Source organism: Geobacter sp. (assembly GCF_030834625.1).
GTDB lineage: Bacteria > Desulfobacterota > Desulfuromonadia > Geobacterales > Geobacteraceae > Geobacter.
In genome coordinates this window covers 115,343-163,199 of record NZ_JAUQXO010000045.1, presented here as the reverse complement: position 1 = coordinate 163,199, position 47,857 = coordinate 115,343, and the positions used below count along the sequence as shown (strand labels likewise).

Annotated in this window: 32 protein-coding genes (1 of these 32 only partly in view); 10 read left to right on the top strand and 22 right to left on the bottom strand. The window is 62.4% G+C overall.

Translation table 11 applies throughout. The features are described from left to right. The first annotated feature begins 204 nt into the window (after nucleotides 1-204). The 6 genes from groES to RCH91_RS12200 all read left to right on the top strand — a co-directional run bounded on the left by groES (nucleotide 205) and on the right by RCH91_RS12200 (nucleotide 9,847). Nucleotides 205-528: a co-chaperone GroES gene (gene groES, locus RCH91_RS12225; protein ID WP_306535240.1), complete on the top strand. Its 324-nt coding sequence runs from the start codon at nucleotides 205-207 to the stop codon at nucleotides 526-528. Between the two features lie 157 nt (nucleotides 529-685). Next, nucleotides 686-2,326 carry a chaperonin GroEL gene (gene groL, locus RCH91_RS12220; protein WP_306535239.1) on the top strand — a complete coding sequence of 547 codons (1,641 nt, stop codon included), beginning with the start codon at nucleotides 686-688 and terminating at the stop codon, nucleotides 2,324-2,326. Nucleotides 2,327-2,599: 273 nt separating this feature from the next. Continuing rightward, complete coding sequence (locus tag RCH91_RS12215) at nucleotides 2,600-4,660, top strand: serine protein kinase PrkA (protein WP_306535238.1); 2,061 nt, start codon at nucleotides 2,600-2,602, stop codon at nucleotides 4,658-4,660. 22 nt (nucleotides 4,661-4,682) lie between these two features. After that, nucleotides 4,683-5,909 carry a DUF444 family protein gene (locus RCH91_RS12210; protein WP_373694386.1) on the top strand — a complete coding sequence of 409 codons (1,227 nt, stop codon included), beginning with the start codon at nucleotides 4,683-4,685 and terminating at the stop codon, nucleotides 5,907-5,909. Nucleotides 5,910-5,913: 4 nt separating this feature from the next. Continuing rightward, a complete protein-coding gene (locus RCH91_RS12205) occupies nucleotides 5,914-7,542 on the top strand; it encodes a SpoVR family protein (protein ID WP_306535236.1) in 1,629 nt (542 codons plus the stop codon). A gap of 13 nt (nucleotides 7,543-7,555) precedes the next feature. Then, a complete protein-coding gene (locus RCH91_RS12200) occupies nucleotides 7,556-9,847 on the top strand; it encodes a serine protein kinase PrkA (RefSeq protein WP_306535235.1) in 2,292 nt (763 codons plus the stop codon). 86 nt (nucleotides 9,848-9,933) lie between these two features. Here the strand turns inward: RCH91_RS12200 and RCH91_RS12195 are convergent, their stop codons facing one another. Both RCH91_RS12195 and RCH91_RS12190 read right to left on the bottom strand, forming a co-directional pair. Further along, nucleotides 9,934-12,237 carry an ATP-binding protein gene (locus RCH91_RS12195; RefSeq protein ID WP_306535234.1) on the bottom strand — a complete coding sequence of 768 codons (2,304 nt, stop codon included), beginning with the start codon at nucleotides 12,235-12,237 and terminating at the stop codon, nucleotides 9,934-9,936. Beyond that, entirely contained in the window at nucleotides 12,234-13,133 is a 900-nt protein-coding gene (locus RCH91_RS12190) for a transporter substrate-binding domain-containing protein (protein ID WP_306535232.1), read from the bottom strand. The genes RCH91_RS12195 and RCH91_RS12190 overlap by 4 nt, the downstream gene beginning before the upstream one ends. A 139-nt stretch (nucleotides 13,134-13,272) precedes the next feature. On the opposite strand from RCH91_RS12190, the gene RCH91_RS12185 reads away from it, so the two are divergent. After that, a complete protein-coding gene (locus RCH91_RS12185) occupies nucleotides 13,273-13,572 on the top strand; it encodes a hypothetical protein (RefSeq protein ID WP_306535231.1) in 300 nt (99 codons plus the stop codon). 329 nt (nucleotides 13,573-13,901) lie between these two features. After that, nucleotides 13,902-17,828, top strand: coding sequence for a hypothetical protein (locus RCH91_RS12180; RefSeq protein ID WP_306535230.1), 3,927 nt, complete (start codon nucleotides 13,902-13,904; stop codon nucleotides 17,826-17,828). 78 nt (nucleotides 17,829-17,906) lie between these two features. Here the strand turns inward: RCH91_RS12180 and RCH91_RS12175 are convergent, their stop codons facing one another. The 14 genes from RCH91_RS12175 to RCH91_RS12110 form a co-directional block, all read right to left on the bottom strand. Continuing rightward, nucleotides 17,907-18,362: an RES family NAD+ phosphorylase gene (locus RCH91_RS12175; protein ID WP_306535229.1), complete on the bottom strand. Its 456-nt coding sequence runs from the start codon at nucleotides 18,360-18,362 to the stop codon at nucleotides 17,907-17,909. After that, nucleotides 18,362-18,769, bottom strand: coding sequence for an antitoxin Xre/MbcA/ParS toxin-binding domain-containing protein (locus tag RCH91_RS12170; protein ID WP_306535228.1), 408 nt, complete (start codon nucleotides 18,767-18,769; stop codon nucleotides 18,362-18,364). The genes RCH91_RS12175 and RCH91_RS12170 overlap by 1 nt, the downstream gene beginning before the upstream one ends. Nucleotides 18,770-18,881: 112 nt before the next feature. Then, the gene (locus RCH91_RS12165; protein ID WP_306535227.1) at nucleotides 18,882-19,418 is read right to left on the bottom strand and encodes a DUF3332 domain-containing protein; all 537 of its coding nucleotides are present in this window, start codon (nucleotides 19,416-19,418) and stop codon (nucleotides 18,882-18,884) included. A gap of 110 nt (nucleotides 19,419-19,528) precedes the next feature. Then, nucleotides 19,529-24,082 carry a hypothetical protein gene (locus tag RCH91_RS12160; RefSeq protein ID WP_306535226.1) on the bottom strand — a complete coding sequence of 1,518 codons (4,554 nt, stop codon included), beginning with the start codon at nucleotides 24,080-24,082 and terminating at the stop codon, nucleotides 19,529-19,531. A 59-nt stretch (nucleotides 24,083-24,141) separates the two neighbouring features. Continuing rightward, nucleotides 24,142-24,741 carry a HEPN domain-containing protein gene (locus RCH91_RS12155; RefSeq protein WP_306535225.1) on the bottom strand — a complete coding sequence of 200 codons (600 nt, stop codon included), beginning with the start codon at nucleotides 24,739-24,741 and terminating at the stop codon, nucleotides 24,142-24,144. A 411-nt stretch (nucleotides 24,742-25,152) separates the two neighbouring features. After that, nucleotides 25,153-28,236 (bottom strand): tetratricopeptide repeat protein, encoded by a 3,084-nt coding sequence (locus tag RCH91_RS12150; RefSeq protein ID WP_306535224.1) that lies wholly within the window; start codon nucleotides 28,234-28,236, stop codon nucleotides 25,153-25,155. Nucleotides 28,237-28,417: 181 nt separating this feature from the next. Beyond that, complete coding sequence (locus RCH91_RS12145) at nucleotides 28,418-28,765, bottom strand: hypothetical protein (protein WP_306535223.1); 348 nt, start codon at nucleotides 28,763-28,765, stop codon at nucleotides 28,418-28,420. 28 nt (nucleotides 28,766-28,793) lie between these two features. Continuing rightward, nucleotides 28,794-29,039 (bottom strand): acyl carrier protein, encoded by a 246-nt coding sequence (locus RCH91_RS12140; protein ID WP_306535222.1) that lies wholly within the window; start codon nucleotides 29,037-29,039, stop codon nucleotides 28,794-28,796. Beyond that, nucleotides 29,036-30,223 carry a dihydrolipoamide acetyltransferase family protein gene (locus RCH91_RS12135; protein WP_306535221.1) on the bottom strand — a complete coding sequence of 396 codons (1,188 nt, stop codon included), beginning with the start codon at nucleotides 30,221-30,223 and terminating at the stop codon, nucleotides 29,036-29,038. Before RCH91_RS12135 ends, RCH91_RS12140 begins: the two co-directional genes overlap by 4 nt. After that, nucleotides 30,216-31,199: an alpha-ketoacid dehydrogenase subunit beta gene (locus tag RCH91_RS12130; protein WP_306535220.1), complete on the bottom strand. Its 984-nt coding sequence runs from the start codon at nucleotides 31,197-31,199 to the stop codon at nucleotides 30,216-30,218. The genes RCH91_RS12135 and RCH91_RS12130 overlap by 8 nt, the downstream gene beginning before the upstream one ends. 195 nt (nucleotides 31,200-31,394) lie before the next feature. Further along, nucleotides 31,395-32,396 (bottom strand): pyruvate dehydrogenase (acetyl-transferring) E1 component subunit alpha, encoded by a 1,002-nt coding sequence (gene pdhA, locus RCH91_RS12125; RefSeq protein ID WP_306535219.1) that lies wholly within the window; start codon nucleotides 32,394-32,396, stop codon nucleotides 31,395-31,397. A gap of 63 nt (nucleotides 32,397-32,459) precedes the next feature. Beyond that, entirely contained in the window at nucleotides 32,460-34,214 is a 1,755-nt protein-coding gene (acsA, locus tag RCH91_RS12120) for an acetate--CoA ligase (RefSeq protein WP_306535218.1), read from the bottom strand. A gap of 147 nt (nucleotides 34,215-34,361) precedes the next feature. Further along, nucleotides 34,362-36,179 carry a KUP/HAK/KT family potassium transporter gene (locus RCH91_RS12115; protein WP_306535217.1) on the bottom strand — a complete coding sequence of 606 codons (1,818 nt, stop codon included), beginning with the start codon at nucleotides 36,177-36,179 and terminating at the stop codon, nucleotides 34,362-34,364. 18 nt (nucleotides 36,180-36,197) lie between these two features. Then, nucleotides 36,198-38,018 (bottom strand): KUP/HAK/KT family potassium transporter, encoded by a 1,821-nt coding sequence (locus RCH91_RS12110; RefSeq protein WP_306535216.1) that lies wholly within the window; start codon nucleotides 38,016-38,018, stop codon nucleotides 36,198-36,200. A 169-nt stretch (nucleotides 38,019-38,187) separates the two neighbouring features. Between RCH91_RS12110 and RCH91_RS12105 the strand changes: the two genes are divergently transcribed. Together RCH91_RS12105 and hslO are read left to right on the top strand one after the other, a co-directional pair. Next, nucleotides 38,188-40,560: a DUF3656 domain-containing protein gene (locus tag RCH91_RS12105; protein WP_306535215.1), complete on the top strand. Its 2,373-nt coding sequence runs from the start codon at nucleotides 38,188-38,190 to the stop codon at nucleotides 40,558-40,560. Nucleotides 40,561-40,563: 3 nt separating this feature from the next. Beyond that, nucleotides 40,564-41,478, top strand: coding sequence for an Hsp33 family molecular chaperone HslO (gene hslO, locus RCH91_RS12100; RefSeq protein WP_306535214.1), 915 nt, complete (start codon nucleotides 40,564-40,566; stop codon nucleotides 41,476-41,478). 177 nt (nucleotides 41,479-41,655) lie between these two features. Here the strand turns inward: hslO and RCH91_RS12095 are convergent, their stop codons facing one another. The 6 genes from RCH91_RS12095 to RCH91_RS12070 form a co-directional block, all read right to left on the bottom strand. Then, a complete protein-coding gene (locus RCH91_RS12095; protein WP_306535213.1) occupies nucleotides 41,656-42,417 on the bottom strand; it encodes a tetratricopeptide repeat protein in 762 nt (253 codons plus the stop codon). A gap of 99 nt (nucleotides 42,418-42,516) precedes the next feature. Then, on the bottom strand, nucleotides 42,517-43,665 hold the full coding sequence (locus RCH91_RS12090; protein ID WP_306535212.1) for an FKBP-type peptidyl-prolyl cis-trans isomerase: 1,149 nt from the start codon (nucleotides 43,663-43,665) through the stop codon (nucleotides 42,517-42,519). A 162-nt stretch (nucleotides 43,666-43,827) separates the two neighbouring features. Beyond that, complete coding sequence (locus RCH91_RS12085) at nucleotides 43,828-44,979, bottom strand: hypothetical protein (RefSeq protein WP_306535211.1); 1,152 nt, start codon at nucleotides 44,977-44,979, stop codon at nucleotides 43,828-43,830. Between the two features lie 17 nt (nucleotides 44,980-44,996). After that, a protein-coding gene (locus RCH91_RS12080; RefSeq protein WP_373694384.1) for an IS3 family transposase occupies nucleotides 44,997-46,162 on the bottom strand; the annotation gives its coding sequence in 2 pieces (ribosomal slippage) (nucleotides 44,997-45,895 and nucleotides 45,895-46,162; 1,167 coding nt in all). A gap of 57 nt (nucleotides 46,163-46,219) precedes the next feature. Beyond that, nucleotides 46,220-47,161: a hypothetical protein gene (locus RCH91_RS12075; RefSeq protein ID WP_306535209.1), complete on the bottom strand. Its 942-nt coding sequence runs from the start codon at nucleotides 47,159-47,161 to the stop codon at nucleotides 46,220-46,222. Between the two features lie 214 nt (nucleotides 47,162-47,375). After that, nucleotides 47,376-47,857: the end of an efflux transporter outer membrane subunit gene (locus tag RCH91_RS12070; RefSeq protein WP_306535208.1), read on the bottom strand. 967 nt of this gene lie beyond the right edge of the window; the window shows 482 of its 1,449 coding nt (coding positions 968-1,449); its start codon lies off the right edge, out of view; it ends in the stop codon at nucleotides 47,376-47,378.

Genomic DNA, 47,857 nt, shown 5'->3' with positions numbered 1-47,857 from the left:
GTGACGGCGCAGCTGATCGAGCGCGGGACGCTGGACGGCACGATCTTCCCGGATGGGAGCGCACGGCCGGTATAGCGGGTGGTGGCGACTTTCGCATGGGCGCAAGAGTATGTACGCTGCCTCTAGCACTCTCCCCCGGTGAGTGCTAACATCGCGGATCGCTACTACACCAATACCTGCACTTTCCAGGAGGAATTGCATCCAATGGCAGCCAAGACCGCGGCGAAGGCCGCAGCCAAGTCCAAGCTCATCCCCCTCGCCGACCGCATCGTCATCACTCCGCTGAAGCAGGACGAAGTGACGGCCAGCGGCCTGGTGATCCCCGACACCGCCAAGGAGAAGCCCCAGCGCGGCGAAATCGTTGCCGTTGGCAATGGCAAGAAGACCGAAGACGGCAAGGTTATCCCCATTGACCTGAAAGTGGGCGACAAGGTGCTCTTCGGCAAATACGCCGGCACCGACATCAAGGTTGAGGGACAGGACTACCTTATCATGAGAGAAGACGACATCCTCGGTGTCATCGAATAGGTGGCTGGCTTCGCCAAAGGTCCATCTGCGGCGTTGCGTTCGTCGCGGGACGCGCCCCGCTCCTCACGCGCCTTGCATCTGGAGCCTTTGGCTGTGCCATGAAGCAGCATAGGAACAACATACGAAGACGAAGAATAAATAGGGAGGAACAAGAAACATGGCCAAAATTATCAAGTTCGATCAGGAAGGGCGCAACGCCATCCTGAAAGGTGTTAATACCCTCGCCGATGCAGTCAAGGTGACCCTCGGCCCCAAAGGCCGCAACGTCGTCATCGAGAAGTCCTTCGGCTCCCCGCTCATCACCAAGGACGGCGTCACCGTCGCCAAGGAAATCGAACTGGAGGACAGGTTCGAGAACATGGGCGCCCAACTGGTTAAGGAAGTCGCTTCCAAGACTTCCGACGTTGCCGGTGACGGCACCACCACCGCCACAGTGCTGGCCCAGGCCATCTACCGCCAGGGCGCCAAGCTGGTGGCCGCCGGCCACAACCCCATGGAACTGAAGCGCGGCATCGACAAGGCGGTCGAGATCGTGGTGGAAGACCTCAAGAAGCTCTCCAAGCCCATCAAGGATCACAAGGAGATCGCCCAGGTCGGCACCATCTCCGCCAACAACGACAAGACCATCGGCGACATCATCGCCCAAGCCATGGAGAAGGTCGGCAAGGAAGGTGTCATCACCGTCGAGGAAGCCAAGGCCATGGAAACCAGCCTTGAGACCGTCGAGGGGATGCAGTTCGACCGCGGCTACCTCTCCCCCTACTTCGTGACCGATCCGGAGCGGATGGAGGCTTCCCTTGAGAACGCCAACATCCTGATCCACGACAAGAAGATCTCCAACATGAAGGATCTGCTCCCGATCCTTGAGCAGACCGCCAAGAGCGGCCGTCCGCTCCTCATCATCTCCGAGGACATCGAGGGCGAAGCCCTTGCCACCCTCGTGGTGAACAAGCTGCGCGGCGTCCTCAACATCTGCGCCGTGAAGGCTCCGGGCTTCGGCGACCGCCGCAAGGCCATGCTGGAAGACATCGCCATCCTCACCGGCGGCAAGGTGATCTCCGAAGAGCTCGGCTTCAAGCTCGAGAACGCCACCTTTGACATGCTTGGCACCGCCAAGCGGATTACCGTCGACAAAGACAACACCACCATCATCGACGGCGCCGGCGTTGAGGCTGACATCCAGGGCCGGGTGAAGCAGATCCGTGCCCAGATCGAGGAGACCACCAGCGACTACGACCGCGAGAAGCTCCAGGAGCGCCTTGCCAAGCTGGTTGGCGGCGTTGCCGTCATCAAGGTCGGTGCCGCCACCGAGACCGAGATGAAGGAGAAGAAGGCCCGCGTCGAGGACGCCCTCCACGCTACCCGCGCGGCCGTTGACGAAGGGATCGTCCCCGGCGGCGGCGTTGCCTACATCCGCGCCCTCTCCGCACTTGAAGGGGTCACCCTCCCGGCTGAGCAGCAGTTCGGCATCACCCTCATCAAGCGCGCCCTGGAGGAGCCGATCCGCCAGATCGCCCAGAACGCCGGGGTTGACGGTTCCATCGTCGTCGACAAGGTGAAGAACGGCCAAGGCGCCTTCGGCTTCAACGCCGCTGACGACGAGTACGTGGACATGATCGCGGCCGGGATCATCGACCCGACCAAGGTTTCCCGCTCGGCGCTCCAGAACGCCGCTTCCGTGGCCGGCCTCATGCTGACCACCGAGGCGATGATCGCCGAAAAGCCGAAGGAAGAAGGTGCCATGCCGGCAATGCCCGGCGGCATGGGCGGCATGGGTGGCATGGGCGGCATGATGTAAATCATTCCGGCTCATCCTGGATAAAACAGAAAAGGGGAAGGACTTCGGTCCTTCCCCTTTTCTGTTTCCAGTATTTTGCTATCCTGTTTCTTGTTGGTGCTTGAGTGATAACATTTTGGAATGGCGGCACATTCATCGAGTAAAAAAATGCACGGGTGACCTTGGCGACCCGCAAAAATGTGTATACTTAATTAGCGCAAAGGGTTGCCCCGCGACCCGCACTCTTCGGGCTGGTGAAGAACCTGCCCGCGTTCCGAGGGAGGGGAGAAGACGATGAACGGTACCAGCACCGTGACACTTCGCGATCACATCGCCGCGGTCAAGGAGGGGACACGCCGCTTCGAGAATGCCTTCCAGGGGGTTGCCCGGATGATCCTGGAGCAGGGGATCGACAAGGTGGTGGTCAACGGCCGCACCACCTACGACTTCCGGATCTTCCGCACCGGCCGCAAGCACCCCGTCGGCATGTACGACGAGATCAACAGCTTCGTCTCCTTCGTGAAGGACGCGGCCGAGGGGGGCTCCTCCAAGGAGATGGCCTTCGTCCTGGTGGGGGAACCGGGCAACGGCAAGACCTTCTTCGTAGAGTATGTCTGCGCCCGCTACCGGGAGTTCCTGGCCAAGCCCGAGAACCGGCGCTATTCCTTCCGCTACACGGGGATGGCGCAGCTGGGGGGCTACGGGAAGATCGACATCATCGAGTCCCAGACCTACGAGGACCCCATGATCCTCGCCATGAACCTCTACGAATCCCGGAACGAGGCTGCGGAGTATCTGGGCAAGGAGTTCGGCTTCACCGACAATGAGCTGGAACACCTGGCCGACAACTACCGCCCCCTGGGGGCCTGCTCCAGCTACATCCTCAACGACATCCGCAATTTCACCGGCGGCGACATCGACGAGATGCTGAAGTTCATCGAGATCATCCCGGTCCCCCTCACCGAGACCCTCGGGACCGTCACCGGCAAGTACGCGGCCAAGGACAAGATCACCTCCAGCGCCGTTGACCTCCTGGGGGAGGAGTCGATTCAGCGGCTCCTCCACATTACCGACATCAACAACCCCTACCGCTTCGACCTGCGCCGTGGCGCCCTGGCCCGGGTGGCCGGCGGCGGCATCCACTTCTCCGACGAGATCTACAAGAACAAGAAGGATCTGGTGCAGGTCTACCTCGGCGTCATCCAGAACCGGATGATCGAGATCGACGGCTACCGCTGGCCCATCGACACCCTCATCATCGCCACCAGTAACAACGCCGAGTTCAACCGCTACCTCTCCGAGAAGGAAGAGGCCCCCATCATCGACCGCTGCCGCATCTGCTACGTCTCCCACAACACCAACTACCGGATGCAGGAGCAGCTCACCACCTACGCCATCGGCGGCGAAACCAAGACCACCCTGAACCGCGAGGAGCTCCACCAGGACCCGAACCTGAACCACGCCGCCAGCGCCGGGGTGGTGCTGACGCGGCTCCCCCGCTCCGAGAAGCTCACCCCCATCGAGACCATGAAGCTGGCCGCCGGGGAGATCGCCGGGGAGAAGAGCCTCAAGACCCTGGCCGAGGTGGTGGATATCCTGAGCCAGGAGCAGGATGTAACCAAGCGCTTCGGCCAGAAGGGGCTCGGCCAGCGGAACCTGGGGCGGGCCGTCCAGCTTCTGGTGGAGAGCTCGGAAACCAATGAGGGGCGCTGCATGGTGGCCCACGACGTGTTCAAGGCCCTGGAACGGATCGTCCTCGACTACGTCCCCGACCAGAACGACCGGGCCAAGTACCTGGAGGACCTGAAGATCGCCAAGGGGCTCTACCGCGAGCGGATCATGACCGAGATGTTCAACGCTTACATGGATGAGCCCTACGCCATCAAGAAGGATGTCATGAACTACGTGAACATGATCATCGGCGTCGACGCGGAAAGCCTCGGTCCTGACCGGATGTGGAAATACAAGGACCCCCAGACCGGCGAACTGAAGGCCCTGAAGATCGATGAGCGCTACGTGAAGAACGTGGAGGACCGCCTCGGCCTCAAGACCGACGAGCAGCGGGAGAGCTTCCGCACCACCATCCGCAAGATCTACGGCCAGAAGATCTCGGTGGAGCCCACATACGACTTCATGGACAACCTGGATCTGGTGAAGGCGGTGACCGACGTGCGGCTGAAGAGCGACATCGCCGGCGCCGGGAGCCTCATCGGGGCACTGGCGAACCGCACCAACGAGGAGAACCAGAAACTCTACGACCGGATGGTCGACACGATGCTGAAGAAGCTCGGCTACTGCCGGACCTGCGCCCAGAAGACCATCGAATACTTCTGCACCCAGGAAGACGAGATCTAGCGGAGGACCGCGCGTGCCGCGCATTGACGATACCGACAAATTTGTTTCGAGCATCCAGGCCATGGATGAGCCCCAGGGGTCCTACACGACCCGGATCCGCTCCCTTGACGAGCTCATGGAGCGGGACCGGTTGCGGGAAGAGGATGGTTTCCCCCGCAAGATCCGGATCGGGAAGCTCATCAAGCCGGGCAAGGGGGGTAAGGAAAAGTTCGTGGTGGTCCCCACCACGGTGGAGGAGAAGCTCATGCACGACCGGGCCCCCACCCCTCCTGAAGAAGAGGAGCCCATGGGGGGTACCGGCGACGAAGCGGAAGGGGATATCCTCGGCGAGCAACCGATCCGGCCCGAGCAGGGGGGAGGGAGCGGAACTTCGGGGCACGGCGAGGGGGAAGGGCACGAGCTGGAGACGTCGGCCTACGACCTGGGTCGCATCCTGACCGAGCAGTTCAACCTGCCGAACCTGAAGGAGAAGGGGAAGAAGAGTTCCCTCTCCCACTACACCTACGACCTCACCGACCGCAACCGGGGCTTCGGCCAGATCCTCGAAAAGAAGCAGACCCTCAGGCGGATCATCGAAACCAACATCGCTCTGGGGAACATCACCGACGTGACCGACATCGACACGACCCGGCTCCTCATCGACCCCCGGGACCGGGTTTTCCGGATCCTCTCCCGGGAGCTGGAGTACGAGTCCCAGGCCCTGGTCTTCTTCGTGCGCGACTATTCCGGCTCCATGGAGGGGAAGGCGTCGGAGGTGGTCTGCTCCCAGCATGTGCTCATCTACAGCTGGCTCCTCTACCAGTTCGCCAAGCAGGTGGAGACCCGCTTCGTCCTCCACGACAACGACGCCCGGGAGGTACCTGACTTCTACACCTACTACAACCTCCGGGTGGCGGGCGGGACCCGGGTGGCGGCAGCCTATCGGATGGTTAACGAAATCGTGGAAAAGGAGAGCCTCGCCAAGGACTACAACATCTACGTCTTCCACGGCACCGACGGCGACGACTGGGATACCAACGGCGAGGAGACAATCCCCGAACTGCGGCGGATGCTCACCTACGCCAACCGGGTGGGAATCACCATCGCCGAGCATAACGCCTACGGATCGCGGGGGGCCACCGAGGTGGAACGGTACCTGAAGGGGTCGGGGCTCCTGGAGGAGAAGCCGGAGCTTCTGCGGATGGATGTGATGGGAGAGGATGCCGACGAGACGCGGATCATCGAGGGGATCAAGAAATTGATCTCGTAAACCTATGGAACTCATCGACCAACACACAAAAGTGATCATGGAAGGGTGCAAGGAGCGGGCGCGGGACGCGGGATTGCGCTTTTCCGACGAGACCCTGGAGTACATCGTCACCAACCGGGACATGCTGGAGCTCCACCCCAAGGTGATGATTCCGACCCTCTACGACTACTGGGTCCACGACGTGGAGGTTCTCAAGGAGAAGGGGAAGTACGAGCTCTACCCCCACAACCCCTACGAGACGGTCATCAACACCCGTCCCCCCATCTCCTTCTACAACGACAACAACCCCGACTGGCTCAACGTGATGATCTTCTATCACGTGCTGGCCCACATCGATTTCTTCCAGAACAACCTCTACTTCCGCCACACCTGGGAGTACGACCTGACCGGCAAGGCCCTGGCCGACAAGCGGCTCATCGCGCGGCTCCGCTCCGAGCACGGCCGGTGGGTCGATTACGTCATCGAGTTCGCCCGCTCCATCGACAACCTGGTGGGATACTTCGACGGGCTCTCCCATATATTCCGGAGCGAACGGCCCGCCTTCCCCAAGCGGGTCGATTACTACTTCGACGTCTTTCTCCAGGAGATCAAGGGGGTCAAGACCGCCGAGTATGTGAAGGAGATCGAGCGCTACAACCGCTGCATGCGGGAGTACGAAAACCTCTGCGAGGAGAGCTTTTTCGCCGAGGTGGTGGCGAAGCATCCGGAGTTCGAGGCGTTGTATCTCAAGGGGGCCAGGGAGAAGAAGGAGAAGCGGCTCGATCTTCTCCAGTTTCTCATGGAGCACTCGGAGTTCCTGAACCGGGACGAGAACCGGTGGATGAAGTCGGTGCTGGAGGTGATCCGCTCCACCTCGGTCTACTTCCAGCCCCAGATCCGGACCAAGATCATGAACGAAGGGTGGGCCAGCTACTGGCACGAGAACCTCTTTCTCTCCGACGACCGGATCAGGGGGCACGAGGTAGACTTTGCCCGGATCCACTCGGGGGTCACCTCCCTCAACCGGGTGGGGCTCAACCCCTACGCAATCGGCATGAGGCTCTTCCAGCAGATAGAGGAAGCAGCCGACCAGGGGCGGCTCTCCCTGGAGTACCTGCGGCTTGCCGACAGCCACGCCCGCAAGGAATTCGATCGGGCCACCGGCACGGGACGCGATTTCATCTTCGCGGTGCGGGAGAACCTCTGCGATTTCACCTTCATCAACACCTACGTGGACCAGGACTTCGTCAACCGCCACAAGCTCTTCGTGGTGGGGAAGCGCCTCAACAAAGAGCGGACGGCGTGGCAGTACTACGTCAAGAGCCGCAAGGCCGAGGAGTACCGGGCCATGCTTCAGGACTCCCTCTACCACCCGCCGCGGATCGAGGTGGACCGTGGAAAGGGGGGAGGAAAGACCCTTTATCTCAACCACCAGTTCGAGGGGAAGCCGCTCATCGCGGACTTCATCGCCGGCACCATGGTGGGGATCGAGTTCCTCTGGGGGGGACCGGTCAAGCTGGAGACAAGCGAAGTGGGAATGCCCCCCCCCGAGGAGGCGGGCAAGCCCCACCGCGAAGAGGACAAGCAAAAGCTCCACTGGCGCCGGTTCGTCTATACCATGGAGAACCGGACCCTTTCCAAAACTCTCCTGTGAGCGGATCTGACCCATGGATACCATAACCCGTGCACTGCAACACATCGACAAGAGCGTGAGCGAGTGGGACCACCGGGCCCCCATTACCTTCGGGGAGTTCCTGGAGATTCTCGTAGCCAACCCCACGCGGGTCATCCGCAACGTCTTCCAGGTGTTCAACGACATGGTCATGGTCCACATCGGCACCGGAGCCGACGAGTACCCCGACGACCCCGAGTCGATCCACTTCGTCCCCTACGACTGCCGCCGGCTCTTCGTGGAGGGGACCGACCACCCCTTCTTCGCCGACCGCCTCTTCGCCAACCGTTTCGTGGGCTTGGTGGAGGCTCTCAAGCGGGGCTCCCTCCAGAACAAGATCTACGTCTTCGAGGGTCCGCCGGGCAGCGGCAAAAGCACCTTCCTCAACAACCTGCTCCTGAAGTTCGAGAACTACGTCAACACCGAGGAAGGGATGCGCTACGAGGCGGTCTGGCGCCTGGACCGCCAGGCCTTCGGCGGTTTCACCCGGCATGAGACGGCGGTCTTTCTCGACAAGCTCTCCAAGCTCCTGGAGGAGCACGAGTTCAACCAGGAGGAGCTCCTGGATGCGGAAAACGCCCTCCACCCCGGGGACGAGTTCGTGGAGATCCCCTGCCCTTCCCACGACAACCCGCTCCTGGTGATTCCGAAGCAGCTCCGGCGCCAGTTCTTCGACGACCTCTTCAAGAACGACGAGATGAAGTGGCGCCTCTTCACCGAGAAGGAATACGAGTGGGTCTTCCGCAAGACCTCCTGCACCATCTGCAGCTCCCTCTACCAGGCGCTCCTTGCCCGGCTCAAGAGCCCGGCGGCGGTCCTCGGCATGCTCCATGCCCGCCCCTACCGCTTCAACCGGCGCCTCGGCGAGGGAATCAGCGTCTTCAACCCCGGCGACAAGCCCATGCGCCACAGCGTCTTCACCAACGAGATGCTCCAGAACCGGATCAACACCACCCTCAAGGACAGCAACCTGGTGAAGTACCTCTTCTCCGAGTACGCCAAGACCAACAACGGCATCTACGCCCTCATGGACATCAAGGGGCATAACACTGACCGGCTCATCGAGCTCCACAACATCGTGAGCGAGGGGGTCCACAAGGTGGACGACCTGGAGGAGAACGTCGACTCCCTCTTCCTGGCCCTCATGAACCCCGAGGACAAGACAAATATCGAGAGCTACCAGTCGTTCCTGGATCGGGTTGAGTACATCAAGATCCCTTACGTGCTGGACCTCAACACCGAGGTGGAGATCTACCGCAACGTCTTCGGCAAGCACATCGACCACAGCTTCCTGCCGCGGGTGCTCCACAACTTCGCCCGGGTCATCATCGCGTCGCGCATGGACGAGCGGTCCCTGGCCATGCACGAGTGGATCCCGGAGCCCCACCGCTACAGCACCTTCTGCGACTTCAACCTCCAGCTCCTCAAGATGGAGATCTACACCGGCTTCATCCCCCCCTGGCTCACGGAGGAAGACCGGAAGCGGCTCACCGCCAAGCGCCGGCGCCAGATCATCGCCGAGAGCGAGAACGAGGGGCACAAGGGGTTCTCGGGGCGCGACGCCCTCAAAATCTTCGGTGAGTTCTACGCCACCTTTGCCCGCAAGGACAAGCTCATCACCATGACCATCCTGGTCGCCTTCTTCACCAAGGTCCACCCGGAGCTGGGGAAGCAGCTCCCCGCCGGCTTCCTCGACTCCCTCATGGGCCTCTACAACTTCACCATCCTCCAGGAGGTAAAGGAATCCCTCTACTATTACAACGAGGAGCAGATCTCCCGCGACGTGCAGAACTACCTCTTCGCCGTCAACTTCGAGCCCGAGGTGAACGAAACCTGCACCTGGACCAGGGACAAGCTCCACATCAGCGAGTCGTTTTTCGAGGGGATCGAGAACCGGCTCCTGGGGGCCAATGGCGACCGGGAGCAGCGCCTCGGGTTCCGGAAAGAGGTCCAGCGGGAGTACGCCGCCCGCACCCTGGCCCAGGAGATCCTCTTCGAGGGGAAGACAATCACCGAAACCAAGCTCCACCAGGCCCTCTTCGAAAAATACGTCTTCAACCTGAAGGAGAAGGCCTTGGACCCCTTCCTGGACAACGTCAACTTCCGCCGCGCCATCAAGGATTTCGGCAAAGAGGAGTTCAAGACCTACGACAAGCGGATCCGCGACGACGTCACCTTCCTCATCGGCAACCTCTGCAGCAAGTACCGCTACACCAAGAACGGCGCCAAGGAGGTCTGCATCTACGTCATCGACAACGACCTGGCCCGGACCTTCGGGCGGACGTAAGGGGCTCCTTCCCATACCTCCCGGGCAACGGCTTCCCCCCACGGATTCGTTGAGGCGACGTGACCTGACTTCCAAATACAAACCATTCAGGCCAGCGTGAAATAGAACGTGGCCCCTTCACCCGGCGCCGCTTCCGCCCAGACGCGGCCGCCATGCCGGTGAATAATCCGCTGCACCGTCGCAAGGCCGATTCCGGTGCCTTCATATTCGTCCGCTTTGTGCAGCCGCCGGAACGGGTCAAAGAGCGTGTGGACATAGGCCATATCGAATCCGCAGCCATTGTCCCGGACGAAGTAGACGCGCTCTCCGCCCCCATTGGCAACATTAAACTCGATGCTTGCGCATGCCTCTTTGCAGGTGTACTTCCAGGCGTTGACCAGAAGATTCTGCAGCAGGGCCTTGAGAAGTGTCGGGTCTCCCTGGGCCTGAACGTCCGGAGCGATGACCCATTCCACGCATCGATCAGGTTCCAGATGCTTGAGGTCCTCCGTTATCCCCCGGACCAGGCCGCTGAGATCGACCTCCTTGCGCCGCAGTTCACTGCGGGTGACCCGGGAGAGTTCCAGAAGGCCGTCGATGAGGTGCCCCATCCGTTCGGCGGCGGAACTAATCCGTTCCAGATAGTTCCGGCCGGTATCATCGAGCCGGTGGGCGTATTCGTCATGGAGTATGGCGCTGAACCCGTTGATGCCGCGCAGGGGGGTGCGCAGGTCATGGGAGACCGTGTAACAGAAGGCTTCCATCTCTCGGTAGGACTCCTCCAGTTCCGCGGTCCGCTCCCGAACCCGCTGTTCAAGCTCGAGATTCAGTTTATGCACCTGCTCTTCGGCCAGCTTCCGCTCTCCGATCTCCTGGAGCAGGTCGTCATTGGCCTTTTTCAGTTCCGCCGTCCGCTCCTGGACCAGGGCCTCAAGGTGCTCCCGGTATTTCCGCAGTTCTTCCTCGGCACGTTTGCGTTGACTGATGTCGCGAATCGATTCGATGGCGCCGATGATGGCACCGCTGCCGTCGAAAAGCGGGGCGGCTATCCCCGACATGAAGGCGCCGGCGCCACCATGCACCCGGGGGACAAATATCTCCGTAGCGAGGGTACTCCCCACTTGGTCAAGATATTCAAAGTTCCCTCTGGCCGGGGAGCTCTCCCCCTCGAAGATGAGGTCTACCAGAATCGGCCGCGGCTCCCCGTAGAAGGGAACCGCGTAGGCATAGTCACCCTTGCCGATGATCTCTTCCTTCTTCACGCCGCTAATCTCCTCGAGGGCACGATTCCACGCAACCACCTTCCGGTCGCGATCGACGACAAACGTGGCATCGGGAAGAAACTCGATGATTTCCTGCAATCTCCTGTTCTGCTCGCTTATCTCCTGCTTACGCCTCATGGCTTCGTCCAGACGCGTCTGAAGCACGAGATGTGTCATGTTGAGGCGGACAACGAAGAACGCGCCACCCAGGACAGCTGCCGCCAGGACTCCCATCCCCACGAAAAACTGCCATGGGGCTACTCGCCCCAGGACGTCGGCCGCGGGAACTATGCTGAACAACAGGAAGGGTGTGTTTTTTACCGGGACATTGAGGACGATCACCCTCTCCCGCCTACCGCCGGCTCCGTTGACGGTGAACTCCCGGGGCGTCCCGCCGGGAACTGACAGGTAATCGTGCGGCAGATGCGTCGTATCCGTCAGCAGGCAGTCTTTCCCATCCCTGGTGACCAGACAGGTTCTATGGGTTTTCGATATTTCCGGAGGCAGCCGCCGGGGGATTGTGCCAGGTGACAGCCACGCCAGAATCTGCCCCTCATGAATACCTTTCAACCGGTAGGGCATGGAAACCATCAGCGCCTTTCCGTTTTCAACGACCATGACGGCGCCGGTCCGGGGCTCAGGGGCCAGGAATCGTTTCCAGCTCGTGCCGGCAGCGAGCGAATACGCAGGGGAGGCGGTATCGACGATGAGCGTGCCGTGGGAGTCGATCAGGGCTATGCGGGCATAGACCGCTTCGCCACTGATTCGTTTGCGCTGGATCAGATCGAGAAACCGCTCCTTGATCGGCGGCAAGCTGAGGTTCAGGCCGTACTCCATGCTCATGCCGAGAGCCTTGCTCTCGAAGAAAACCGCGACCTCCCTCGTTAGTGCCAGGTTGGCCAGGTCATCCTGCCGTTCGGAGAAAAAATAGCTGAGGTTATCGGCACTCCGGTCGGTCTCATTCTTCAGGTATTCAAGCATCGTCTGCCGCGTGGCCATCTCCGAGCGGTAGTTCGTAATGATGAGAATACAGACATAGGCCACGAGCAGCATCCCGACCACGAGCGTTGCCCGGTTGTTCCGGACGGCCCGCTGCTTTAGGTGCAACAGCTCAGATTTTTCCTGGGCCGGTTCCGGCTCGAAATTCATCGTGCGCGTCCTTGGCTGTCCTTTTTGCCTGCACCATGGAAAAATTCCGGGAAGTACCCGGGGGCGAAGGGGTAGTATTTTCGGACGAGCCGATCATAGGTCCCGTCTTTTCTGCATTGCTCCAGGAACCGGTTGAAGGCAGCGCGCAGAAGCGGCGACTCCTTTCTGAACGCCGCACTCATCTCCTGTACGCCGCTTATGGGGCCGATCACCTTGATCTTCCCCGGCCATTTCTGGAGGGCCACGAGAACATCGGGGACATCAAGGAGCGACATCTCGGCCTCCCCCTTGATGATGGCGGGAGCAAGTTCGTCAGGTGCCCCCACCTTGGGGATGCTGATGACGGCGCCGGTCTCTTCAATGCCGTAGAGAGCCGGATCAAGGCAGGAACCGGGCGCGCAAAACAGGGTACGGCCCCGAAGAAGCTTTTTCACGCGCCCGATGTCCCGGGAGAGGGAGCCGCTCGGCCGAATCGGCCGGACGGGAGAATCGGCACGGGCAATCACCCATACCTGCGTCGGGAAGAGCGGTTCGGAAAAGGCCACAGCCCGCTCACGCCAAGGAAGTACCGTCATCCCGGTGGCGATGATGTCACCCCGGTATTCTCCTCCGCCGGAATGCTGCGCTGCATCATTCCCGTTGCCCCTTTGCTTTTCGGTCAAATCGGCGATTGCCGCATTCCAGCTCGTCTTGACAAACTCATAGCGGACGCCGAGAGACGCCGCGAAAAGCTGGACCAGCTCCACATCCATGCCGTCACCGCTCCCCGTCACGAAATAGGCATAGGGGATGCCAAGGTGGCGCAGAACCCCGTTTCTCCTGACCTCGTCGAGATCCCTGCCCCAAGCCCTTTGCGTACCAACGGCAAGCAGCGCATTCACCATGAGGAGCGCCAAGAGTATGACTCTCCTGCCTCCGGTTAATCCAACTCTCTCTATTGCCAAGATCGTGTATCCCTTCCCTCTCGTTTCACAGGATTATACAGCCATTAAAACACTTTTATAATCAAAATTTTCGTACTCCTAAAAATGGAATGTGCCGAAATTCGTTACCGAAACCATGCTCTACCACCGTGATCCGGGGTCGGCCTCCCAAGACGAGGCCGACCTTGTCTCCATCGTTACCGTCGCCGACCTCTTCTGCCGCTGGCGAAGCATCGACTACGGCGGGTATGAGGCGAGCGATGGCGGTGAGTCCGAGTATGAAACATGGTGTCGCATGGCCGCGCACTTTCCGGGGATCGACCGAGGCACCATAGAGGCAATCATCGGTGACCTGGACAACTCCATCGAAGATATCCGGCTCCAGGTGGAATCGATCTTTCTGTTCATTTAGGGCATGTCGGAAATTCACGACATGCCGCACACCGATAACGACCTTTCCCGCTAACTCATTCAACCGCGGCTGTCGCCGTCAGGCCTTCCATGAGCCGGCGCTTCTTGGCCTCGGACAACTTTGCTTCCGGATGAGCAAGGCGATACCCCCCTCGTTTGCAATCACTTTTTGACAAGCATGGCGGAGAATCTACAATTACAGCATGCCAACCATGCTCCCCATGCGGCGGAGAAGGTACGTCGGTATTAGCATTAGGCGGGCACCCAGGCAATCGACAAGAGCCGAGCGGGCACAGGGAAGTACCTCGCTGTCCCAAGAAAGGAGGAGGCATGGTAGAGGTCATATACGAGGTGGGGGGAATTCCCGATCTTCCCGCCTGGGCCGGCACCACGCTGGCGTTTCGCATCGACACCGGCACCCTGGATGCCGGTTTCCCCCCCGCGATGGCTGTTGACCACCATCCCGCGGGTCAGATCAGCTTCGATCCCGCCAGCGGGGCCTTCTCCTACGAGGCGCAGCAGGGGGACAAGCTCCCCTTCACGGTGACCTTTTCGGGCCAACGAGAGGGGAAGGCGATCAGCCAGAGTGTCGTCATTACCCCGGTCCCCCGGCTCCCCGCGGAGCGGGACTACATCGTCAGCCATCCGGCACAACCCGACCCGGCCAGCTCCCTCTACATCCACCGCTCAGTGAAGCCGAACGCCGACGGTTCGGAGAATCACCTGGTTACGGGGATGCGGGTGGTCTTTGACCGCTTCAGCAACGTCAACAACCTCCATGTCTCCTACAACGTCGACCGCACCGGGAAACTCCCGGACGCACCGGACCCGAAGGGAACGGTCAGGAGCCTCACCCTCTGCGCCGATCAGCTCGTGATCAGGGGAGAGCTGTCACTCCCCGAAACCGACGTCACGATCTTTGCCCGGGAGCTGGTGTTCGAAGACCTGGATAGCCAGCCGGGGCGCATCGACACCTCACCGCTGGCTTATGCCCTGGAGAAGGCTGCCGATGCCCAGCGGACGACCAATACGCCGGGGGGGAGCGGCCAGCCGGGTCGGCGGGCCGGGAACGTGAAGGTCTATCTCAAGAATTTCCAGGTGCCCCAGGAGACCTCCGCCCTCGCGCGATTTGTCATGAAAGGGGGCAACGGCCAGCACGCCGGCCTGGGGGAAAACGGTCCGGCCGGAGAGGACCGCTCCCACATCTATGGGCAGACCTTCACCTGCGACGGAAAACCCCTCAGCGTGACCTTCGATCCACCGGCCGTCTACTGGAAATGGCACTACAAATGGGCCGCCTTCGACCAGCAGAAGACCTGGGGGGCGCCGAACTTCCCCACCTCCGGCAAGGACGCCCTCCCGCCCGGCACGCCGGGGGACGGCGGTGACGGCGGCGCCTTTACCGCAAACCGGGACTTGGCCCCCTTCGTGGACAACACCGGCGGCGCTGCCGGCAACCCCGGGGTGGATGTCCATGGCGGCAGGCCGGGATACCCCCTGACGAGCGCCCAGTACGAAGTGACCATCTGGTACAACCTCTTCACGGGTCCCCATTTCGACGGCGCCCAACCGAAACGGAGCGCCGGCCCCGAGACCACCCACGCCGGGAAATCCTACCCCGCACCGCAGGCGGCAAAGCCCAGAGGCTCCCAGCCGGCTCCCACCCTGATCCAGTGCCCCAACGCCTGGCTCCATCCCCTCCAGCTCCAGACCGTCCTGCAGTTCGTGCGGGACGCATACCTGGCCGAAGACCGGGAGACGGTGGCGGCCATTCTGGCCGACTACCGGGACGCCCTGATGATGGACCCGCCGGCCGAGACCGGCTGGGGAACGCAGTTCGACATCTCCCGGTACTACGCCACCCAGGCGGAGGTGGTAACCCTGCTCCATCGCCTCCAGAGCCACCTGGATTACTACGGCAACCCGGCGGGGTGGACCCCGCTCCTCTCCCTGCAGGCCAACCTGCAGCTCTATGAGAACGAGATCGCCGATGCCCTGAGGACTCTCGTTCTCGTCAGCTGGATCAGCCAGGAGGCGGTCCAGACGGAAAACGCGGCGGCCGCCATGCAGAGCGCCATCCAGGAGCTGGACAAGGATGCCGCTGCAGCGGTCAAGGAGGTCCAGGCCGCGGAGAAGGGGCTCAGAGAGATCAGCGACCGCATCTACAGCCTCAGCCATGAGCTCTCCACCCTGAACAACGACTTGGCGGCCCTCCAGGAGCGCCTCCTGGCCGAAGCCCACAACACCATGCAGACCAAGGCCCTCATCAACCTGGGGGTCAAGACCTTCTCGGCCATCTGCTCGGTCATCCCCTACGGGCAGCCGGCCCTGGGGGCCGTGGGATCCATGGCCACGGTCATGGCGGATTACGCCACCGGCGGCGACGAGCCCCTCGACACGGCCGGCAGGCTCGGCGGCATACTGGCCACCTACGGCAAGGCCAAGCTGGACGAAAAGGCGGGGGAGATCACCAAGGCGGCTGACAAGAAAAAGCCCGACCCGGAGGCGGACAAGGCCAAGGAAAAGGCCGCACAGCTCACCCACGTCGGCAAGACCATCGGGCCGGCGGTCGCCCAGATCTCCGAGGCGCTCACGGGGCTGAGGGTCCCCCAGAGCGAGGTGGATGCCGAACTGGCGCGCCTCGAGGCAAAGACGCCCGAATTCAGCGAGATGGTAAAGAAGATCCAGGGACTCAACCGGAGAAAGGCGGCGTTCGCCGAGAAGCTGGACGAAACCCTCCAGGCCTTTGGGGGGGCCTATGGGAGGATCGCCTCCAACCTCCTGGCCATGGGTACCCTGACCCTGCAGGAGCGGGACACCCTCGCCCACCTGGACCACGAGGCACTCCTCTTTACCCGCGACCTGGGCCAGCGGGCCCGGCAGACCCTGGTCAAGTATCTCTACTACCTGATCAAGTCCTACGAGACCTCAGTGCTCAGGCCGATCGACAGTGCGAACTACCAGCTGACCGACATCTTCGACAAGATCAGCGACCTCCTCCAGGCGGGCGAGAGCCGCTCCAAGCTGGACGTCACCAAGCTCGGGGTGTTTGCCGACCAGCTCAAGCCCCTCTTCCGGGACAACCTGAGCCGAATCGAGCACAAGCTCATCGAGGACTTCCGCCCCGAGTACACCATCCGGCTCGAATCGCGGCTCTCCGCCGACCAGACCTCCGAGATCATCCAGCAGCTGAACGGCACCGGCGAGGCGGTCATCAACCTGAGGGAGAGCGGCCTCATCCTCCCTGACCGGGAAAAGGTCAAGATCGCCGACATCGAAGTCGCCGGGCTGGGATTCGGGGAGCAGCCCCTGCCGGCCGGCGGAACCCTGGAGATCACCCTGGAGCCCCTCGGCGACGGCACCATCCGCTCCGAGGACCGCCTCTACGCGGTGCGCCATCCGGCGGGCAGCGGCCAGGGCGAAGGGTCGGACGTGCCGTCCCAGCAGATCTGGGGAGCCACCTACCACTTCAGCAACCGGCAGCTCTCTCCCATCAAGCCGAGCAGCGAATCCCTGGCCCTCCTGGGGTACCTCCTCCGGGAGACCGACGACAAGACCAAGGAAAAGCTCGCAAAGCCGGCGGCCTGGACGGACCTGCGCATCCGGTACCGGCGCTATGTGGAAGGGGGGCCCGACCTCGACAGCCTCCTGCTCACGTGGCAGTTCAATTTCGCCACCCCATCAACCACCAACCGGTACGTCCTGGACGTCCGCACCGACGGCGGCACGGTTCCGCTCATCCAGTGCTCGCCGCCGGACATCAACGAGCGGTCCGACGGTTTCGGCTCCCTCTACCGCATTTACCGCCGGGCGACCCCCATAACCCTCGCGGCCCCGCTGGGGTACGGCGATCTGCTCTTCAGCCACTGGGAGATCATCAACACCGACACCATGAAGAGCCAGGTTCTCCACGACCCGAGCTGCTCCTTCAGCATCGAGAACAACCTCCGCATCATTTGCGCGTATCAGGAGAAACATCCGACTGTCATGGTCGCCATGCCGAAAATCCGGACCCGGGGAAAGCAGCTCACCGATGAGATGCTGTTCAAGGCCCTCGTCGAGGCTTCCGAAGCCGGGACGCCCCTGTCGAGCGCCATTCTCAACCAGCCGTCCGTGACCACAGGGCTGAATCGGGGATATCTCCCCGACAAGGCGGAGTTCACCACGCTGGAAGGCCCCCGGGAGGGAGATGGCCTAACCTGGTACAAGATTGACTACCGGGGGATAGTCGGATGGGTGCATGAGGTGAGGGAATGAGGTGGCTGGCATTCATGGCGCGCGGGTGCGTGACGAGGTGAGGCGGCTCGGAAGCCCGTCCTCCGATCCCCGACCCTGCTAACGACCCAACAGGCGCTCATCATAGGTGAACGGCGTAACATCAACGATACTCACGGTGGAGAACTCGGAGTGCAGAGGGTTGATGAGGATATTCCATCCCTCCCCGCGGACCGCCGCGGAGGGAACTTTCAGGAGCAGGGAATGTCTCTCTCGCGCCCACCTGCCGCCAATCTCCATGAGGGATGCGTTGGGGTACGGAAGGAGCCAATGGGCGGGGAGAGACTGAACTGTCATGATTTCCAGGCTTGCCTCGTCCGGCGCCTCGTAGACGATGCGGCTGTATCGCTTCGGTGTCGAGAGTCGAACCAGAACCTCAAGAGCAGCCAGGGCCACCGATTCGGCAGTATAGAGCATCGGAACCCCCTTGGGGTTCCAGCGTCCGCCGTAGAGCCTCGCGCCGTCACCGGAGAGGTCTCGGGCAAACTGCTCCTCAGCGATCCTGTACAGGAGCATCAGGCAAAGATTCCGTGCTGGAGCCTGCCGAGTTCGTCAAGAACCTCCTGGATGCCGGTGAATGATGAGAGGTAATCCATGGGGCGTTTGAAGCGGAAGGTATAGTTAGGGGTCTTCAGCCAGAGGATGGCGTTCGCCGGGGTTTCCAGGACTTCCACTGCCCGCTCGTAGACCCTGCCGACTGTCATGAGGTGATCGGAAAGATGAGCATCAAGGCATTCACCCCGGTAACGGGCAAGGGTTCGGCGAGAAACGGGGAGTATTTTACAGAGTTCCTCCATGCTCAGTTCGAGAAGACCGGCGAGTCGTTCAACGGTAACATACGGAAGACCCTGTTCGACAATCTCGACCGGAGAACGGTTCACTTCATCATAACCAAGTATTTCCGCCAACGCCGAAGCTCCCATGGCATTCCCCCTGCTTATTTGGGTAAATTGTCCCAAACAGATTGCCAATTGTCAACAAGAATACCCAAAAAGGATGTCGGCCAATTGCTTCGATGGAACAAGGCGTGGGTATTCACTGGCGATAATATGCCACCAGCTCCTGCCTCCTGCCGTACGACGCCGGATCGGATTGCCGCACCTGGACGCTGTCATCCCCGATGGCAGCAACGTACTCCGTGGTCGTATCGCGCTCCGTAACTACGGCCTGTGATTCAGCCGTGGAGAGATTCCAGGTGATCTTCATGCTGTCCGCATGCCTGTCGCCCACAAAATGATCTATGACGTAGGTGACGGTATTCCCCTCCTTGCGGGCATGGATAGCGAACCGCGTGTCGCCTTCAACGTACTGGAACTCCTTCTCGCCTTCAGCCACCGGGTTTCTGCCACTCCAGAATTCTATGGTGTTGAACGCGATAAAGTCAGCAAGGGCTGCTACGCCGTAGACGGGAACGATGATGAATACCCAGGTGAGGGCGCTTCTCAGATATTTATCCCTCACCTGGCCGTTTACCTGATAGATCTTCCTGGTCAGGGCGAACTTTCCGTAACAACCGCACAATGACGTTGATGACATGATGGCAAGCAGAACAAGGGCAACAATGCGTTTCATAACGATCTCCTTAGGTTCGGAAGCCACGGGTGATCCCCATGAATAATGCGACTCTTCCGGTTGTCACTACTCAGTACATATATGTCGGGGAGGCTTGGGGGTGAAGAAGTCTATCCGGGCATCTGCCAAACAATCACTACGGGTTTCGAGACCGATTTCGAGTATTCCAGGGTGCCATCGAAATATGCCGTGGCGCGTACTTCCTCGCCCGCCGGGAACTGATCCAGGATCTCATAGTCGAACGTAGAGGCCGGTCCGAGAGTGATTTCCTCCCAGATGGAGGGCCGGCCCGGCCGCTGGACATGGAGAAGTATTCTCTGCGCCCCCACATCGGGGCTCACCGCCCCGAACAACTTCAGCTTGTTCGGGAGGATGGCGCCGTCCAGGGTCGTGGTGGTCCTGAGGCGCGGCTTGATGGTGTATTTTGCCCCGCCCCAGCGCTCGTAGCCGTCATCATCCCGCCGCCAGGCTTCGAGGACAAAGGATATGTCCTTGCCACAGGTGGCCGTGAGGAGGGACTCCTCCAGGTCAACCCGCACCCTGAAATAGCCCCGGGAGAATGGCGCGATCTGCATCCGCGCCGGGGTGACCGTCACCGTGGCGCCGGTGCGGAGCCCCCTCGGCTGCAGGTTGACCTCCTCCAGATAGGAGCCGGCATTGTTCACCTGGAACGTGAACTCCACCGGTTCCGGCGGACTATCGGCAGTGGCCTCGAGGATAAAGGCATTCTGCTGGGCCCAGTCATTGCTGGCGTTGGTGTCGTCGCTCGCCAGCGCCACGCCGTTATCGTCCCGGGGCACGTCGCGGTCGCCGATCTGGGCCCGGAAGCAGACATGGGTGTCGATGTCGCTTTTCACCGGCCAGTCAAAGGAGACGATCTGGGGGTCGGCACCCAGGGGCTCCGGCAGCAGCGCCTCCTTCTCGAAGGCCTTTGCCCAGTCGCCGGCCCCTTCCGGGAGCCGCAGAACCAGCCACGCCTGCACGTTCTCGGCGGTTGCGTCACCGAAATTCCAGACCCGCACGGCCACCTTGTGCATCAGCGTCTCATCGGGATCCGCAGGGACCCGGAAGGTTTCCTCATCGGGGGCGTTCTGGTCTTCCGGAAACACGAAGCTCCCGTCCTCTCCGATATCTTCCGGCTTGATCACCGCGATGTCGGGGCTCTGCCAGTCCGGGGTGCTGTCCACAAAGCCGAGATCGATGGCGGGGCCCCGGTCCCAGCGGATGCGGAGCCTCACCACGTCGAACGGAGCGGCCGCGCCGGTCCCCGTGGCCCATTCGAGCACCTCCACGTTCAGCCCCACCTCGGGAAATTCGGCCGATTCGGCAAAATCGTAGCTGTCCCCCACGGCCCGCAGGTCCATCGACAGGAGGTGCACCTTGAGCCGGTAGCGTTCAAGGACCCCCCGGGTAGTTCCCGCATCCTCGACCTCAATCTCGGCGTAGCGGGTGTCGTCCTCGGGGTCGATGGCATTGGTGATCAGGACCCGGGTCGGAGATATGTTCTGGGAAAAGCTCACTCCCGGGCCCCGCAGTTCCAGGATATCGAACTGGCGGCCGTCGCCCCCGAGCCGCAGGAACACAGCCGCCACCACCGGGGTCCCCTCCGCCATGCCGGGGAGGAGGTTCTGGGCCAGGGTCTGCCGGTCAGCCCCGTCCAGCAGCGGGTCCCAGTGCTCCAGCTGGATGATGACCACCTCTTCATCAACGGTGTCATCCCCTCCGGGCCGGTCAAGCAAGAGGATGGCATCGTCGTCGAGCCACCCCTTGATCCGCTGGTGATAGGCGCAGAAATGGGCAAAGGCGTTCGAATCACCCATGATGCAGTGGCCGCCGATATAGTCCACCAGCTTTCGCAGGCCGCTGCCTCCGTAAAGATCCTTGAGGCCCATGAGACCGTGGCCCAGTTCATGGGCAAGGGTCACCGCACTGGCTTCGGGCCGGTTCGGATCGTCGATGCTGCCGGGCGCGATCATGGTGACAATGGTTGCGCGGTTCCCCCCGAAGGGGAGGACCGGTGTCGCCCGCTGGTCGGCCTTGGTGTCCCTGGTCTCGTGGCGATGGGAGGAGGCCCGTTCCCCCTTGACCAGGTCCGGTTCCGCCGCCGTGCCGCCGATGGTTGGATAGACCGGGGTGACCACCATGGCATGGATTGTGTTCAGGGAGCACTCGATGGGACCCTCGATGCCGACGCAGTTGAAATACCGGTTGAAGACATTGATGGCGAATTCCTCGGAGCCGGCCCCTTCGATGGTCTTGTCGATCATGGCGGTGTAGACGTCATCGAACAGGGTGTCGTCCTTGAATTTCGGCCCCCCGCTGCCGGAAAAGCTGGTGTCGGCCCCGACGACTTCCTGGGGGTTGTCCATGCCGACGGATTCGAGCCCGGTCTGGGAGATCACCTCGATTTTCGCGGGATCGCGGCCATGACCGGTGGAGAGGTTGATGCGGACGGCGAGTTCATTGCCGGCAACGGAGACGCTCGCCCCCCAGGTATCGGAGAAATCGAAATACGACAGATTAAGGTCCGGACCGAATTCGGGGCTGCGGGCCGAGGCGTCCGCCAGGTTGCGGCGAAGGTATTTCTGCATGTTCCCTTCGTCTCCCGGCAGGAAGAAGGTTGCGGCCAGGGATCCGGCATTGAGCTCGCTGAGGAGGGGATCGAGGTCGAAGGCGATCACCTGGGGCACGGAGCCGCCGGGACCGGCGGCAAAGGAGAGGGAGACATGGAGCACGCCGGTCTCCTCCCCGTCGTCGTGCCAGAGGACCGACGGCCGCTCGAAGAGCCCCCCGAGACCCGGGGCGCTGGCGAGCATCTCCTCGATGGCATCGGCCAGGTGCTCCAGTTCGGCGTCCCCCGCCTCCAGTGCGGTACGGGTGAGATCGATGGCAATGGGGGCGGCCAGGGCGTTGGTGTCGACGGTGATGGAGAATGCCCCACCCTGCCGGTCGGTTCCGTCAATGGTGATGATTCTGACCCCTCCGGAGCCGAGGGTGATCGTGGGGAGCGCGTTGGGAATCCGGCTGGCATAGCTTGCGGCCGGGAACCGGATCTCAAATTCCTGGGGTTCGTAGGTCTCCGTCGGCGCAGCGATGGCATTCACGCGCAATTCTTCATCGCCGGAGAAGGAGATCGTGACCCCTCCCCCCGGCAGGGGAACCGTGCTCCGCACGTGACCGGGGTCCCAGGCCGGCCCCCAGTATTCCTTGAAGGGCTTCGGCAGGGCGATGGGCTGACCGGTGTAGAGGTCCGGCGTATCGACCCCGAACCAGATGAACTGCACATCCACGCCGGTGTTGTCCGGGGGGAGGTGCCGGGTCGTTTCGACGTAGAAATCGCGCACCTTCTGGATAATTCCTTCGACTTCGTAGAAATGGGCGAAGTCGGACGTGTCGCCCAGGGCATTGAAGGGCTGGCCGGGCTCCAGTGCGGGGACGATCAGGACACGCCTGACGCCGGTCTGCTGTCCCCCGGAATCATAGCCGACCGTCGGGGAGGTCCCCATGAACACCGCCGAGGTGGCCGTGCTTGTGAGGTCGAGTCCGGGTTCCGGCACTACCGGCGCCGGGTCGAACAGCGCGACCCCGCCGGTGCCGTCCAGGATCAGGGCGAGATCGGCGTCACGGGCGATGCGCATCGAGATCCTCCCCCGGAAGGCGCGATGCTCGTAGAGCGGCCTCAGGGTCTGCCGGTCGAGAACGGCAAGACGGCGGCCATCGGACGATGTTGCAATGACGGTGCGCCTGGTTCTTCCCACCGAGGCCACGTTCCAGTTGAGCTCAACAGCACAAGGGGGTTCATCCGGTTCGCAGATGTTGACGGTCACGAGCATGGCGCCAAAGGCATAGGTAATGAAACAGCCGTCCGGATCGCCGTCATCCCCCGGCACGCATCGGCCATCGGGCTCCTGCCGCCTCGGCGGCCGGTCCACGCTGCTGTCACCGCCGCGCTCCGGCGGCCTGCAGTGGGACCTGCACCATGATGGCGTGCAGGGGTCAGGCTCGGGCAGGTCCCGGGGTGGGGGCTGCGGGCGGCAGTCGGATGGCGCGCAGGGGTCGTGCCGTGCCGCCGTGTCGAGCACGCGGAGTCTCCGGTTGCCCGGCTCCGCGACCAGCACCTCGTCGCGGGGTCCGCTCCTCAGCGTCACGCGGGGGGTCGACAACGGCTCCCGCCGCACGATGCGGCCGTCGCGCCGGCGCAGGACCACCAGCTGGGGAGGCCCTCTGAAATCGCCGGCAAGGGCCAGCACCACGTGCTGACGGGTGGCTACGGCGGCGAGGGGCCTCTCCGGCACCTGGCCCAGAACCTGGATGGTGCCCCCGGCCAGGTGGGCCACCGTCGTTTCCCGGCCACAGGGAAAGTGTGCAAAGAGCGCCCCGTCAGGGGCCATCATCAGCCCGACGGCCTTGCCGGGGAGCTTGAACCGCTGCACCCGTTTGGCCGTGACGGTGGTGGGGCTGCGGACAAGGAGGAAGGTTTCCACCCGCTGGCCGGTGGCGACGGCGACCATTGTGCCGTCGGGGGAGAATTCCAGCAGGGTGTCGGGGTAAAGCTTCGGTAGGCCCCGGATGGGGATTGGGCGGAGGGTGGGGGGCGGCGGGGGGCGAACTGCATTGTCCTTGCACCCCGTGAGGTCTCGCGTGTGCGTCCTGGCAATGGTCATGGTGGATCCTCCCTGATTCGCAACCGCATCGTCGAAAAACTCCGTATTCCGGTATCCAATCAGCAGTTGCCGGAAGTTCTTCTACTCGCCTCAAGTAGCGAGTCTCCCCACGGCGCCGTGTCCACGCATAGTTCCAGCAGTCGGGAAATGTTGTGGGTATAGGGGAAGTCGATTCGATGACGGACAAGGTAGGCTTTCAGGGACTTTTCAGCGCATTGCTGGGCGTGGTAGGCCACAAGCCGGTATGACACGCCGGTTGAGAGGGTAAGGGCATGTCGGGCGAGTTGCATATCCTCGTCGGCATAGTTGAGCCACTGATTGACTTTGCGCTGTATGTCCGCCTCAGTGACGCTCATACAGCACCTTCCCTTCCCTGGAGGCCGGGCGCGCAATGGTCCCGGGAATTTCCGATCCCGCTCAAACTCCTCCGGCGTGAGGACAACAATGTCCCGTGCAAGGCCAAGCCCGCGAAGAGCCCTGTCCATTTCCAGCATCAGCGTCCTTCGCCTGCCGGTCAGTTGGGTAATGACGAGAAAATCGGCGTCGCTGCGGCTGTCCGCGGTGCCCCGGGCCTGGGAGCCGAACAGGATGATCCGCTCCGGATCGAAGCGCTCAACCAACCGTCGGATTGCGGCTTCTATGATTTCCTCAGGAATCATTCGATCTGGGCCTTTCTATTGGCGTGTGTTCTGTGTCAGAGCGTTCGCCCAATACTGTTATCTGGTTGACTGTTGCATAATTCTACCGGTAATCCTTTAACTTTCAAGCAGAAAGGCCCGCCGGGAAATCCAGACGGACCTTGTGTTGAATAAAGAAATGTGATGGATTGAAAACCTTCAATGTGGGGGCGGGACAGTGTGATTTGTCGACTAAGATCAGAGCTAGTCAGCTAGTTAATGTCCCCTCGGGCGTCCCCCTCCGTTGTGATCCGCGCCACCTGGGCCTCGCTGGACCAGGCGAAGCAGACCGGCGCATCGTTCCGAAGCATATCGATCATTACGGAGAGATCGGAGAGGCAGGGGGAATAGAGGTAGCCCTCTCAAGTTTGAGATTTGGAGACTTGACCCCCGTTAGTTGCATTGACCCCCGTTAGTTGCAGAGACTTGACCCCCAGCAGTTGCATGAAAGAATTCCTGCGCCATTTGCTGCAACGTGGCGAGGATATGCTCCTCGCTGCGCCCCATCTGTTGAAGCAAGCCTGCGTAGTTGTTGACGGCGTCCTGCAAGTGCGGATGCGGATGACCGGTGGTGCGGGTGAACGTGAGGAAGATTTCCAGATGCCGCAGCATCAATGGCTCGGCCTCCGCCAGCCGATCCGTGGCCTTGAGCAACTGGGCCAGGTTGTTGAGCTTGAAGGCGACGCTCGGATGCTCTGGGCCATAACTCTGCTCGTCAATGGCCAGCGCTCTTCGCATGAGCGGCTCGGCCTCCGTCAGCTGATTTGTGTAGTAGAGCAATGCGGCCAAGTTGTTGAGGTCTGCGGCAATGTCGGGATGGTCCGGGCCAAGGCTCTCCTCGTCAATGGCCAGCGCTCGACGCATGAGCGGCTCTGCTTCTGCCAGCCGATTCGTGTTCTGGAGCAACTGGGCCAAGCTGCTGAGGCCTATGGCGACTTTGGGATGCTCCGGTCCATAACACTGTTCGTCAATGGCCAGCGCCCGACGCATGAGTGGCTCGGCCTCCGCCAGCCGATTCGTGTCTCGAAACAATTCGGCTAGGCTGCTGAGGCCTATGGCGACTTGGGGATGCTCCGGGCCATAACACTGCTCATTAATGGTCAGTGCCTGACGTATGAGCGGTTCAGCTTCTGCCAGCCGATTTGTGTTCTGGAGCAACAGAGCCAAGTTGTTGAGGCGGATTGCGACATCGGGATGCTCCGGGCCAAGGCTCTGCTCGCTAATGGCCAGCGCCCGGCGCATGAGCGGCTCGGCCTCCGCCAACCGATTGGTGGCTCGGAGCAACTGGGCCAGGTTGTTGAGGTTTCTGGCGAAGTCGGGATGCTCCGGGCCAAGGTTCTGTTCGCTAATGACCAGCGCCAGCCGATAGAGCGGTTCGGCCTCTTCCGGCCGATTCGTGGCTTTGAGCAGCTGGGCTAGGTTGTTGAGGCTTCTGGTGAAGTCAGGATGGTCCGGGTCAAGGCTCTGCTGAAAAATAGCCAGCGCCCGCCGCATGAGTGGCTCGGCCCGTTGCCATTCGGCAACGCCGTGCCAGAAGAAGAATCCGACCGCATTGCAAAGTTGGGCTGCCTCGGGGTGCTGGTGCTCCACCCAGATATCGGTCATTGCCTCCAGCGGTTCGAGTTCCCACCGGGACTCGTGCCACTGTGTCGTCTTTTCCAGCGTCGCAACGCGGGATCTGATATGGACGGTGAGCTTCTCTTGAAGGTCGGCCCGATCCTTCCGCAGCTCTATTTCCAGCACCTGCTGCAGAAGCCGGTGAACGGTGACCACCCGCGGTTCGAGGGTTGTGGAAAAGAGCCGCATTCCGATGAGTGTGTAGATGAGCTGGGTCCAGGGGGCCCTTTGACAGATCGGTGCGTCTGTGGCCAGTTCAGGGTGCAGCTCTTCGGCGATGGCGCGCAGCCAGGGGAGCGCCACGGCGTCGGGACCCATCAGGGCGGCAAGCTGCAGGACGGTGAGCGCCGGGGGGGCGAGCCGCTTCAGGGTCGGCCGCAGCGTGGCGGTGACCTCTCGCAGTTGGGACATGACCCCATCGGTGCCGCCACGTTTCAGATCCTCTTTCAGGATCGGCACGTAGCCGGGCAGGTCCACTGCATATCCCGAGGCTGCAATCCGGGGATCGCTCTGCCCCAGGTAGACGGCTGCCGTCTCGACGGCGAGGGTGAGCCCTCCCAAGAGCCGGATGATCTCGTGAGCGGCGGCCTCGTGGTCGTCTGAGGCGAAGCTCTGGCTGGGCTGGTAGCGGCGGATGAGATCGACGGCCTGCGCTTCGGGGAGCCGGTCGAGGTCCAGAGGACGGATGAGGGCGCCAGCGTGTTCGAAGTCGGCGGGGGCCAGCCGGGTGGTGTAAAGCAGACGCGCCCAGGGCTGATCCTTCAGGAATTCGAGTCGCCCCGAAGCCAGCAGGAGGAGGTGGTCCACGTTGTCCAGCAGGAACAGCGCCGGCCCGCGGGGGCGCAGCAGATCGAACACCCGCTTGACCGCCAGTGAGTCGTCGAGCTTCTCCGCTTCGGTCAGCTTGTCGCTGAGATCAAGATCATGGACTAAGGTGCAAAAGACACCCAGCATGTTTTCGCGCCCTTCGCAGCGCAACAGCCAGCAGCCGCCGGGGAAGGCGTCGGCTTCGTTGTAGGCGAAGGCTAGGGCCAGGGCGGTCTTGCCTATGCCGCCGATGCCGTGCAGGCCGGCGGGGGCCACTGCGGGGTTAGCGAGCAGGGCGTCGTGCAGCCGGGCCAGTTCCAGTTTGCGCCCGACGAAGTTGGCGTTGGGCCAGGGGAGGTTACCGCGCCGGGCGCGGTCCAAGGTCAACAGCCGCAGTCGCTGGGCGACGTGCTCGGTGAGGAGTGTCAAATCGGCGCGGGCGGATTCGTCGAGAAAGGCTTCCGGATCGTCGTAGCGCCACTCGTGGCACTGGATGTGGAAACGCTGGAGCAGGTCTCCCTGCCAGCGGCGCAGCAGCTCGTCATCCTCCGACGCGTTCAGCTCTTCGATCTGGACAAACCAGAGAGACGCAGCGCTTTGGCCGACCAGACCCCGTTCGAGTTCATGGCAGCACCATTCCTCCCACTCCCAGCGGCAGGCATCACTACGCAGGTAGCTACGGGACAGGCAGGCAATAAAAAACCGCGAGGAGCGGAGCGCCCGGTGGCAGCGAACCTGCCAGTGGTCGAAGTCCTGAATGTTTTCCCGGTCGAAGAAGATATCGAGGTCGCGCTGAAACCGTCGGCGGAAATCGTCTTCCAGTTCGGCGTGGAGTCGGGTGACCAGCGCCGCCACCGCCTCGCTCGAAGCGTTGTCCCCCTGGTGTGCGTAGGAGATGAAAAGGTCGAATTCGTTTGCTGGAATAGGCTCTCCAGCGGTTGCAGAAGGTGAAACTACGGAAGGCGGCGACGTTGTTGCAGCTGTAGCATGCCCGAAAGACTCAGGCGTGGGAGCGGGCGAAGGCTTGCAGAAGATACGTTTCCAGAAGCTCATCGTTTGGTCCTCTCAGGTGATTACAAAGATGATGTCGTGAGCGGGTTCATCTGGGAGGCATTGAGGTCAGTCTTCCAAGATGATAGCTTGTTTGAGCAAGCGAGATATACAGTGGGGTATTTCGCTCTGCATCCCCTGAAACTTCTTGCATATGCTCTGACAACAGCAAACCGAAGCCCTCCTACCCGAACAAAAGCTGCCAGAAACTCTTGTACTCCTCCTCCCCGATGGGCTCCTCCTCCGTCGTGATCCGCGCCACCTGGGCCTCGCTGGACCAGGCGAAGCTGACCGGCGCCTCGCTCCGGAGCATGTCGATCACCGCCGGCAGGTCGTTGCGCCGCCACGTGAGGGTGACCGTCCCGCTGGGGGATTCCTTCGGCCCGGGGAGGGGGTCCTGCCCGTCCACAAACGCGGCCATGGCCAGCAGGTTGTTCTCGTCGTCAAAGAGGTAGAGGATGGCGACGTTTTCGGTGCCGGCCGAGCGGAATTCGTACTGGTAGCGGTCAATGTGGGTTTTCGTTTCGGGCATGGTGTTCTCCTTGTCTGACGATCCACCTTCACCCAACCCGCACCTCCAGATACCGCAGCAGCCCCCGGAGGGTGAAGACATTCTCGTAGTCCGCCTCCGGTATATCCACCCCGATGGCCTCGTCGATGGCTATGAGGAACTGGAGGAAGTCGTAGGAGTCGATGTCGAGGGCCTGGCGGATGTTCTCGTCGGGGTCGAGGATCGTGGGGTCGGCCTCGGGGGCGATCTGCCGCAGCTCCCGGAAGATGATCTCTTTCAGCTTCTCCTCGGTCATAGGGTCTCCGGCTCCTGCAGGTGACGGGTGAGGGCCTCCAGGAACTGGGAGCCCCGGTGGCCGTCGGTGGCCCGGTGGTCGGCGGCGAGGGTGGCGGTGAGGATCCGGCGGATGCCGAGCATGCCGTTTTCGGCCCAGGGGCGCTCCGCGATCCTGCCGAGCCCCACGAGCGCCACCTGGGGGGGATAGATGACGCCGAAGACGGTTTTTACCCCCAGGTCTCCCAGGTTCGTCACGGTGATGGTGGCGTCGGTCATCTCCGAGCTCCGGAGCCGCCCGGCCCGGGTGCGGGTGATGAGGTCGCGCACGGCGGCCATGAGCTCGTCGAGCCCCAGGGTGTCCACGTGGTGGATGGCGGGGGTGATGAGCCCCCCCTGGCGAAGGGCGATGGCGAAGCCGATGTGGATCGCCTCACTCACCTGGTGACGGTCGTCGAGCCAGTAGCCGTTCAGCTCCGGCACGTCGCCGAGGGCCCGGGCCACCCCCTTGAGGATGAGGACGGCGGGAAGGAGCCGGTCCTTGATGGGGCGCTTCAGGTTCTCACCCTCCAGCCAGCGGAGGGGGCGCTCCATGTCGATCTCGGTCTCCAGGTAGTAGTGGGGTATCTCCCGGTTGGAGCGCCCCATGGCCGCGGCGATGGCCCGACGCATGCCGGCCTGGTAGTCGGGTGCGGCGGTGCGCTCCGGAGGGGGCGGAGGGGCGGGGCGTTCCGGTGGAGGAACAACCTTCGCCGCCCCGGCGGCCTGTTCCACGTCGTCGCGCTGGATGGCGCCGTGGGGGCCGGTCCCCATGAGCCGGGCGAGGTCGATGCCGAGCTCCTGGGCGAGCTTGCGGGCTGAGGGGGAGACGAGGAGCCGCTCTCCCGGGGAAGCCGCGGGAGGCGGAGGAGGGGGGGCCTCCACCGGCGGCATGGGGGGTGCGGCTGCCGTCGGCGGCACGGCGGCCCCTCCCTCCGGGCTGATGAAGGCCAGCGCCGTCCCGACGGGGACCCTGGTTCCCGGCTCCACGTGGATCGTCTCCACCACGCCGTCCTCGAAGACCTCCACCTCGATGAGCCCCTTGTCGGTCTCCACCAGGGCGATGATGTCGCCCCGCTTTACCCGGTCCCCTGCTTTCACGTTCCAGTCGACGAGGGTCCCTGCCTCCATGTCGGCGCCCAGGCTGGGCATGCGGAATTCAGCCATGGCTCTGTACCATCCTTTTCACCGTGGCCACGATGGTCTCCGCCTGGGGGATCGCCGCCTGCTCCAGGTGCCGGGCGTAGGGGATGGGGACCTCGGCGCTGCAGATCCGCTCCACCGGGGCGTCGAGCTCGTAGAAGGCCTGCTCCATGATCCGGGCGCTCACCTCGGCGGCGATGCTCCCGCTCCGCCACCCCTCGTCCACAATGAGAGCACGGTGGGTCTTGGCGATGGAGGCGAGGTAGGTGGTGTCGTCCAGGGGGCGCAGGGTCCGCAGATCGATCACCTCGGCCTCGATTCCCGCGGCGGCCAGGGTCGCCGCCGCCTCCAGGGCCTTGAAGAGGCTCGCGCTGTAGGTGATGATGGTGATGTCCTTTCCTTCCCGCCGCACCCGGGCCTTGTCGATCTCCACCGGCCCGGCTGCGGCCGGCAAGGTACCTTCCATGGGGTAGAGAGTCTGGTTTTCGAAGATGAGTACGGGGTCCGGGTCCTCCAGGGCGGTCCAGAGCATGCCCCGCACATCCTCCAGGGTGGCGGGGGTCACCACCCGGATGCCGGGGATGTGGGCGTACCATCCCTCCAGGGAGTGGGCGTGCTGGGCCGCCAGCTGCTTGCCGGCGCCGGTGGCCATCCGGATCACGAGTGGCACGTTGAACTGCCCCCCCGACATGTGGAGGAGGGTCGCGGCGTTGTTGAGGATCTGGTCCGCGGCCAGGAGGCTGAAGTTTACGGTCATGATCTCGACGATGGGGCGCATCCCTCCCATGGCCGCGCCGATCCCCATGCCGGTGAAGGCCAGCTCCGACAGGGGGGTATCGCGGATCCGCTCCGGGCCGAACTCCTGCAGGAGCCCCTTGCTGACCGCGAAGCAGCCGCCGTAGTGCCCCACGTCTTCCCCCATGAGGAAGACCCGCGGGTCCCGCGATAGGGCATCGCGAAGCCCCTCCCGGGCCGCCTCGCGGTAGGTCATTTTGATCATTCTGGTCTCTTCGGCCATTGGATTCCTCGATTCACAAAAACCAATCTGAAACACGGAGCAACGGAGCAACGGAGTAACATCTGAGAAAAAATCCTGTTAAATCCCCGAAAGAAATACTTCCCTAAGGTTAGGCGGGATTGTGCGCTAATGTCTTGATTTCTCCGTTGCTCCGTTGCTCCGTGTTATTCCAGATTCTTACCTTCGTTCCGAATAGACAAACCGCGCCAGCTCTTCCACCGGCTCCCAGGTCCCGGCCTCGGCGAAGGCCACCGCATCCTCCACCTCGGCGGTCACCTCCCGCTCCAGTTCCGCCAGGTCGGTGTCGTTCAGTATCCCCTGCTCCCTGCAGAGCCCGAAAAAGGCCGGGATCGGGTCCCTCTTCTTCCACTCCTCCACCTCGGCCTTCTTCCGGTAGAGCTCCGCGTCGAACATGGAGTGGGCCCGGAAACGGTAGGTGCGGCATTCGAGAAAGGAGGGGCCGTTTCCCTCCCGCACGAACGCTGCCGCTTTCTTCGCCGCACCCTCCACCGCCAGGACGTCCATGCCGTCCACCGCCTCGAGGGGGATCCCGTAGGAGGCTACCCGCTGGGCAAACTCGGGGACCGCCTGGGCGTAGCAGATGGCGGTTCCCATGGCGTAGAGGTTGTTCTCCAGGATGAAGAGGACCGGAAGTTTCCAGAGGGCGGCCAGATTCAGGGTTTCGTGGAAGACCCCCTCCACCGTTGCCCCATCGCCGAAGAAGGCGCAGGTGACCCGCATCCTTCCCTGCATCTGGTCGGCGAGGGCCAGCCCCAGGGCCGGCGGCAACCCTCCGCCGACGATGGCGTTGCCGCCGTAGAACCGGGTGGCGGCGTCGAAGAGGTGCATGGATCCGCCGCGCCCCCGGCTGCACCCCTCGAGCTTCCCGTACATCTCCGCCATGATGCTTCGGGCGCTCACCCCCCGGGCCAGGGCCTGCCCGTGCTCCCGGTAGGTAGCCACCACGGCGTCCTCAGGGGCGAGGGCCGCCATGACCCCCACCGCCACCGCCTCCTCGCCGTCGTAGAGGTGGAGGAAGCCACGGATCTTCGTGGCGCTGTAGAGCTCCGCCGCCTTGGCCTCGAAGCGCCTGATGAGGATCATCTTTCGGAGGAGGTGCCGGGCGTGGTCCCGGTCGGTGAGGAGGGTCGCGGTCTTTTGTATCGATTTCTTCGTCATGGTTACATCCGTTCGTAGGGGCGGCGCTTGCTCCGCCCAATCAGGGCGCGGCAAGCAGCGCCCCTACGCCTCCAGGGTCGAGGTGTCTCCCTCGGGAAGCCCCAGTTCCCGCGCCTTCAGGAGCCGCCGCATGATCTTGCCGCTCCGGGTCCGGGGGAGGTTGTCGATGAAGGCGATCTCCTTGGGGGCCACCGCGGAGCCGAGCTTCGTGCGGCCGAAGCCGAGGATCTCCAGCCGCAGCTCCTCGGAGGGCTCATGGCCCGCCTTCACCACCACGAAGGCTTTGACGATCTCGCCGATGACCGGCTCGGGCTTGCCGATGACCCCCGCCTCGGCCACCGCCGGGTGCTCCATGAGGGCGCTCTCCACCTCGAAGGGGCCCACCATGTGACCGGCGGTCTTGATGATGTCGTCGGCCCGCCCCACGAACCAGAACCAGCCGTCGGCGTCCCTGCGCGCCAGGTCGCCGGTGATGTACCACCCGCCGACAAAGCATTTCCGGTAGCGCTCCTCGTCGTGGAGGTACTCCCGGAACATGGAGGGCCAACCGGGGCGCAGGGCCAGCTCTCCTTCCACGTCCGGTTCCGTCACCTCTTCCACCGTTCCGTCATCCAGGCGCCGGACGATGGCCGCCTCGATTCCGGGGAGGGGCTTCCCCATGGAGCCGGGCCTGATCTCCAGGGCGGCGTAGTTGGCGATCATGATCCCGCCGGTTTCGGTCTGCCACCAGTTGTCGTGGATCGGGAGGCCCAGGACCCGCTCCCCCCAGATCACTGCCTCGGGGTTCAGGGGCTCGCCGACGCTGTGGACAAGCCGCAGGGCGCTCAAGTCGAACCGCCGGCGCTGCTCCTCGGGGGCGCGCATGAGCATCCGGATCGCCGTCGGCGCGGTGTACCAGATGGTCACCCGCTGCTCCTGGAGGATGCGGTACCACCGCTCCGCGTCGAAGTCGGCCTCGTCGATGATGCTCGTGATGCCGTGGGCAAGGGGGGCGACGATGCCGTAGGAGGTGCCGGTCACCCAGCCGGGGTCGGCGGTGCACCAGAAGATGTCGTCGGGGTGGAAATCGAGGACGTAGCGTCCGGTGATGAAATGGGTGAGGATGGCGTTATGGACATGCACCGCCCCCTTGGGCATGCCGGTGGTGCCGCTGGTGAAGTGGAGGATGGCGCTGTCCTCCGGGTCGGTGGGGGGGATGGTGAACGAGGTGGATGCGGCATCCATGAGCCGGGGAAGGGAGAGAACCCCGTTGCCCCGGTGCTCGTCGACATCGGTCAGGAGGATGTACTCGAGAGAGGGGAGCCGTTCCCGCAGACCTGCCACCTTCTTTGCGTACTGCCGCTCGGTGGTCACCAGGACCCGGGCGTCTCCCCGGGTGAGGCGCTGACAGATGGGCTCCGGCCCGAAGGCGGAGAAGAGGGGGCAGAAAACGCTCCCGTTCTTGAAGGTTCCCAGGGCGGCAATATAAAGCTCGGGGATACGACCCGCCAGGGCGAAGACCCGCTCCCCTTTTCGTATCCCGAGATCGGCAAGGACGTTGGCGAAGCGGTTGCTCCCTTCCTTCAGATCCCCGTAGGTGAGATCGAGGATCGTGCCGTCCTTGCCGAGCCAGCGGAAAGCAAGTTTATGGCAGAGAGGGCCGTCGGCGTGGCGGTCCACCGCCTCGTGGGCGATGTTGAGCCCTCTTCCTTCCGGCAGGCCCGCAAGTTCCCGACGGACTTCCTCCCAGGAGAAGGAGGCGCAGGTTGCCTCGTAGTCCGCCAGATTCGGACGGATCGGGAGGAGATCGATGGTTTTGGTGATCGGCGGGAAACCCATGGTACCACCTCCGGAAAAGTCGGGACCCGGATGGGGATAGGGAGTGACACCTGTTCAGATGGGGAATTTGTAAAGTAATTCTAAGGCGTATGGTGTGCTTGTCAATGGAGGGGGGAGGGGATTGGTTCGGCGGGTGGAGATGATGCCCTACATCTCCACCCGCGTCACCACTCCCTGGAGCCGGCTGGCCGGCAGCTTGTGGAACTGGACAAAGTTGGGGGTGAGTTTCTTGAGGACCGAGAAGAACCGCCAGACCGGGTTGCGGGTGGAGATATCCTCGACCCCGTAGAAGATGACCTTTTCCTGGATGCCGTTCTGCTTCAGCAGCGCCTCGATGTCCACCACCTCCATGTAGCCCGCCTCGATCCGGAAGGCGTCGAGCCCCGGTCCGATCCCCTTTGTCAGCGCCGTCTCGACGCCCAGGGGTTCGTCGGTCACCACGAGAGAGATGAAGACGTTGCGCTCGTAGATGATGTTGCTCCGGATGATGCAGTGGACCACATAGGGGGGGACCACGTCGGTTTCGCGGGTGAAGAAGAGGCCGGTCCCCCGGATGGGGCCCTTGGCGTAGATCTGCTCGTAGGAGAGGAGGAAGGTTTCCAGATCGAGAGGTTTCAGGGCGTGGTAGAGGGAGCGCTGCCCCCGGGTCCAGATGATGATGGTGACAAAGGGTATCGACGCCAGGATGAGGGACCAGTAGGCCCCGTGGGGAATCTTGGAGAAGGTGGAAACGAGGTATGCGAGGTCGATGAGGGTGACCGCCAGGGCCACCAGGGCCCGCCACTTCTTCGTCGTGTGGGCGAAGACGATGATCATCATGATCCCGGTGATGGTCATGGAGCCGGTGACCGCCATGCCGTAGGCGGCGGCCAGGTTCTCCGACTTGCGGAAGAGGAGCATCACGAGGATGACCGCCACCATCAGCGACCAGTTGACGGCCCCGAGATAGATCTGGGACTTGATCTCCCGGGAGGTGTAGTCGACCCGCATCAGCGGCAGGAGCCGCGTCGTGATCCCCTGGTAGACGATGGAAAAGACCCCGCTGATGATCGACTGGGAGGCGATGATGGTGGCCATGATGGTGAGGATCAGGAACGGGATATAGAGGAGCGGCGCCTGGCTCTGGACCATGCCGAAGAGGAGGTTTTTTGCTCCGGGGTTGGCGATGACGAAGGCCCCCTGTCCCAGGTAGTTCAGGTAGAGGGCCACGAAGACGAAGTACCAGGACTTGACGATGGGGCGGCGTCCCAGGTGTCCCATGTCGGCGTAGAGGGCCTCGCCGCCGGTGGAGCAGAGAATGACCTCGGAGAGGACGAAGTAGCCGGCAAGGCCGTTGTCGCGGAAGAAGGAGATGCCGTGCCACGGATTGATCGCCGTAACGATCTCCGGCATGGAGAGGGCGGAGACGACGCCGGTGACGGCCAGGGTGCCGAACCAGACCGCCATGATCGGGCCGAAGGCGCCGGCCACACGGTCGGTCCCTTTGAACTGGACCGAGAACAGGCCGATGGCTATGGCTGCGGCGATGGCAACCAGGGTCCCGGTGGAGAGCCCTTCGAGGCCGGGGATCAGGAGGAGCCCCTCCACGGCGGAAAGGATACTGATGGCGGGGGTGATGACCCCGTCACCCAGGAGCAGCGACACCCCCACAAAGGAGAGAAAACCGGCAAAGGCTACCAGTCGGCCGGTCTTCACCAGCTTCATGATGATCTCCCGCAGGACGATCTCCCCCCCTTGTCCCTTGCGCCCCAGGCTCATGGCGAGCCAGGCGTACTCCACGGTCACCAGGATCGTCATGGTCCAGAAGACCAGCGACAGGATGCCGAAGACATTCTCCCGGGTCGGCTGCGTCAGGGTGAAGATGACGGTGAGGGTATAAATGGGGCTCGTGCCGATGTCGCCGAAGACGAGGCCCAGGGCCTTGACGATGCCGCTCAGGGAGACGTCGCCTTTATGCTGTTCCATGTCCGGACCCTTTCACGGTTACATCTCGACCCGCGTCACAACACCCTGCAGCTTGCTGACCGGCAGTTTGTTGAACTGGACGAAGTTGGCGGTCTGGCGCTTGATGGTGGCGAAGACGCGCCAGATGGGATTGTTGGTGGCGATGTCCTCGATGCCGTAGAACATGACCTTTTCCTCGATCCCCTTCTTCTTGAGGAGTCTCTCGATGTCGACCACCTCCATGTACCCGGCGCGGATCTCGAAGCCGTCAAGCCCGGTTCCGATACCCTTCGTGAGCTTGGCCTTGACTCCGAAGGGCTCGTCAGTGCGGGTCAGAGAGACGAAGACGTTGCGTTCGTAGATGATATTGCTCCGGATGATGCAGTGGATCACATAGGGGGGGACCACCGGCGTCTCCCTCACGAAGAAGAGGCCGGTGCCGGGAATGTTGTGCCCCTTGGCATAGATCTGCCCGTATGAGAGGAGGAAGGTGTCCATGTCCAGGGGTTTGAGGGCCAGGTAGAGGGCCCGCTGGCCCCGGGTCCAGATGATCATGACGGCCAGGGGGAGCGAGGCGAGGATCAGCGACCAGTAGCCGCCGTGGGGAAGTTTGTAGAAGTTGGCGAGGAGATAGGCCAGGTCGATGATGGTCACCGCCAGGGCGATGGGAACCTTCCACTTTTTGGTGGTGTGGGCGTAGATCATGGTCATCATGATGCCGGTGATGAACATGGTGCCGGTGACCGCCAGCCCGTAGGCGGCGGCCAGGTGCTCAGACTTCTGGAAGACGATCATGATGAAGATGACCGCCACCAGCAGCGACCAGTTGACCGCGCCGATATAGATTTGGGATTTCAGCTGCGTGGAGGTGTAATCCACCTTCATGAGGGGGAGAATCCGGGTGGTGATTCCCTGGTAGACGATGGAGAAGACCCCGCTGATGAGGGCCTGGGAGGCGATGATGGTTGCCATGATGGTGAGGCAGAGGAACGGGATGTAGAGCATCGGCACCTGGCTCTTCACCATGGAGAAGAGAATGTTCGTTTCGTGAGGGTTGCGCAGGATGAAGGCCCCCTGCCCCAGGTAGTTGATGACCAGGGCGCAGAAGACGAAGTACCAGGCCCGGATGATCGGCTTTCTCCCCAGGTGCCCCATGTCGGCGTAGAGGGCCTCGCCGCCGGTGGCGCAGAGGATCACCTCCGAGAGGATGAAGAACCCGGCCAGGCCGTTGTGGGAGAGGAAGTGGAACGCGTGGTGGGGGCTCACCGCGCTGACGACCCCCGGAGTGCCGATAATCGACACGACCCCCGAGATGGTCAGGGCCGCGAACCAGACCACCATGATCGGCCCGAAGGCGCCGGCCACCTTGTCGGTCCCCTTGAACTGGAAGACGAAGAGAACGACGGCGATGACTGCCGCCACGAAGATCAGGAGCCCCTGGGCCAGGTTTTCCCACCCCGGGACGAGCCGCATCCCTTCCACGGCGGAGAGGATACTGATGGCCGGGGTGATGATTCCGTCGCCCAGCAGGAGCGAGACCCCCATGAAGGCGAGGAACCCGACGAAGGCAATCTTGCGTCCCGACTTCAGGAGCCGGGTCAGGATCTCCTTGAGAACGATGGTCCCCCCCTCCCCGTTGCGGCCGAGGCTCATGGCGAGCCAGGCGTACTCCACGGAAACCAGGATGATGAGGGTCCAGACGATGAGCGACAGGATACCGAGGACGTGCTCCGCATCGGGCTTCGTGAGAGTCATGATAACCGTGAGGGTATAAATGGGGCTTGTGCCGATGTCGCCGAAAACGAGCCCCATCGACTTAATAATTCCACCCCAGAACGATTCCCTGTGCTCATGCCTCATCAGCGCTTCTCCCCGGGCGCATCCATCGGTCCTGGAGACCGTATTTCGCGCCGCTGTGCCGCAACCGGCCACCTTATATCACTTAGCACACCAGGGCACAAGCGCAAACCAGCCCCTGTTCCGGGCAATCCCCTTGACCTTCCCTCCCCCCTTCGGGTAGTCTGAATGGATGACAAAACCGTACGAACAGCCGAAAAAACCGGAACTTCTCGCCCCTGCCGGCTCCCTGGAGGCCTTCTTCGCCGCCATGGAGAAGGGGGCCGACGCCGTCTACGCGGGGCTCAGGGAGTTCTCGGCCCGGGCCAAGGCGAAGAACTTCTCCCTTTCCCAGATGGAGCGGATGGTGGCCTACGCCCATGGCCTCGGCCGCAAGGTCTACATCACCCTCAACACCCTGGTGAAGGAGGGGGAGCTGCCCCAGCTGGTGGAGACTCTCGCCGCCCTGGAGGCCATGGGGGCCGACGCCGTCATCCTCCAGGATCTGGGGGTGGCCCGCCTCATCCGGGACCACTTCCCCGGGCTCCCCCGCCACGCCTCGACCCAGATGACCATCCACAACCTCCCCGGCGCCCGCATGCTGGGGGAGATGGGGTTCGAGCGGGTGGTACTCGCCCGGGAGCTTCACATCGACGATATCCGCTCCATCAGCCGGGAGTCGGGGGTGGAGATCGAGTGCTTCATTCATGGCGCCCTCTGCTTCGCCGTGTCGGGGCAGTGCTTTTTTTCGTCGTTCCTCGGGGGGCACAGCGGCAACCGGGGGCGCTGCGCCCAGCCGTGCCGCCGCCAGTACCGCCTTCGGGGAAAGGAAGGGTACTACTTCTCCACCAACGACCTCTCCACCATTGAGCTCATTCCCGATATGGCCGCGGCCGGGATCGCATCCCTGAAGATCGAGGGGCGGATGAAGTCGGCCGAGTACGTGGCGAGCGTGGTGGAGGCCTACCGCCGGGTCCTGGACGCTCCGGAGCGCAAGCGGGCCGAGGCGGTGGCCCAGGCGAAGGAGCTCCTGAAGCTCTCCTTCGGCCGGGTTCCCACCAAGGGGTTCATGGCCTCCCGCACCCCCACCGACATCGCCACCCCGACCCTCCGGGGAGCCACGGGCCGGTTTCTCGGCGAAGTCAGGAGCGTACGGGGTGACCGGATCACCTTCGAGACCAAGGACCGCCTCTTCGTCGGCGACCGGGTCCGGGTGCAGCCCAAGAGCGACATGGCCGGCAAGGCCTTCACGGTGAAGGATATCTTCCTGGGGAAGGAACGGGTGAAGTCGGCCAAAGAGCGGAGCATCGTCACGGTGGTCTCCCCCTTCACCTTCAAGGCGGGGGACGCGGTCTTCAAGGTCTCCTCCGAGACCGCCTTTACCATGAGCGAGAACGCCTGCCTGAAACGCCTCGATGCGGTGAAGCCGGGAAAGATCCCCTGCAGCCTGGAGCTTTCCCTGGCCGATGGGACCCTGCGGATCGCCGCCCGGGCCGCCGGCGAAGCAGTCACCGCCGGGTTTCCCGTGGGCACCCTGGAACCCTCCACCACCAGCGACATGGCCGGGGTTCTCCGGGCCCAGTTCTCCCGCACCGGCGATACCCCCTTCGACCTGACGGCCCTTGCCGCCCCCGGCTTCCCGGCGGTCCTCATCCCGCCGGCCCGGCTCAAGGATATCCGCCGCGACTTTTACCGCCAGCTGGCCGAGCAGGTGGCCGCCGGCGCTGCCCGGCGCAGGGCCGATGCGCGGAAGCGGGCACTGGCCTCACTGGTCCCGCCGGGGCATCCACGGCGCGAGGGGAAGGCCGAGGTGGTGATCCGGATCGAGCACCTGCGCGACACGGCCATCCTCCGCCAGCAGGGGGTAGACGCCGTCATCCTCCCAATCTCCCGGGCCAACATGCACCAGGTGCCCCTTGCGGCGCGCAAGCTCCGGGGGGACGAGGGGCGGGTCATCTGGCACCTCCCTTTCATCATCTTCGACGCGGACCTCCCTTTCTATCAGGAGGCGGTCGCTCTCCTCACCGCTCAGGGGTTCCGGCGCTTCGAGCTCTCGAACCTCTCCCACTTCGCATTTTTCACGGGGCGGGACGTGGAGCTTTCCACCGACTACCGCCTCTTCTCCCTCAACACCCAGGCCCTTCTGGCCTGGCACGAGCTGGGGGTGACCGCCTCCACCCTCTACATCGAGGACGATGCCGACAACATGGCGGCGCTCCTGGGCGCTTCGGTGCCGGTGCGACGCCGGGTCCTGGTCTACGGCGGGGTGCCGGCCATGACCACCCGCGTCGCCATCAAGGGGGTGAAGGGGGACGCGCCCCTGGTCTCCGATCGGGGAGAGGAGTACGAGGTGGTGGTGCGAGGCGACCTCACCACCATCACCCCGGCGGTCCGCTTCTCCGTCACCCACTTCCGGGCCCGGCTCCAGGAGGCGGGATGCGGCTCCTTCGTGGTGGATCTCTCCCAGGCGCCCCGGGAGCGGTGGCGCCCCATCCTCGACGCCTTCGCCCGGGGCGAGGGAATGCCGGGAACGAGCGAATTCAATTTTGTCATGGGATTGGTATAAAGAATGGGAAACAGCACCGAATCAGTCATCACCGACTACCTCGTCCGGATCATCACCCGGGACGGCAGCATCCGGGCCCTGGCATGCGTCACCACCGATCTCGTGGGGGAGGCCTGCCGTCGCCACGGGACCTGGCCCACCGCCTCGGCGGCCCTTGGCCGGGCCATGACCGGCGGGGCCCTCATGGGGGCGCTCCTCAAGACCGGCCAGCGGGTGGCGCTGCGCTTCGAGGGGAATGGCCCCCTGAAAAAGGTCCTCGTGGAGGCCGATGCCAACGGCGCCGTCCGCGGCTGCGTGGGGAATCCTGAAGTGAACCCCCTGCGGGAAGACGGCAAGCTGGACGTGGCCGCCGCCATCGGCCACGCGGGTCTTCTCACCGTCACCAAGGACCTGGGGCTCAAGGAGCCCTACACGGGGACGGTCCTCCTCTACACGAGCGAGATCGCCGAGGATCTCGCCTACTACCTGACCGACTCGGAGCAGGTGCCGTCGGCAGTGGGGCTCGGGGTCTATGTGGAGCCGGACGGCGCCATCGCCGCCGCCGGCGGGTTCCTCATCCAGTCGCTCCCCCCCTGTAACGACGAGCTGGTGGACCGTCTCATGGCCCGGATCGGGGCCATGCCGTCGGTCACCGAGCTCCTCCGGCAGGGGAAGACCCCCGAGGGGCTTTTGGATCACCTCTTCGAGGGGATCCCCTTCGACACCCTGGAAAAGCGGGCCCTGGCCTACGTCTGCTCCTGCAGCCGGGAGCGGATCGAGCGGGTCCTCGTTTCGCTCGGCCACGACGACCTTGCCTCCCTCATGAACGAACAGGGAGGAGCCGAGGTGACCTGCGAACTCTGCCGGGAGCGCTATAGCTTCTCTAGGGAGGAGCTTCAGAGAATAGTTGATGAGATGATGTCCGGGGAAGCTTGTTGAGGCCGAAGAATCAGGGGGATTTCACAGGTCACTGCTAAAATCCAACGATGCCCCGTTGATCTACTTCTCGAGCGAAGGTGCATTTGCCCCGATTAAACCTGCCGCACATACTGGTCAGTTGGGCTGTGAGGTTGTGGAGGCAAAGCCACGTCCTGTGGGCGTGAATTCAACCGCCGTTTACTTTTCCAAAGCCTTATGAAGATCGCCAAGAAATTCAGCGGGTATGTTATAGCCTAAAGCCTGTGCCTTATTAACGTCCTCCATGGATTTGCCGAATTCTTTCCTGAGATAATAAACCCTCCCCCGACTGTAATAGGCTACCGCATAACTTGAGTTAACCTCTAGAGCCTTAGTAAAATCAGCGATCGCCTGATCATATTCGCCTCTTTTACCATACACGTTTCCCCGGCTATAGTAGGACCCGGCATACTTTGGGTTGATCTCAATGGACTTGGTAAAATCAGCGATCGCTTCATCAAATTGGCCTATTCTCCCATAGGCAACTCCCCGGTTGTGGTAACCGCCGGCATAGCTCGGGTTGATCTCCAGGGCCTTGGTATAATCAGCGATCGCCTGATCATACCGGTGGTTAACCTCATAGACAACTCCCCGGTTATAGTAAGCCCCGGCATTCTTAGGGTCGATCTCAACGGCCTTATTGAAATCAGCGATCGCTTTATCATATTGGCCTTTTTTCCCGTAGGCAACACCCCGGGTGAGGTAGACCGCGGCATACCTTGGGTTGATCGCGAGAGCCTTGTTGTAATCCGCGATTGCCTGATCATACTGACCTTTTTGGCTATAGGCATTCGCCCGGTTATTGTAAGACTCGGCATTTTCCGGCTTGCTCTGTTTTTCCTGGGTACAGGCACAAGGGAAGAGAAAGAAAAAAACGAGTGGAAAGATTATCCGGATTGGCTTAATCACGCTGTTTTTCATAGTCCATGGTCCTTCTCAAAAAAGACGAACTTCATATGGGATTGGGGTTTTTTGAGCTAGCCACAGCGGCCTGTTTCGTAGCCGAAGCTGTAGCTTAATCTATCTTTTTGGCTCATTCGCGACTTGCGCGCCAGATATCTCAATATGCATGGAGTTGCCCTCATGCTTTGCCTTGATCAGCAACTCCTTGGAAACCCCTTGTGATGCAACTTTCAGCGTGCTCTGTCCGTCGCGTTTCACGGCGATCTTGACCTCTTGGCCCTCGCTGGGCGATACCGTCAGCATCTCGGGATCGGATGGGATCCATTTGAGGTCTGCGTTCGTTGGCCTTCCCTTGGAATCGACAGCCTGGGCTCTGGCCTGGACGGTCTCCAGAGTGGTGGTATAAGTGGGTGGCGAGACCCAGCGTTCTCCCATGTACAGCCCCTGCGTGAGCTGGGGATCCAGTTTGAAGGCAACCTGTATCGCCGAGACGCCTTTGTCCGCTGCGGCCGCAGCGCCAGCAGCCACGGTGTCCTGGACGGAGAGTAGTTCCACCTCGAAGATGAGCGTGGCGTTCGGTCCGATCTTGCTGCGCCCTGTGCCGAGCGGGCCCTTCTCGCCGTAGGCAAGGCTGGGCGGGATGAAGAGCTGCCACTTAGACCCAACGGGCATGAGCTGAAGGGCCTCGATCCAGCCTTTGATGACCTGCTTGAGGGCGAACGTGGCCGGCCGGTTGCGAGCGATTGAGCTATCGAACTCCGTGCCGTCGATCAGAGTGCCGCGGTAGTGGCAGACCACCGTGTCGTTAATGGTGGGCTTCTTCCCGTCACCAGCCTTCAGGATCTTGTACTGGAGACCGCTCTCCAGGGTGACGACGCCCTCCTTCGCCTTGTTCGCGCTCAGGAAGGCCTCGCCCGCCGTCTTATTCTTCTCCGCGGTCTGTTTGAGGAGCTCCTGCTGTTTCGTCCGGGCATCAGCCTGGAGCGCCTCCATGGTAGTTTTCAATTCCGCGTCGGTCAGGAGGGGCTCGGCTCCTGCCAAGCCATCCTTCACTCCACGGGAGACCAGATCGGCATCCAGCTCCAGCGGCGCCGACGCATTTATCTGTTTGCCCAGTTGAAGGCCCACTGCGTAGCTCTTTTTCGCCTTCTGGTCCTGGAGAAGCGGTTTGTCCTCAGCGGCGGCTTTTTCATCAAAGGAGAACAGCGGACTGGCGAGCGCCAGGATCAGGACAGTTCTCGTGAACACTGCAAAAGTACTTTTCATGTTTTTTATGTTCCTTTCTCCATCATTAAAAAAACCCGTGACGAAAATCTTTCGGCCACCGTAAGCAGACAGGTTGCAGCCGTGGATCTTTGCCGCAGACTGATAACGTCTTCTGCCCACCCCCTCCCCGGGTAGGGAGGGGATGAGCAGAGAGAGTCCTGCCTAGTGGCAGTAGTGATTGGTCGGGGCGGCACCGCAATTTGCGGCAGCTCCGACCAGGCGTGGGCCGTCCGTGACCCCGAGGAAGTTCGGGGTCGGAGTCCCGACACCCGCGGCGCCCGTCACCGGAACCTGGCGGAAGCACGGCCCAGCGCTGAGGTCGGTGGCATCGCATTCGCCAGCCGTGTTGTTCAGGAAGCCCTGCCGACCGGCGACGACTGCACCAGCCAGAAGGCCATTGTCCGGGGCCTTGCCGTCCAAGGGGACGAAGATCTCGGGTTGGTCGAAGGGAGCGCGCTGGAAGTCCACCCGCTCGTCGGTGAGTTCGAGGAGGAAGTCGATTACCGCGACTCTGATCTCCTCTTTCTGGGTCTCGGTGAATTCCGGCGCGCTGTCGGCAGGACAGATGCCGGTGGTGAGGTCCGGGGGCACGGGTCGGCCGGTCGCCGTGACAATGCAGCCGCCCAAGGCTTCGTCCTCAAGGTCCAGGTTCATGATGAGGAAGTCCCGGTGCGCGGAGTTGCTGAGCGGGAAGTCGCCGCCCTTCATGTAGAAGTCGAGCTGCTGGCGCAGGGTCAGCCTGCCGCCGTTGTGGAAGTATGGGGCGGTTCTGGCCACATGGCGCAGCGGAGCCGCCTTGAAAGCGCCCTGTGTGTTCACCCGGTTAACGTTGGGCCACGCCGCCATCTCGGGTTGTCTCGCGTTGTTGAAGGCCTCGCCGATGACGGCCGCGGGATTGAAAGGACCCCACGCATCGACGAATCCTTCTAGCATCGGTTCCCGCATGAGCGTGTTGAGTCCGAAGAACAGTTCATCCTGGTTCGACTCGTCGCCCACAGGGATGTTGTTGGCCCACGGCGCCAAGTGAGGAGGCAGAAGCGGATTATTGGGCTCCTCCCCATATCCATAGTTGATCTGCTGGTCCTGGGCGGTGGGGTCGAACAATCCGCCACTGGCGTCAACAAAGTAGTCGGCTCCGGTGCCGGTCGCGGTTGGAGTGAAGGTGGGCAGCGGATTTCCGGGGGTGGCGGGCTGGGCGAATCCGTCGGTCGCAAGGTGGCCGCCCGGGCTGTAGTCCACGCCGCCGAGGTTTTTCAACGCGAGGCGAGACAGCGAAAGCGGCCAGCCAAACGGGTCATTGAGGTGTCCTGTCAATAGTAGACACTCCCAACTCAAGCGGCGGCCGTGTTTGTGCAGAAGTTCAGGGCAAACACGGCCGGGGCCAGATAGCCAAGGCGCGAGTGGCGTCGTTGGCGGTTGTAGAATATCTCGATGTATTCCCGGATAGAGGCCTCGGCCTCAGCCCGGGTTGCGTAGCGGCAGTGATGCACAAGTTCGTTCTTGAGGCTTCCCCAGAAACTCTCCATCGGCGCGTTATCGTAGCAGTTGCCCTTGCGCGACATGGACGGCGTCATGCCGAACTGCTCGAGAAGTTTACGATATTCGTGGGAGCAGTATTGACTACCACGGTCCGAATGATGGATCAGCCCGGCGGTAGGACGTTTCTGCTGCACCGCGCGGAAAAGCGCCTGGCCTGTCAGCTCCTGTGTCATGCGCGCGGCCATGGCGTAGCCGACAACCTCGCAGGTAAAGACGTCCTTTACCCCTGCAAGGTAAAGCCAGCCCTCACCGGTGGGGATGTAGGTGATGTCGGTAACCCAGACCTCGTTGGGGGCGCTGGGAGTAAAGGTTTGATCCAACAGGTTCTCCGCCACCGGCAAGCTGTGCTTCGAATTCGTGGTAGCCTTGAACTTGCGCTTCTGCCGACAGCGCAGCCCCAGTTCCCGGCGTAAGCGGGCTATGCGGTCGCGCCCGACAACAAAACCATCTGCCGCCAACTCCGGCTGCAACCGCCGCGCACCATAGCTTTCCCGAGTGCGTTTGTGGGCCGCCTTGATCGCTACCTTGAGGCGTTCGTCCTCTAGGGCACGACGCGAGGGTTCTCGGCGCAACCAGATGTAGAAACCGCTGCGTGACACGTTAAACAGGCGGCTCATGGTGGTAATAGGAAACTGGAGTCGCCACTGTTTCATGAACGCGTACCGGGCAGCGACTCCCTGGCAAAGTACGCCGTCGCTTTTTTTAAGATGTCACGCTCCAGGCGGGCCTCAGCCAGTTCCTTACGCAGCCGGGTGTTCTCAGCCTCCAGATCTGCCGCTGAACACGCCCCGGGTGCCGAAGGGCTGGTGGTAGCCTTGCTGGCCACTATCCAGTTTGCCAGAGTCCCCTTGGGGATTGCCAGCCGCTTTGCAGCTTCCTTTTGGGACAGCCCTTGCTCTGTTACCAGTTTGACCGCCTCTGCTCGAAACTCTGGCGTGTAACGTTGCTGCTTCTTCATGTTCCCCTCCCTCTCGGTAGTTTACCAAGTGGGAGTGTCCATTGTCTTCAGGATACGTCAGTTTTCGTCCCGACCGCTATCAGACCACGCCTGGGCGGCCTGCACCTTCGCCTCAAGAAGCTGGATACGTCGGCCATCCGGCTTCGATTCAGTTCGCGCCTGTTCAAGTTCCTTCCGGGCGCCATTGAGGTTCAGACTAAACCGCACATCGCGATCAACGGCACCCTTAAGTTCCTCATCAAGCTTCGCTCGCTCTGTCCGCAACCGCTCCACAACCTTGGTCAGGTCTTCCCGGGTGAAACTGACATTCTTACCCGCCTCGGCAATCTGTCGCTCCTGAAACCCAAGCTCGGACCTGGCCGCGGCAATCCTCTCCTTGATCACGTCTACCCGTAGGGCTCCGACGACAAGGGATGCCATTGCTACCCGGGCGCGCAACTGGGCCAGGTCTCTTCTCCAGGTGGCCTGTATGGTTTCCTCGGTCGACTTGGCGCGCACCACTGCGTCAACCGCGAGCCGACTCCCCTCCTCCGCACGTTTGACCGCATCCTGCTGGCGCAGCGTCTCACGCTGCAGTATCTCCCGGGAAGATTCCAGACCATCGACCATGACCTGGACCGAATCCGCAGTATCGCGCAACGTGTCAATCATGAGAATCGAATAGGGTGGCTTTTCCGAAAAGCCCTTCCAGGAGGCTGCCTTCCGTTCGGTGGCCGTGCGCGACGAACGGACCTCTTCGAGCTCATCAAGATAGCTCAGCCGTGCCTGCAAAAAGGTAACGAGGCTTCCCACCAGGCGTCGCTTCTCTTCCTGCTCCGGCAAGGTTATGCCTGCCGGAGCCCCTTCAGAAGCAGCGCCTCTTTCCAACTGGGCGCGCAGCGCTTGCGCTTCCCTGAGGTCACCAGTCAACTGGGCGCGGAGTTCCGACGGGCTTGGCTCCTTGACCGAGGCCAAAGCACCCTTCCCCTCTTTCTGCTCAGCGTCGGTCAGCTTGTTCAATGGTGAAACTTGGGCAAAGGCAGGAACTGCGCCCGCGAGAACAGATACAAGAAACAGCGAGACGAAAACACGCACCGGCGTAAACGGAGCTTCGCTCACCGCTCTGTTACGTGCAGCGGGCAGCACTATGCCAGACAGGTGCTGGCTCATGGGCTCACTCACAATAATTCGCCACTGGTGACGACACTTTCATCCCTCTGCCAGCAAGAATTGGCTAACGGGCAGCCGTCTCCAGCCGTGGTCCGGCGGCCTGCACGACCGGACCGATACCGGTAAGCCGGTCGGCCTCGGTCACCCAGCCGCCCCCCATCGCCTTGTAGACGTTAACGAGGGAGGTAAGAACACCGGTCTGGGTCTGCACGTAGGAGAGCTGTCCCGAAAAGAGTGAACGGTCCGCGTCAAGAACCTGCAGGTAGCTGACGGTGCCCCCCTCGTACTGCAGGCGCGACAGCCGCGCGTAATCGCCGAGGGACTTGACCTGTCGCCCTTGGGACTCCATCTGTTCCCTTCCCTTGGTGGTGCTCACCAGGGCATCCTCAACTTCACGGAAGGCGGTGAGAATCGTCTGTTCGTACTGGTAGAGACTCTCGTGCTGGAACGCCTCGGCCCTCTTGACCTGTCCCGAGATGGCGCCAAAGGTGTAGATGGGAGCAAGAGCGTCGCCGGCAAGGAACCAGATCTTGGATGGCCCCTCGA

Excerpts from the sequence above, each read along its gene's own strand:
- groES (WP_306535240.1), top strand. The coding sequence starts at position 205 with ATGGCAGCCAAGACCGCGGCGAAGGCCGCAGCCAAGTCCAAGCTCATC.
- groL (WP_306535239.1), top strand. The coding sequence starts at position 686 with ATGGCCAAAATTATCAAGTTCGATCAGGAAGGGCGCAACGCCATCCTG.
- RCH91_RS12215 (WP_306535238.1), top strand. The coding sequence starts at position 2,600 with ATGAACGGTACCAGCACCGTGACACTTCGCGATCACATCGCCGCGGTC.
- RCH91_RS12205 (WP_306535236.1), top strand. The coding sequence starts at position 5,914 with ATGGAACTCATCGACCAACACACAAAAGTGATCATGGAAGGGTGCAAG.
- RCH91_RS12200 (WP_306535235.1), top strand. The coding sequence starts at position 7,556 with ATGGATACCATAACCCGTGCACTGCAACACATCGACAAGAGCGTGAGC.
- RCH91_RS12195 (WP_306535234.1), bottom strand. The coding sequence starts at position 12,237 with ATGAATTTCGAGCCGGAACCGGCCCAGGAAAAATCTGAGCTGTTGCAC.
- RCH91_RS12180 (WP_306535230.1), top strand. The coding sequence starts at position 13,902 with ATGGTAGAGGTCATATACGAGGTGGGGGGAATTCCCGATCTTCCCGCC.
- RCH91_RS12175 (WP_306535229.1), bottom strand. The coding sequence starts at position 18,362 with ATGCTCCTGTACAGGATCGCTGAGGAGCAGTTTGCCCGAGACCTCTCC.
- RCH91_RS12170 (WP_306535228.1), bottom strand. The coding sequence starts at position 18,769 with ATGGGAGCTTCGGCGTTGGCGGAAATACTTGGTTATGATGAAGTGAAC.
- RCH91_RS12165 (WP_306535227.1), bottom strand. The coding sequence starts at position 19,418 with ATGAAACGCATTGTTGCCCTTGTTCTGCTTGCCATCATGTCATCAACG.
- RCH91_RS12160 (WP_306535226.1), bottom strand. The coding sequence starts at position 24,082 with ATGACCATTGCCAGGACGCACACGCGAGACCTCACGGGGTGCAAGGAC.
- RCH91_RS12155 (WP_306535225.1), bottom strand. The coding sequence starts at position 24,741 with ATGATTCCTGAGGAAATCATAGAAGCCGCAATCCGACGGTTGGTTGAG.
- RCH91_RS12150 (WP_306535224.1), bottom strand. The coding sequence starts at position 28,236 with ATGAGCTTCTGGAAACGTATCTTCTGCAAGCCTTCGCCCGCTCCCACG.
- RCH91_RS12145 (WP_306535223.1), bottom strand. The coding sequence starts at position 28,765 with ATGCCCGAAACGAAAACCCACATTGACCGCTACCAGTACGAATTCCGC.
- RCH91_RS12140 (WP_306535222.1), bottom strand. The coding sequence starts at position 29,039 with ATGACCGAGGAGAAGCTGAAAGAGATCATCTTCCGGGAGCTGCGGCAG.
- RCH91_RS12135 (WP_306535221.1), bottom strand. The coding sequence starts at position 30,223 with ATGGCTGAATTCCGCATGCCCAGCCTGGGCGCCGACATGGAGGCAGGG.
- RCH91_RS12130 (WP_306535220.1), bottom strand. The coding sequence starts at position 31,199 with ATGATCAAAATGACCTACCGCGAGGCGGCCCGGGAGGGGCTTCGCGAT.
- pdhA (WP_306535219.1), bottom strand. The coding sequence starts at position 32,396 with ATGACGAAGAAATCGATACAAAAGACCGCGACCCTCCTCACCGACCGG.
- acsA (WP_306535218.1), bottom strand. The coding sequence starts at position 34,214 with ATGGGTTTCCCGCCGATCACCAAAACCATCGATCTCCTCCCGATCCGT.
- RCH91_RS12115 (WP_306535217.1), bottom strand. The coding sequence starts at position 36,179 with ATGGAACAGCATAAAGGCGACGTCTCCCTGAGCGGCATCGTCAAGGCC.
- RCH91_RS12110 (WP_306535216.1), bottom strand. The coding sequence starts at position 38,018 with ATGAGGCATGAGCACAGGGAATCGTTCTGGGGTGGAATTATTAAGTCG.
- RCH91_RS12105 (WP_306535215.1), top strand. The coding sequence starts at position 38,188 with ATGACAAAACCGTACGAACAGCCGAAAAAACCGGAACTTCTCGCCCCT.
- hslO (WP_306535214.1), top strand. The coding sequence starts at position 40,564 with ATGGGAAACAGCACCGAATCAGTCATCACCGACTACCTCGTCCGGATC.
- RCH91_RS12095 (WP_306535213.1), bottom strand. The coding sequence starts at position 42,417 with ATGAAAAACAGCGTGATTAAGCCAATCCGGATAATCTTTCCACTCGTT.
- RCH91_RS12090 (WP_306535212.1), bottom strand. The coding sequence starts at position 43,665 with ATGAAAAGTACTTTTGCAGTGTTCACGAGAACTGTCCTGATCCTGGCG.